This is a genomic window from Sphingobacterium sp. UBA7855, assembly GCA_002500745.1.
Classification (GTDB): Bacteria; Bacteroidota; Bacteroidia; order Sphingobacteriales; family Sphingobacteriaceae; genus Sphingobacterium.
Window position 1 is genome coordinate 1 of record DLST01000009.1, and the last position, 53231, is coordinate 53231.

46 protein-coding genes are annotated in these 53231 nt (G+C 39.7%); 23 read left to right on the forward strand and 23 right to left on the reverse strand.

Going from position 1 to position 53231, the window contains the following annotated elements; translation table 11 throughout:
- From B2107_RS06160 to B2107_RS06170, 3 genes are all read left to right on the forward strand, one after another.
- Nucleotides 1-312, forward strand: a 312-nt coding sequence (locus B2107_RS06160) for a hypothetical protein (protein WP_293954090.1), incomplete at its 5' end; no start/stop codon positions are given.
- Nucleotides 313-335: 23 nt separating this feature from the next.
- Complete coding sequence (locus B2107_RS06165; protein WP_293954092.1) at nt 336-1223, forward strand: DUF4886 domain-containing protein; 888 nt, start codon at nt 336-338, stop codon at nt 1221-1223.
- Between the two features lie 7 nt (nt 1224-1230).
- On the forward strand, nt 1231-1731 hold the full coding sequence (locus B2107_RS06170; protein ID WP_293954094.1) for a DinB family protein: 501 nt from the start codon (nt 1231-1233) through the stop codon (nt 1729-1731).
- Nucleotides 1732-1809: 78 nt separating this feature from the next.
- On the opposite strand, the gene sucD is transcribed toward B2107_RS06170, so the two are convergent.
- On the reverse strand, nt 1810-2682 hold the full coding sequence (sucD, locus tag B2107_RS06175; protein ID WP_293954096.1) for a succinate--CoA ligase subunit alpha: 873 nt from the start codon (nt 2680-2682) through the stop codon (nt 1810-1812).
- A 90-nt stretch (nt 2683-2772) separates the two neighbouring features.
- Complete coding sequence (locus tag B2107_RS06180) at nt 2773-3306, reverse strand: RNA methyltransferase (RefSeq protein ID WP_293954098.1); 534 nt, start codon at nt 3304-3306, stop codon at nt 2773-2775.
- 114 nt (nt 3307-3420) lie between these two features.
- Here B2107_RS06180 and rpsT point away from each other — a divergent pair, with 114 nt between their 5' ends.
- On the forward strand, nt 3421-3675 hold the full coding sequence (rpsT, locus tag B2107_RS06185; RefSeq protein ID WP_046671646.1) for a 30S ribosomal protein S20: 255 nt from the start codon (nt 3421-3423) through the stop codon (nt 3673-3675).
- A gap of 146 nt (nt 3676-3821) precedes the next feature.
- Here rpsT and B2107_RS06190 read toward each other — a convergent pair whose 3' ends face one another.
- Nucleotides 3822-4673: a 3-keto-disaccharide hydrolase gene (locus B2107_RS06190; RefSeq protein WP_293954100.1), complete on the reverse strand. Its 852-nt coding sequence runs from the start codon at nt 4671-4673 to the stop codon at nt 3822-3824.
- 39 nt (nt 4674-4712) lie between these two features.
- Nucleotides 4713-5546, reverse strand: a complete 834-nt coding sequence (locus tag B2107_RS06195; RefSeq protein WP_293954102.1) for a helix-turn-helix transcriptional regulator — start codon at nt 5544-5546, stop codon at nt 4713-4715.
- Nucleotides 5547-5956: 410 nt separating this feature from the next.
- Here B2107_RS06195 and B2107_RS06200 point away from each other — a divergent pair, with 410 nt between their 5' ends.
- Nucleotides 5957-7453 (forward strand): succinate CoA transferase, encoded by a 1497-nt coding sequence (locus B2107_RS06200; protein WP_293954104.1) that lies wholly within the window; start codon nt 5957-5959, stop codon nt 7451-7453.
- A gap of 202 nt (nt 7454-7655) precedes the next feature.
- Here B2107_RS06200 and B2107_RS06205 read toward each other — a convergent pair whose 3' ends face one another.
- Complete coding sequence (locus B2107_RS06205) at nt 7656-8948, reverse strand: hypothetical protein (RefSeq protein ID WP_293954106.1); 1293 nt, start codon at nt 8946-8948, stop codon at nt 7656-7658.
- A gap of 257 nt (nt 8949-9205) precedes the next feature.
- Between B2107_RS06205 and B2107_RS06210 the strand changes: the two genes are divergently transcribed.
- Complete coding sequence (locus B2107_RS06210; protein WP_293954107.1) at nt 9206-9415, forward strand: hypothetical protein; 210 nt, start codon at nt 9206-9208, stop codon at nt 9413-9415.
- Nucleotides 9416-9598: 183 nt separating this feature from the next.
- Nucleotides 9599-12118 (forward strand): cation-translocating P-type ATPase, encoded by a 2520-nt coding sequence (locus tag B2107_RS06215; protein ID WP_293954109.1) that lies wholly within the window; start codon nt 9599-9601, stop codon nt 12116-12118.
- A 51-nt stretch (nt 12119-12169) separates the two neighbouring features.
- On the opposite strand, the gene B2107_RS06220 is transcribed toward B2107_RS06215, so the two are convergent.
- Genes B2107_RS06220 through B2107_RS06235 form a run of 4 tightly spaced genes read right to left on the reverse strand, consistent with a single transcriptional unit; the run spans nt 12170 to nt 15367 of the window.
- Nucleotides 12170-13108, reverse strand: coding sequence for a glycerophosphodiester phosphodiesterase family protein (locus tag B2107_RS06220; RefSeq protein WP_293954111.1), 939 nt, complete (start codon nt 13106-13108; stop codon nt 12170-12172).
- 3 nt (nt 13109-13111) lie between these two features.
- Nucleotides 13112-13627: a shikimate kinase gene (locus B2107_RS06225; RefSeq protein ID WP_293954113.1), complete on the reverse strand. Its 516-nt coding sequence runs from the start codon at nt 13625-13627 to the stop codon at nt 13112-13114.
- 5 nt (nt 13628-13632) lie between these two features.
- On the reverse strand, nt 13633-14817 hold the full coding sequence (locus B2107_RS06230) for a BT_3928 family protein (protein WP_293954115.1): 1185 nt from the start codon (nt 14815-14817) through the stop codon (nt 13633-13635).
- Between the two features lie 7 nt (nt 14818-14824).
- Nucleotides 14825-15367, reverse strand: coding sequence for a DUF1599 domain-containing protein (locus B2107_RS06235; RefSeq protein ID WP_293954117.1), 543 nt, complete (start codon nt 15365-15367; stop codon nt 14825-14827).
- A 290-nt stretch (nt 15368-15657) separates the two neighbouring features.
- Between B2107_RS06235 and B2107_RS06240 the strand changes: the two genes are divergently transcribed.
- From B2107_RS06240 to cysM, 4 genes are all read left to right on the forward strand, one after another.
- The gene (locus B2107_RS06240; RefSeq protein WP_293954119.1) at nt 15658-16455 is read left to right on the forward strand and encodes a HipA family kinase; all 798 of its coding nucleotides are present in this window, start codon (nt 15658-15660) and stop codon (nt 16453-16455) included.
- A complete protein-coding gene (locus B2107_RS06245; protein WP_293954121.1) occupies nt 16433-16816 on the forward strand; it encodes a DUF3037 domain-containing protein in 384 nt (127 codons plus the stop codon). The genes B2107_RS06240 and B2107_RS06245 overlap by 23 nt, the downstream gene beginning before the upstream one ends.
- 122 nt (nt 16817-16938) lie before the next feature.
- Nucleotides 16939-17748, forward strand: coding sequence for a serine O-acetyltransferase (locus tag B2107_RS06250; protein ID WP_293954123.1), 810 nt, complete (start codon nt 16939-16941; stop codon nt 17746-17748).
- Nucleotides 17749-17753: 5 nt separating this feature from the next.
- The gene (gene cysM, locus B2107_RS06255; RefSeq protein WP_293954125.1) at nt 17754-18626 is read left to right on the forward strand and encodes a cysteine synthase CysM; all 873 of its coding nucleotides are present in this window, start codon (nt 17754-17756) and stop codon (nt 18624-18626) included.
- Between the two features lie 56 nt (nt 18627-18682).
- Here the strand turns inward: cysM and B2107_RS06260 are convergent, their stop codons facing one another.
- The 4 genes from B2107_RS06260 to B2107_RS06275 all read right to left on the reverse strand — a co-directional run bounded on the left by B2107_RS06260 (nt 18683) and on the right by B2107_RS06275 (nt 20651).
- A complete protein-coding gene (locus tag B2107_RS06260; protein ID WP_293954127.1) occupies nt 18683-19060 on the reverse strand; it encodes a bleomycin resistance protein in 378 nt (125 codons plus the stop codon).
- A gap of 60 nt (nt 19061-19120) precedes the next feature.
- Nucleotides 19121-19579, reverse strand: coding sequence for a GNAT family N-acetyltransferase (locus B2107_RS06265; RefSeq protein ID WP_293954129.1), 459 nt, complete (start codon nt 19577-19579; stop codon nt 19121-19123).
- A gap of 40 nt (nt 19580-19619) precedes the next feature.
- Complete coding sequence (locus B2107_RS06270; protein ID WP_293954131.1) at nt 19620-20078, reverse strand: MaoC family dehydratase; 459 nt, start codon at nt 20076-20078, stop codon at nt 19620-19622.
- A 141-nt stretch (nt 20079-20219) separates the two neighbouring features.
- Nucleotides 20220-20651 carry an SRPBCC domain-containing protein gene (locus B2107_RS06275; RefSeq protein ID WP_293954133.1) on the reverse strand — a complete coding sequence of 144 codons (432 nt, stop codon included), beginning with the start codon at nt 20649-20651 and terminating at the stop codon, nt 20220-20222.
- A 197-nt stretch (nt 20652-20848) separates the two neighbouring features.
- On the opposite strand from B2107_RS06275, the gene B2107_RS06280 reads away from it, so the two are divergent.
- The 4 genes from B2107_RS06280 (at nt 20849) to B2107_RS06295 (ending at nt 25641) form a co-directional block, all read left to right on the forward strand.
- The gene (locus B2107_RS06280) at nt 20849-21655 is read left to right on the forward strand and encodes an alpha/beta hydrolase (protein ID WP_293954135.1); all 807 of its coding nucleotides are present in this window, start codon (nt 20849-20851) and stop codon (nt 21653-21655) included.
- 147 nt (nt 21656-21802) lie between these two features.
- A complete protein-coding gene (locus B2107_RS06285; RefSeq protein ID WP_293954137.1) occupies nt 21803-22213 on the forward strand; it encodes a hypothetical protein in 411 nt (136 codons plus the stop codon).
- A 162-nt stretch (nt 22214-22375) separates the two neighbouring features.
- The gene (locus B2107_RS06290) at nt 22376-23272 is read left to right on the forward strand and encodes a DUF3347 domain-containing protein (RefSeq protein ID WP_293954139.1); all 897 of its coding nucleotides are present in this window, start codon (nt 22376-22378) and stop codon (nt 23270-23272) included.
- Between the two features lie 92 nt (nt 23273-23364).
- Nucleotides 23365-25641, forward strand: a complete 2277-nt coding sequence (locus tag B2107_RS06295) for a multicopper oxidase family protein (protein WP_293954141.1) — start codon at nt 23365-23367, stop codon at nt 25639-25641.
- 143 nt (nt 25642-25784) lie between these two features.
- Here the strand turns inward: B2107_RS06295 and B2107_RS06300 are convergent, their stop codons facing one another.
- A complete protein-coding gene (locus B2107_RS06300; protein ID WP_293954142.1) occupies nt 25785-26783 on the reverse strand; it encodes a beta-ketoacyl-ACP synthase III in 999 nt (332 codons plus the stop codon).
- 631 nt (nt 26784-27414) lie between these two features.
- Between B2107_RS06300 and B2107_RS06305 the strand changes: the two genes are divergently transcribed.
- Nucleotides 27415-28557: an aspartate aminotransferase family protein gene (locus B2107_RS06305; RefSeq protein ID WP_293954143.1), complete on the forward strand. Its 1143-nt coding sequence runs from the start codon at nt 27415-27417 to the stop codon at nt 28555-28557.
- Nucleotides 28558-28704: 147 nt separating this feature from the next.
- Complete coding sequence (locus B2107_RS06310; protein ID WP_293954144.1) at nt 28705-29118, forward strand: NUDIX hydrolase; 414 nt, start codon at nt 28705-28707, stop codon at nt 29116-29118.
- Nucleotides 29119-29131: 13 nt separating this feature from the next.
- Here the strand turns inward: B2107_RS06310 and B2107_RS06315 are convergent, their stop codons facing one another.
- Nucleotides 29132-29665: a hypothetical protein gene (locus B2107_RS06315; RefSeq protein WP_293954145.1), complete on the reverse strand. Its 534-nt coding sequence runs from the start codon at nt 29663-29665 to the stop codon at nt 29132-29134.
- 249 nt (nt 29666-29914) lie between these two features.
- On the opposite strand from B2107_RS06315, the gene B2107_RS06320 reads away from it, so the two are divergent.
- The 5 genes from B2107_RS06320 (at nt 29915) to B2107_RS06340 (ending at nt 39748) form a co-directional block, all read left to right on the forward strand.
- A complete protein-coding gene (locus tag B2107_RS06320) occupies nt 29915-31261 on the forward strand; it encodes a sensor histidine kinase (protein WP_293954147.1) in 1347 nt (448 codons plus the stop codon).
- 384 nt (nt 31262-31645) lie between these two features.
- Nucleotides 31646-34249, forward strand: a complete 2604-nt coding sequence (locus B2107_RS06325; protein ID WP_293954149.1) for a zinc-dependent metalloprotease — start codon at nt 31646-31648, stop codon at nt 34247-34249.
- A gap of 19 nt (nt 34250-34268) precedes the next feature.
- Nucleotides 34269-37607, forward strand: coding sequence for a SusC/RagA family TonB-linked outer membrane protein (locus B2107_RS06330; RefSeq protein WP_293954151.1), 3339 nt, complete (start codon nt 34269-34271; stop codon nt 37605-37607).
- A gap of 20 nt (nt 37608-37627) precedes the next feature.
- The gene (locus tag B2107_RS06335) at nt 37628-38947 is read left to right on the forward strand and encodes a RagB/SusD family nutrient uptake outer membrane protein (protein WP_293954153.1); all 1320 of its coding nucleotides are present in this window, start codon (nt 37628-37630) and stop codon (nt 38945-38947) included.
- A 75-nt stretch (nt 38948-39022) separates the two neighbouring features.
- Complete coding sequence (locus B2107_RS06340) at nt 39023-39748, forward strand: LytR/AlgR family response regulator transcription factor (protein ID WP_293954155.1); 726 nt, start codon at nt 39023-39025, stop codon at nt 39746-39748.
- Nucleotides 39749-39889: 141 nt separating this feature from the next.
- Here the strand turns inward: B2107_RS06340 and B2107_RS06345 are convergent, their stop codons facing one another.
- From B2107_RS06345 to B2107_RS06365, 5 genes are all read right to left on the reverse strand, one after another.
- Nucleotides 39890-41071, reverse strand: a complete 1182-nt coding sequence (locus tag B2107_RS06345) for a PepSY-associated TM helix domain-containing protein (protein WP_293954157.1) — start codon at nt 41069-41071, stop codon at nt 39890-39892.
- A 1-nt stretch (nt 41072) separates the two neighbouring features.
- A complete protein-coding gene (locus B2107_RS06350) occupies nt 41073-43403 on the reverse strand; it encodes a TonB-dependent receptor (RefSeq protein WP_293954159.1) in 2331 nt (776 codons plus the stop codon).
- Nucleotides 43404-43826: 423 nt separating this feature from the next.
- Nucleotides 43827-44252, reverse strand: a complete 426-nt coding sequence (locus tag B2107_RS06355; protein WP_293954161.1) for a hypothetical protein — start codon at nt 44250-44252, stop codon at nt 43827-43829.
- Between the two features lie 103 nt (nt 44253-44355).
- On the reverse strand, nt 44356-45795 hold the full coding sequence (locus B2107_RS06360; protein ID WP_293954163.1) for a SusD/RagB family nutrient-binding outer membrane lipoprotein: 1440 nt from the start codon (nt 45793-45795) through the stop codon (nt 44356-44358).
- Between the two features lie 78 nt (nt 45796-45873).
- The gene (locus B2107_RS06365) at nt 45874-48993 is read right to left on the reverse strand and encodes a SusC/RagA family TonB-linked outer membrane protein (protein ID WP_293954165.1); all 3120 of its coding nucleotides are present in this window, start codon (nt 48991-48993) and stop codon (nt 45874-45876) included.
- A 428-nt stretch (nt 48994-49421) separates the two neighbouring features.
- Here B2107_RS06365 and B2107_RS06370 point away from each other — a divergent pair, with 428 nt between their 5' ends.
- Nucleotides 49422-50033 carry a zinc-ribbon domain-containing protein gene (locus tag B2107_RS06370; RefSeq protein WP_293954167.1) on the forward strand — a complete coding sequence of 204 codons (612 nt, stop codon included), beginning with the start codon at nt 49422-49424 and terminating at the stop codon, nt 50031-50033.
- A gap of 759 nt (nt 50034-50792) precedes the next feature.
- Here the strand turns inward: B2107_RS06370 and B2107_RS06375 are convergent.
- From B2107_RS06375 to B2107_RS06385, 3 genes are read right to left on the reverse strand one after another with little or no spacing between them, the layout of a single operon-like run.
- Nucleotides 50793-52112, reverse strand: a complete 1320-nt coding sequence (locus B2107_RS06375) for a serine hydrolase domain-containing protein (protein ID WP_293954169.1) — start codon at nt 52110-52112, stop codon at nt 50793-50795.
- Nucleotides 52109-52666: a hypothetical protein gene (locus B2107_RS06380; protein ID WP_293954171.1), complete on the reverse strand. Its 558-nt coding sequence runs from the start codon at nt 52664-52666 to the stop codon at nt 52109-52111. The genes B2107_RS06375 and B2107_RS06380 overlap by 4 nt, the downstream gene beginning before the upstream one ends.
- A 49-nt stretch (nt 52667-52715) precedes the next feature.
- Nucleotides 52716-53084: a PadR family transcriptional regulator gene (locus B2107_RS06385; protein WP_293954173.1), complete on the reverse strand. Its 369-nt coding sequence runs from the start codon at nt 53082-53084 to the stop codon at nt 52716-52718.
- Between the last annotated feature and the right edge of the window lie 147 nt (nt 53085-53231).

A 53231-nucleotide genomic window follows, 5' to 3' on the forward strand; every position in this document is an offset into this window, starting at 1 on the left:
GTATTTCCATGTAGAGGCTATGGCCTATCCTTCGCCTATCGGTCATCGCAGCACAGGACCGTCGGAGAGCCCAGTCCATCGGTAGCTGCTCCGAAGCCGCCGCTATCCTGCAACATCATTATTGGACAATCGTTTGCATTCCATAATTGCTTTATTACTTCGATTTGTCTGCTGCCGCTAAAAGATGTTGAGGCTGGTCCAGCGGAGGCTATCCATCTGCCATGTACTTTTTCCCATCCTTACTCGCTGCGTGACCAATCCCTATCCTATTTCTATTTGCTATCATTCGTATTTGTGCCAGATATTAACTAATTTAGTGCTTATTGCATTTTATTATGATGAAAATAAAACAGATATCGATATTCATTTTTTTGATCTTGTTCTTTCTAAAGCATGATCGACTAATTGCGCAGAATAAATCTCTAGACGACGGCGTCTTACGCATTTTGGCCATTGGTAATAGCTTTTCCGAAGATGCTATTGAACAAAATTTATATGAATTAGCGAAAGCAGGAAAGAAAAAGATAGTGATCGGAAATCTCTATATTGGCGGAGCTCCTTTGAGTTTACATGTAAGGAATGCAAAAGATGATAAGCCTGCTTACCGCTATCGCAAAATCAATATTGATGGAAAAATGTCTGAGAAAGCAAATGAACGCTTATCTGAGGCGTTAATAGATGAAGCCTGGGATTATATCAGCTTTCAGCAAGCAAGTCCACTATCGGGTGATTATGATTCCTATGCGAAAGATCTTCCCCTTTTGTATGAGTACGTAACGAAGCATGTTGCATTTCCTGAGACAAGATATATATTGCATCAGACTTGGGCATATCAAAATGGGGCATCTCACGAAGGTTTTGTCCGTTATAACCGTAGTCAGGATATTATGTATAAGGCGATTGCCCGTACTTCTCGAGAGGTCTTTAACTGGGGGAATTTTGATCTATTAGTGCCGTGCGGCACAGCGATCCAAAATGCACGCTCAAGTTTTATCGGAGATCATTTTACACGCGATGGTTATCATCTAAATTTAGATTACGGACGTTTTACTGCGGCTTGTACCTGGTATGAATCTTTGTTCCATGAAAGTGTGTTGAGTAATACATTTTTACCCCTCAAAGTAACCTATGTGGAGGGAACTATTGCGCGGGCTGCTGCACATAAGGCAGTGGAAACTCCTTATGGAGTAACTGTATTAAAGGATTTTCAATTAGTCAATTAATATTTATATGAGTATTAAAAAGAGTTATTTGATCGAATTGGATCAAGAAACCAAAAACACAAGACGTATTTTAGATCGTATACCGGATGATAAATTGGATTGGCGTCCGCACGATAAATCAATGCGCTTGGGTGAGCTGGCTTCTCACGTGGTTGGACTACACAACTGGGTACACCAGGCAATACCAAAAGATGTATTCGATTTCAGAGTGGATTATCAACCTATTAAAGTGTCCTCTGTAGAAGAATTAAAAGAAATCTTAACAATGGGATTGGAAAATAATAAGGCCGCAATTGAAGGTATTCAAGAGGAAGACTGGTTTAAAGAGTGGGGGTTACAATCTGGAGATTATGTTATTGCACGTTTACCCCGAGCCGGAGCGATACGTTTTATTGTTAATAACCATATAATACATCATCGTGGTCAGTTAACGGTATATTTACGATTGTTGGATATTGCTGTACCTGGCTTATATGGACCATCGGCAGATGAAGCAATGCCGATATAGTGTGTATCGTCGCCAATTAAGAAAAAGAAAGGGAATCAAATTTTTGATTCCCTTTCTTTTATATGCTTTATCAGCTAGTTATTTAGCCAATTCTTCAGCGATTGCTTTTCCGATTTCAGCTGGAGACTCAACAACACGAATGCCACACTCACGCATAATTTTCATTTTTGCAGCTGCTGTGTCGTCTGCACCACCTACAATTGCACCAGCGTGTCCCATACGACGTCCTGGAGGCGCTGTTTGGCCTGCGATAAATCCAACAACAGGTTTAGTACCATGTTCTTTGATCCAATGAGCAGCTTCAGCTTCCATTCCACCACCGATTTCACCAATCATGATGATAGCTTCAGTTTCAGGATCATTCATCAATAATTCAACAGCTTCTTTTGTTGTTGTACCGATAATAGGGTCGCCACCAATTCCGATTGCAGTTGTAATTCCTAATCCCGCTTTTACCGTTTGATCTACAGCTTCGTAAGTCAAAGTTCCCGACTTAGAAACAACACCTACATTACCTTTTTTGAAGATAAATCCTGGCATGATACCGATTTTAGCTTCGTCTGCAGTGATAATACCTGGACAGTTAGGACCGATTAAACGAGAGTTTTTGTCGCTTAAATAAGATTTAACTTGGATCATATCCTTTGTCGGGATACCTTCTGTGATACAAACAATCACTTCAATACCTGCAGCGGCAGCTTCCATGATCGCATCCGCAGCAAATGCTGGAGGTACAAAGATAATAGAAACATTAGCTCCTGTAGCGTCTACTGCATCTTGAACAGTATTGAATACAGGACGGTCTAAGTGTTGTTGACCACCTTTACCAGGAGTAACACCACCAACTACATTTGTTCCGTACTCAATCATTTGAGTAGCATGGTAAGTACCTTCGTTTCCAGTGAAACCTTGAACGATTACTTTTGAATCTTTATTAACTAATACACTCATTTCTTCTTTAAATTTTGCACACAAATCTACTATTTTGCTTTCTAAAATGGAAGCAATGTGAATAGGAATGTGACCTTTATTGATAAATTTTTAAATGGAATTGCGTTTTTGGATAAAATCCCAAAGAATAATGCCAATTGCGACAGATACATTGAAGGAGTGTTTCGTTCCGTATTGCGGTATTTCGATACAGGTATCAATTTTTCTCATGACCTCTTCATCCACCCCATTGACTTCATTTCCAAAAATCAATGCATATTTTTGGTGATTTTCGGGTTTGAAATCATGTAGCATAACACTGTTATCTGCTTGCTCAATGGCAACAATGACATAGCCTTCTGACCGAAGCTGATCGACGACAGCTGCAGTATCCTGATGATATTCCCAAGCGACCGATTGGGTTGCTCCTAAGGCTGTCTTTTCGATTTCGCGATGGGGAGGCGTTCCGGTGATGCCACACAAGTATATTTTTTCAATAGCAAACCCATCTGCTGTACGAAAGGCCGAGCCTACATTATGCATGCTCCGTACATTGTCCATAATGATTGCGATTGGAGTTTTTTCTTGTTTTTTAAACGATTCAACATCTGTACGTTGAAGTTCATCCATCGATAATTTTTGCATGCTGCAAATATACTAAACCTAAAAAATAAAATAGATTTTGAATATTGAAAATAAGGTGTTATTTTTGCAGTCCGAATTACAAGAAAAAAATTGAATAAAAATTAGCTAAAAAAAATGGCAAATCATAAATCAGCGATCAAAAGAATTAGAGCAAACGCTACTAAACGTTTAAGAAACCGTTACCAAGCAAAAACTACACGTAACGCAATCAAAAAATTACGTCATACTACTTCTGCGGAAGAAGCAAAAACATTGTTACCACGCGTAATTTCTATGCTTGATCGTTTGGCAAAGAAAAATGTGATCCACAAGAAAAAAGCTTCAAACAACAAATCTAAGTTAACTAAATTTGTTAACGGTTTAGCGTAAGCTTTTTGTATAGATATTGAGGGGTACAGCTCGCTGTATCCCTTTTCTTTATGTTATATACTTTGGATTTCTCTTTCCAAGCGAATTGTAAATAAAAAAGCATCGATATTCGATGCTTTTTTACGTTTAATCCTTTCTTGCAAACCTTATTGGTGCAAATTGGGTAGCAATTCGGCAATAACCTTTTTCAATTTGTTTGGATCTTTCATATAAGGTTCTAAATCGTAAAGCTCTACCTTTTTGAAGTCAATCGGATGACTTTCACTTTGAAGTGAAATGGTACCTTTAGTCAATAGCTGACCATCTTTTTTTACGTTTGGGTCAAAATCGCTTACGTTTCCGCCACCAATTTGGGGCTTAGTATACTGTAAGACTACTTTATCTTCAAGAATATGCTGTACTAAAGAGTCGCCCAGCACTAGGAAATCCGCAGTTACCCATTGGTCCCCGGCATAAGTTTTGGATGTTGAGCTGATGCAATGTGGCGTGAATAATTTGTTGTTCATAACAACGTTGGTACCTGGGGTACACAAATTACTTGTGGTCCGTTCATCTTTGCCATTTCCGCCCAACAGCTGTCCTTCAATTGATATTGGAAAGTCCTGATCTACGCCCATGGTTTTTGGATCTTGTCCATGTAACATGGCTCCACTATTACGCCAGGCCCAGCCTTCACCACCATTCGCCTGTTCACCAACAAATCGGTAAGTGACACGTAATAGATAAGCAGAGAATTCTTTATTATAGAACAGGTGGCCATACTGAAAATTGAAATTATCATAGCCATCATATCTCACCTTAAGTAATCCGTCTTCTACGCGAAATGTATTTTTATAATTATCCCCAACTTTGTGATTTCTAATCTTAGGGGTCCAGTTCTTTAAGTCTTTCCCATTAAATAATTGAATGGGTTTGGGTTTCTTGTCTTGAGCGTTGGCAAATAGATTAGTGCTAAGCAATAGAATTCCAGCACTATAAATGATATGTTTGAATTTCATCCTGAATTAGGTTTATTGACCTAAATTAGGTAAACATTTTTATATAAGCAATTCTTTTTGTTTGACATATTCGCTGGGACGGATACCGACAACCTTATTGAATGTGTTACTAAATGTGGGTAAGCTATTATACCCCACTTTGAGTGCAACTTCATTTACACTCAATTTTTCGTCCAAAAGCAGCTTAAGTGCCGTCAGCATTCTGAGGATTGTGTAATACTGGATAAAAGACATATTTAATTCTTTTTGAAACAATCTGGCTAATGTGCGTTCGCTAATGTTAAATAATCCTGCAAGCTTTTTAAAGTTGACATTTTCCGTTATATTTTCTTCTAGGTAAGTGACTATATCCTTTAATTTTTGGTGACTGGGATAGGGCAGGGCTAATGGAAGTTCATGCAGGGATAACTCTGGAAGGATAAGTTTAAATGCAGTAGCAATGCTGTATTTAGGCTCTTCAACTGGAAATATATTGCCGTTCCAGCGGTTAGTGAACATGATAAGCTCTATCAAAAGATCATTTACAGGATAAATTCCCATCTTGCTGTAAAATGGAGCATCATTATTGGCTTTTGGAAAGTATAAATTACGCATAACGACCTCTGGTGTGCTCGGATGAATACTATGCTTTATACCGGCAGGAATCCATAAATAATGACGCGCTGGTAAGAAATATGACTTTTTCTCTGTTTTGATAAAAACCACACCGCCTTCGGTATATAGAAATTGATCCTTATCGTGGCGATGCTCGGAAATATATTGCTCTGCTATAATAGCGTGATGACAATAAATGCTATCTTCAAATGAGTCTACTTCCGTCATGTAATAACGGTTGACATATTTTGCATCTGTCGTAATATCTTGTGTATTCATTTTAAACTATCATCCTATTTGACAAAGGTAAGACTTTTTTACTAGACGGCACCTTTTACTTACTAAAGGTGAGTGTGCACTTACAGTAAAACGGTTTTTCTCTATCTTGAAAGTTAGTATTTACTTACTCTAATTTTTAGGTATTATGGGTAAGTTATTTATTTACAGTATGATATAAATTATAAATGTAGGTGATGTAAACTATTTTTTTGCTATGATTTGTTGTATATTTTTGATCTTTAGCTAATTGCGTATTCTTAGTCGCGTTTGAATAATTTTGTGTCACATGACAATAAATATAGCGCTGGAAAAAATGCTAAAATTGTTTGGTGTAAAGCTCTATGATATATATTAAATAGCTTTCAATTTCTTAAGTTTACAATAACTGAATAAAATAAAATTATAACACTATGGCTTACGAAAGAATAAAAGTTCAAAGCTTACATGATAAAGTAATTACAGGGGAGGAAGCCGCTCAATTATTTCAAAATGGAATGGTGGTTGGATCTAGTGGTTTTACGAAGGCTGGAGATAGCAAGGTTGTATTACCGGCATTAGCTGAACGAGCCAAGGTGGATCCATTGAAAATAACCTTGATCACAGGGGCTTCTTTAGGGCATGGAACTGACGGTAAATTGGCCGAGGCGGGAGCACTATCCAAGCGCATGCCTTTCCAGGTAGATCGTATTCTCCGTAATAAAATAAATACTGGAGATGTATTGTTTATTGATCAACATCTAAGCGAAACAGCAGAATTGCTGCACAATAAGAATTTACCTCAAGTAGACATTGCCGTTCTCGAAGTTGCAGCAATTGAATCTGACGGAAGTATTGTTCCAACGACTTCTGTGGGCAATTCAGCGACTTTTGCTGCTTTGGCTAAGCAGGTTATTTTGGAGATAAATACAGCGATCCCGATGAGCATCAAGGGGATACATGATATTTACCAGGCAGAGGATTATCCACGGCGTAATGTTATTCCAATCGTCGCTCCTGAAAATAAAATTGGGCGTAAAACTATTCCTTTGGACCCAAGCAAGGTGGTGGGGATTGTTTTTACGAATGAATTGGATAGCCCTGCTGATATTGCTGAACCCGATATCAAAACAACAGCCATAGCCAAGCATATTTTAAACTTTTTTGAAAATGAAGTGGAACTTGGCCATTTGTCAGAGAGTTTAATGCCGCTTCAAGCGGGTATTGGAAAAGTTGCCAATGCTGTTTTGACGGGATTTATACATAGTAAGTTTCGAAATTTAACCATGTTTTCTGAGGTCTTGCAAGATAGTACATTCGACCTTATCGATGCCGGAAAACTTGATTTTGCTTCGGCTTCTTCAATAACAGTCTCGGAAGAATGTTATTCAAGAGTGTTTGATCATTTGGATCGATACCGTGATAAAATTGTGTTACGCCCGCAAAATATCTCCAATACTCCTGGATTGATCAAACGTTTGGGGATTATAGCGATCAATACTGCCATTGAGTTTGATATTTATGGAAATGTAAATTCTACCCATACTTCGGGTACTAATATTATGAATGGTATTGGAGGATCGGGCGATTTTGCGCGAAATGCTTATTTGAGCATCTTTGTCACTCAGGCAGCCTCTAAGGGCGATGCAATATCTCATATTGTTCCAATGGTTTCCCATGTAGATCACACGGAGCATGATGTAGATATATTAGTGACAGATTTTGGTTTGGCCGATTTACGTGGTTTAGCGCCTCGCGAACGTGCAAAAGTTATTATTGACAATTGCGTACACCCCGATTATAAGGAGCAGCTTTTAGATTACTATAACCGAGCTTGTGAAAGGGGGGGGCATACTCCGCATTTATTAGAAGAAGCTTTTAGCTGGCATATTCATCTCCGTGAAAAAGGTACTATGAAAAAGCATAAGTAGCGCTCTTCCAATTGAAGTATCACGTATTTTACCACCGATTATAATCCGATTTTGATCACTTAATTGCAGCGATTAAAATCATTAGGTCGCAATGGTGGTAACGATATCGTTGAGAATTACATGAACGATGGATTGAACAGTTTGGAAAGCAGGAATAATAGGAAAATGCCGTTAAATTAGTTGTTTTAACGGCATTTTTACGTTACATTTCCTTTAAACTCACCTCTTTCTTTTCACCATCTTTTTCGATGGTAATACGTTTTTCGATATTAGCCTTATCGACATAGGATGATCTTGCCGTACCATAATTTGTGGTGGAACCTGTATAGCCCCAATAATTGTAATAATTAGTATAACCTGATACGTATGAATAGTTGTAAGAATTGGTGAAATCGAAGCTTGCCATGATCACGTAACTACCAGGCATCAGATCTGTAAATTCGAAATGTCCTTCATCGTCGTATACCTTTGCTTTTTTAACGGCATAACCGAAATCAGGATCTAATGGCACTTCCTGAACCTTCTTCTGTTTTCGTATCTTTTTATTGACTTCCAGCCATTCTTCGTAATAAGGAGAGTTGGCGAAGAGTGCGATTTCTGTACCTTTGGGAGCATACTGCTTTTTTGCGGTATTGACGAGACCACCAAGTTTTTTTCCAGAGCTAGACCTTGCGTAAGCCGTCCCGATGATAACACTATTCCCTTGGGCTATCTGCTGGGCAGCTTGTTCTTTGTTGAATCTATTTTTAATAGGTTGATAGTCCAGCTCTTCGTTTACTGTAATTTCCCATTTTCCGTTACCCATGGACATCTCACGTTGCCATAACCGTCGATCTTTCTTATCGACAACGTAATTGTAGATGGCACCGGTACTCTCTTCCAAAAGTGTAACTAGCCAACTGTCGTGCTTGCCCGTTTTGGGGGAACCATAACTGTAGCTTTTTACTTCCTTGATTGTGTAGTCTTCAACGAAAATGTCTGAATTACTATTGTAGTAGAATTGTGGGATGCGCGCTTTATAACCGAGATCTAAAGGGAGTGTTAAAATCAGGTGATCCATCCAATTAAAATCTACAAATGGCTGAGTCGGATTTAAGCTAATCTTTTTATCTTTTTTAGTTTTCTTCGAATAATAATTACCTGTAATTGTTTCGCCAAAGCTGAGGTTTAGTTTTGTTTCCTTTCCGTCGCTGGAATAGCTTATAGGTTTAAGCGTTTTTGCATCGGCAACAGTGGTTCGCATCGATGTCCATGCATTATCCTTTGGAATATAGGTATTGGTTAAAGTCAGCTGATTATTAGCGGCGATAATGTTGTAGGTCAATGACCCTTGTTTATCCCAGTTGTTATCTTTGACATAATAGACAGTGTACAGCGATTTTTCTGGTTTAATATAGTTGGTGTTGATATCTCGACTCCCCGGTGTGACGGTTTTCTGACAAACGCCAACAGCAGGAAGTAAACCTACACTTAAAACAAAGGCATATATTTTCATATCTGTGATCATATTGTTAATGAAAAGCAAGCTGTTTTCTTATTCGATTTATGTATCTAAGGTAATAAAAAACTTTTTGATTTTTTGTCACTGTCGATTCATTCAATGACTTACTTTTGCGCGGATTTTAGGGAATATAGTCATGCCAACGATTTATCGCTTAGTGTTGTTCTAATTTTAAAGGAATTGCTTTTTGTAAAATTGATATTCCGTTATTGGCGTATTTTTTATTGTTGCATAAGTGTAAGATATAGTATATGGAGAAACAACAAATCACGACGAAAAAAATAGAAGAATGGATTGCGGAGGGCTATGACATTCTTCAGGATGGAGAGTTAATTAAAGTTGAAGGTGATATACCCGAATTTTTGAAGCAAGTCTCGGAAGATACAGCGGATACAGCACCTAAAACTTATTTATTGAAAGAGCTACTAACTTGGCCGGAGGAAGAGCTCAAAAAAATATAAATAAGGTTAAACGGTGCGTTATTTTGAGTTTCTTGGTGTTTTGCGTTCCTTGAAAACCAATTGAATATGTGTTATATTGCTAAAAACCGTGAATTAGCGTGATAGAATACCTGACCAGTAGTAGATTTGACCGGTTTAAAATCGGAATTATTTATTATATTTAGGTAACCTAGTTAATTCGATATGTCATATCCTATTCCTGAAAATTTGAAAGGTCTTTCTGCAAGCGAGGTTGCGGCTGCTCGATATCAATATGGTTGGAATCAATTGAGCGAAAACCATAAAAGTACCTGGTTTGAACTACTTGTTGGCATTTTGAAGGAGCCGATGTTGATTCTTTTGATCGTTATCTCCATGATTTATATGCTTGTAGGGAATTATGGAGAGGCGGTATTTATGTTTGCTGCTATTGTTGCAGTCACAACAATTTCGTTTTATCAAGATAACCGAAGTAAGAGGGCTTTAGAGGAATTAGAAAAGCTAAATGAACCATTAAGTACTGTCATTCGTGATGGTAAGGTTATTGAAATCCCGACTCATGAGATTGTTGTAGGGGATCTTTGTATTACCGAAGAAGGACGTATTATAAACGCAGACGGCCATATTTTACATAGTAACGATTTTTCTGTTAATGAATCTTCTTTGACAGGAGAGAGCTTTTCCGTATTTAAGGATAATAAATCCGAAGATAACATGGTGTATGGCGGAACCGTTACAGTTTCTGGCCTTGCAGTATTTGAAGTTACAAAAATTGGCAAAGCGACGCGTGTTGGAAAGATAGGCGAGTCTATAAGCAGCATCAAAGAAGAGATTTCACCATTGCAGTTGCAAATTCAAAAGTTTGTAAAAGCAATGGCCGTTATTGGTATCGTAATTTTTTTGTTTGTATGTGTATATAGTTTTATTAAGAGTGGCAATTTTGTTGCAAGCTTACTAAATGGGCTTACTTTGGCTATGTCAGTACTACCTGAAGAGATTCCTGTTGCATTCACCACATTTATGGCACTGGGTGCTTGGAAACTTATGCGTCAAGGAATTATAATCAAAAGAAGCAGTATTGTTGAGACGTTGGGTAGCACCACAGTAATTTGTACGGATAAGACGGGAACCATTACCCAAAATTCAATGCAGTTAAAATACCTGTATAACTACGCTAGTGATTCCTCGTATAAACAAGAAGAGTTTGGCGATCCAGTGCTGAGTGAACTTATCGATTACACTATGTGGAGTAGTGAGCCTGTGCCCTTTGATCCGATGGAAATTACATTGCATAACATATACGAAAAAACGCAGCATCCGGACCTTAGAAATGGATTCAGGCTATTTCATGAATATCCCCTGGAAGGCAAGCCGCCGATGATGACCCATCTTTTCGAAAATGGCCATAGAGAAAGGATTATTGCGGCTAAGGGCGCTCCTGAAGCTATTCTAAGCGTTTCAAGGCTTCCCGAACATGAGAAGAATAAAATTAGAGGTATTGTTAAATCCTATGGAGAGCAGGGGTTTCGTCTATTGGGCGTGGGCAAGGCGAACTTCGAAGGCGATAATTTTCCTAAAAGGCAACAGGATTTTGCGTTTGAATTTTTAGGACTGACCGTGTTTTATGATCCACCTAAGAAAGATATTGATAAAGTCTTCGAGCATATCTATGCGGCGGGGATTAAAGTTAAAGTAATAACTGGTGATAATGCTGATACCACGAAGGCAATAGCGGCTCAGGCTGGAATTATTAGCTCAGCTCCGCCAGTCAATGGCAGCGAAATAGTGAGCCGGTCGGAAGATGAAATGATCGCATTAGCGGAGCAGACAACCTTATTTACGAGAATGTTCCCAGATGCTAAATTGGCCGTTGTAAATGTCCTGAAAAAGAAGGGTGAAGTCGTTGCTATGCTTGGCGATGGCGTCAATGACGGACCGGCGTTGAAAGCCGCTCATATCGGAGTGGCTATGGGGGATAAAGGTACTGAAATTGCAAAATCATCTGCAGCATTAATTATCACGAATGATGATTTAGAAAAGTTGACCATCGGTATAGCCGCCGGAAGAAGAATTTACGCAAACATCAAGAAGGCCGTTCAGTATATCATTTCTATTCATATCCCCATTATTTTAACCGTATCGCTCCCATTGTTTTTGGGTTGGGTATTTCCGCAGATTTTTAGCCCCGTTCATGTGATTTTTCTTGAGTTAGTGATGGGGCCTACTTGTTCGATTGTCTATGAAAACGAACCTATTGAAAAGGACACCATGAAACGCCCTCCCAGGGCGATGAGCGATACCTTTCTGAGTATCAAGGAGCTTGGTATAAGCATTGTTCAAGGGATTGTCATTACGATAGGCATTCTATTTATTTACCAACTTGCTGTTCAGCAGGGTAATACGGAAGAGAAAACCAGAGCAATGGTGTTTTCAACTTTAATATTTGCGAATATTTTTCTGAGTTATGCAAACAGATCTTTCCACTATAGTATCCTAGAAAGTTTTAAAAATCGAAATTTGTTGTTGTTGGGAATTTCGATCGCTGTGCTCTTATTTTTGGCTGCGATACTATATGTAGCACCCGTGGCCGACTTTTTTAACGTAACAGCGCTGAACGGATATGAATTAGGCATAACCTTCGCCGTTGCCGCTGTATCTGTACTATGGTTCGAGGTTTATAAAATGTTCAGAAGAATAGCCCATCAAAAAGTCGAGCGTAAATGAACGTAAATATAATTTTGGCATCGAAAAGAAGGCTTAATCAAATTGGGAATATTACTGAATAAATTTTGAAGTGATTCCTCTCTTTTTGACATAGAAATTCAGCGCTCGCCCTGCTTCAGTTGGGCGATCTGTACTCAATATATCGGCACCTCGGTCAATAAATCCTGCATAAACTTGAATACCTTTTTTGTCTGCTTGTTTGTCCAAATTACCAAGTGTGCCCAGTATACACATGATACCGTGATCGTGAAGTATCTTTGTCAACTGAGGCTCCGCTTCTCGCGTTCCTACAAAGGCTAATAGTCGATTGTCTGGAATATCTTTTTCATTAAGCCTGGCAAGATCGTTCAAGGTATTAATAGAAGCCGAAATCATTAAGTCGCCAGCGAGACTATGGACTTTGGCTGCTTGGTTAGCGCTGTAGGTAATGATGACCACACTAGATTCTGCGCGTTGCTTACGAATAGCATGAATAACAACTTCATAAGGAACATCATTTTTTATATCTAAGGTGAAAATTGCCTTATCTTTTCCCCAAGATAGCGCTTCTTCCAGCGTTGGGATCTGATATGGTGTTATTTTTTTATTATTATCCAATAGACGTAGCTGCTTGAGTTCCGACAAGGTGCTGGCGCTTACAGGTCCTCTGCCCGTCGTTGTACGGTTTAACGTATTGTCATGCATTAATACCAATGCTGAATCTTTGCTCATGCGTACGTCACACTCGATAATGACTGGCTGCAGGCTCGCATTATAAGAAAATGTTTCGATAGCATTCTCGGGGTATCCAGATGTCGGGCCGCCGCGATGCAAACTGACCAAAGGATAGCGATTATCGTCGTAGGTCAAAAACTGATACAGATCCTCCACATTTTGGAGCTGTATACGTTTGCCCACTGGCAAGCCATCCGTATTGGCTCCATGCTGAAAGCAACTGCTTAATACCAGACAGATCGATAAGAGGAAATAGTGGGCGATACGAGAATTCATTGTTTATTTATTGTGCTCAATAATCAGATCGGCCAGTTCTTCGACACTGGTATTTAATTGATCGATTGTTAAGTGGGCCTGTGTATAATGAGGCTCTCTTTCGATCAGTTTTTCTTCAATAAATATGCGGAGTTCTTCAGGTGATTTTCCGATCAGAATTGGTCTTTTGTGAAGTTTTGACTGCGAAAGCCTGTCAAATAGTGCTTTGGGAGACATTTGTAAATACACGGCATAACCATTTGCCTTAATCCAATCCATATTGTCGAAGAAACAAGGTGCACCGCCCCCTGTTGAGATTACAGCGGCTCTCTCCGCAAATTTACGCAATTGCTCGCGTTCCAACGCTCGAAATGCATCTTCGCCATATTGGGCGAAATATTCAGTAATACTCATACCGATTTGCTTGACGATCTCCTCATCTGTATCTATAAATGGCAGTGCTAATTTACTGGCAAGTTTTTTACCAAGTGTAGTTTTTCCACTTCCCATATAACCAATCAAAAATATAGGTTTAGGCATAGGTATTATTTGTCTTTACTTAGAAATTCATCTTCTATTGATTTGGCATCCGGGAAATTATTATAATGCCATTTTCCGATTACGTTTCCTCCTTTTAAGAGTAGTACGCCCGGATTTGCTCTGACCATACTTTTTAAAGGAACTAGATCGGCGTAGAATATCTCCGCGATTAATTGCATTTTATCACTCAGATATTGAGCATCTTTCGATGCTGACGCGGTTAATAAGACGACACGGAGTCCGTTATAATCTTTTGTTAATTGGATAGCTGCTTGATTGATCTTTTGAATGGCATCAATATTGGCCGTCGATAGATCTTTTGCAACGATAATAAGATTGTAGTAAGGATTAGCAATGATTTCTTGTGTGTGATCAGCTCCGTCTGCATCAGTGATTAAAAGATCTGGAATAGGAATATCATACCCCTTTTTGACTAATTTACTCTCAGGTTCACCTATAATTTCCCATGATTCATCTTCCCATAGTTTATCAGCCATATAAGTTTTGTCGTTGACCTTTTTAGTTTCGCCTGTCTTTCTATTTTTCATGGTATAGATTTGCTCAAACAGATCACCTTGTTTGCCTTCTGGCAATACCATTAACGAAGGTAAATTATTGCCAACCTTATAGGGTAAAAAATCAATAAATGGGAGATAGTTTACTGTATAAATGCCGATACCTAAGGAGATAACCGCTGTAATTAGTGTAGCAACAAACTGATTGCCTGATCCCTTGATAATAGATCGCAACTGTTTTCGGTTAAAAAATATTACTAGAATCAACGCTAGCAGCACGAGGTCTTTGGAAAATGATTGCCAAGGCGTGAGCGGGATTGCATCTCCAAAGCAGCCACAGGATGTCACAACCTCAAAAAAAGCCGAATAGAAGGTTAAAAAGGTGAAAAATAGGATCAGCAGGAGTAGCCCCCAAGCAACTGTATTGGCATACACCCCCAGTAACAATAGTGCTCCTAATAAAATTTCAAAACCACAGATCACGACAGCGATTGCGGTAGCATACTCATTAAAAGCTGTGAGATGAAACACCTCAAAGTATTCCTGGAGCTTATAGCCAAACCCTGTCGGGTCATTGGCTTTTATAAAACCTGAGAATATGAATAGAAGTCCGGTAAAAATTCGGCAAAACCCTAATAGGTAATTTGTTTTGTTGCGCTGCTGTGTCAATGTCATAATCCGGTTATTGTTGTGCTATCCCTAATTTAATCAATGCAAAAACTGCGTAATTGAGCATGTCCTGATAATTGGCATGTATACCTTCAGAAACAAGCGTTTGTCCATCATTATCTTCGATTTGTTTCACTCGGTGTATTTTCATTAAGATCAGATCAGTCATGGATGATACTCGCAAATCGCGCCAAGCCTCACCGTAGTCATGATTTTTAGCGAGCATAAGATCTCTCGTTTCAGTGACCTTTTCGGTATATTTTTGGTTTACAAAGGTAGGATCCAAATTTTCCTCGCCGTCTTCTCCCAAATCAATTTGAATCATGGCCATAACACAATAATTTATGATACCAATGTATTCGTCAGTAATTCCCTCGCCTACTTTGGAAACTTTTTTTATTTCTAGCGTACGTATACGCTGAGCTTTGATATAAATCTGATCTGTAATGGAAGATAGGCGCATAATTCGCCAAGCTGTTCCATAATCTTTTGTTTTTTTTATAAATAAATCCTGACAATGTTTGATCACATTGTTATATTCCTGAATGGTATCCATATCGTTGATTGAAGAAGACTTGATGAGACAAGTTGTGATTACACTACAAATATACTTAGAAAATAGTACTTCCGACGGTCAAATGAATGTACAATTTATGCTTTGTTGCTAAAATATAGATAATAATTTTGGATATTACCACAATATAAAGTTCGCAGGGTAAAGCACTGGGCAATGCTCAAATACATAGTGTAGATTTTTGTTTTCCATTTTTCTAAAATGTTTAATTGGGATAGGTTTTAATAGAGCGGATTAGTTTGCCAACTTTAGTTCATAAAAAATATAAATTCATGGATTTTCAACAACCTGTTATTAGGGAAGTAAAGATCATCCGATATGTACAGCCATTTCGGGAGGGGGGGTCTTTACCGGCACTGGTCGATGCCGATGATGGCTTCAGTTATGTCATAAAATTTAGGGGTGCGGGGCAAGGGCGGAAGGCCCTCATTGCCGAGTTAATTGGCGGAGAGCTGGCAAGACTGTTAAAATTGCGCGTCCCCGAAATTGTGTTTGCTGATTTGGACGAGTCTTTTGGTCGGACAGAGCCTGATGAAGAAATTCAGGATCTACTTAAATTCAGTGTGGGTAAAAACCTCGGTTTACATTTTCTGAGCGGAGCCATTACATTCGATGCAAATGTTGACGTTATTGCCGCGGAAGAAGCGTCTAAGATTGTTTGGTTAGATTCACTCTTAATGAATGTTGACCGAACTGTTCGGAACACAAATATGCTGATATGGCACAAAGAACTTTGGTTAATAGATCATGGTGCTGCTTTATATTTCCATCACAGCTGGGATAACTGGGAGGAACAGTCGTTAAAGCCATTTGTTCAGATCAAGGATCACGTACTGTTAAAAAATGCCAGTAGGGTGGGAGAGATCGATGTGGAATATCGTTCACTTTTTACGGAGACGGTATTTCGTGACATATTAGCCGTGGTACCGGATGAGTGGCTGGAAGATTCCGAACGTGAACTTTCGGCGGCGGATGCGCGAGAAGTATATGTTTCTTTCTTGAAACGCCGTGTAGCCAATTCATTCATTTTTGTAAAGCAAATTGAAGATGCCAGAAAAGACCTTATATGAGTACGCTGTGGTACGTTTGATACCACGGGTGGAGCGCGAGGAATTTATTAACGTCGGTATAGCTCTGTATTGTCGCAAGTACCGTTATGCGAAAATGATTTATTTTGTCAATGAACAGAAAGCGCGGTCTCTTTGTCCGGATATCGAATTGGAAATGATTGAAAATCATCTGTCTTCTTTCCAGCGAATCTGTCATGGGGAAAGAGGTGCCGGCAAACTTGCTGAGCTGGATATCACCGAACGTTTTCGTTGGTTGACAGCGAAGCGGAGTACCTTGATCCAATGTTCGGCTTCCCATCCTGGCTTGTGTGAAGATCCAGAAGTAACATTGAGAGCGTTGTTTGAGCGTTTGGTTCTTTAGGTCAAAGGATGTATTCCATTAGCGAGCGGATTTAAAGTGATGGTCAAAGCCGTTAAGTTTTTTAGTATAAGGCTTAATCTATAAATATTGTATAGTATATTTGTTTCAATAAATTAGTGAAGATGCATGATTTTTATCAACATATCTATGAGCAGCAATTGGCTGTTTTAGAGATGCCTTCTAATAAGAAGATCTGTGGATGGGCTATCCGAATCTTGGATGTGCTCTTTCCTGAACGAAATTCAGGCGATATGAAATCTGTCGATGACGTGAAGCTCGCTTTTGAGCAATTTGAATTGGAGCTCGAGCAGCTCTTGAGCAAATCCAAAGCTTGTCAAAGCTGCAATCATTCGGACGTAGCGCATAAATTTTTTGAACGGATTCCACAACTTTATGAATTGATGTGCTGGGATGCCGATGCGTTGATGGATGGGGATCCTGCAGCGCAGAACAAGAGAGAAGTCGTGCGTACTTATCCTGGTTTTTTTGCAATCTGTATTTTCCGGATCGCCAATGAACTGCATCGCTTGGGTGTTCCTTTGATACCACGTATATTGACGGAGCATGCTCATTCCAAAACTGGAATAGATATCCATCCCGGAGCAACGATAGGCCATCATTTGCATATTGATCACGGAACCGGACTGGTCGTTGGTGAGACTTGTACTATTGGTAATTATGTAAAGCTTTATCAGGGGGTAACCTTAGGCGCACTGAGTGTGGATAAGGTTTTTTCCAATGTAAAACGCCATCCGACTATAGGTGATCATGTGATTATCTATTCCGGTGCTACCATTCTTGGCGGCGAAACACAGATTGGACATCATTCGGTGATTGGCGGTAATGTGTGGCTCACAAGTTCTGTAGAGCCCTATACCACGGTATATCATCAAGCTACATCAAAGTTTATAGATTCAAAACCAATAAATTAAATACCATGGGAAATATCATAGATACGATTGGAAATACGCCATTAGTCGAGATTACGCAATTCCATACCAACCCGAAGGTGAAGATTTTCGCGAAAATGGAGGGTAACAATCCAGCTGGTTCAGTTAAAGATCGTGCGGCGCTCAATATGATCCGTTCAGCGATAGAACGTGGCGATATCACGCAGGATAGCAAATTAATTGAGGCAACAAGTGGCAACACAGGAATCGCACTGGCTATGATTGCAGGTATATATGGGTTGAGCCTAGAACTTGTCATGCCCGCTTCTTCTACCCGCGAGCGAACGCTTACGATGGAGGCTTATGGAGCGAAAGTTACCCTGTTGGAATCGATGGAAATATGCCGTGATTATGCGGAAGAAAAGGCGGAAAAAGAGGGCTATTTTATATTGAATCAATTTGCGAATCCAGATAATTACAAAGCACATATCAAGACCACAGGGCCTGAAATCTGGCGTGACACAGATGGTAAGATTACACATTTTGTAAGCGCCATGGGTACCACGGGGACAATTATGGGTAACTCCATCTACCTGAAAGAAAAAAATGCAGCCATTCAGATTGTAGGTTGCCAACCCACTCCTGAGTCGTCCATACCAGGTATACGGCGTTGGCCGGAGGCCTACTTACCGAAGATTTTTGATCCGGGCAGAGTAGATCGTGTTCTTGATATATCCCAACAGGAGGCAACTGAGCTTGCTCGGGAGCTTGTTAAGCGCGAAGGTGTTTTTGCAGGGATGAGTACGGGGGGAGCTTTAGCCGGAGCACTGAAAATTGCAAATGAAATTGAAGCGGGTGTCATTGTATTTATTGCCTGCGACCGCGGTGACCGTTATCTGAGCTCGGATCTTTTTGGTTAAAAATTACATGAAAAAATCACGGCCCACTAGGAAATTAGGGCAATTTTAACCCAATCTTAGTGGGCTTTTTGGAATTCAGCGTCATGCCCAAAGGTTATGAGGTTGCTGTCGGGGTCCAAAATTGAAAACTCACGCTGACCCCAAGGCTTGGTATCAAGTTTTCCATTGGGGTGTATAGCTACGTTGTTTGCCTGAAAAGATTGATACAAGCGGTCAATGTCGTCTGTACGGACGTACACCATACCATAGTTTTCTTCTGGTGAAAGTTCTTTAAATTCAAAAAAATGGATTTCAATATGGTCTTTTTTTAGCATGAGATAACCCTCGTAATCGACGTTCCCGATCAATGAAAAACCAAGTTTATGTACGTAAAAATCCTTTGTAATGGATTTATCGCGCATGGGTAGTTTGGGGTGAATGGCGGTCAGTTTCATCTGTATATATAAATAAAGTCTCGTTGATTAAATTCTGTTAGTTACTTCTTTCAAAGATAGTTATTTACCGTACCTCAACATAATCATATCTTTTAATAACTGGCCATTTTCATATATGGGCTGCTCATAATTTTTGATAAAAAAGTCTTTACGAATTCCGTATTTAACAAATCCATTTCGTTCATAGAACCGAATTTGTGCTAATCCGCAATCTGCGGTACCTACGATCAGGTTAGCATATTCTTGGTAATTGGCCTTAATAAAATCAAGCAATTGACTTCCGAGTCCCCTGCCTTGGAACGCTGGGGATACGGCGATGTTTTTAATTTCCAATGTTTCTGAATCGGCTGGATATAAACAGAAAACAGCGATAGGCGTTTTTCCATCATATACAACATGCACGAGGGAGTCATAAAGATATTTATCGATTGCATCTACCGTTTCGTCTGCTAAAAGCAACAAATCATAAGGGTATTCCTTATGATTTGTAATATGCTTTATTTGAAAGCCATTTTGCATTGATAGGGATTCGCTAATTTCTTTCGATTTATAGCAGGGACTAATTGAAATGATATAAAAAGATGACGTCACCTACGTAAGCGGGTTTTGCACTGTCTTTGATTTTCAATGTAGCTTCTATGGTTACTTTGATAACCCCTCTTAAATTGACGACAGACTTTACCAGTGTATGTAGCTGCACTGCATTGTCAACCAAAACGGGCTGTGCAAAACGTAGGTTTTCGATCCCATAATTGATTTCCATCTTGACATTTCTTACTTCAGCAATTTGTTTCCATAAATAGGGAATGAGAGACAATGTTAGATATCCATGAGCGATAGTTGATTTAAAAGGGCTATCAGTTTTTGCTTTTTCACTATCTAAATGAATCCATTGATGGTCGAGTGTTGCATCCGCAAATTGATTAATTTGTTTTTGATCAATAATATGCCATTGGGATTCGCCTAATGATTTTCCTTCAAAGGCTTTGTACTCTTCATAATTGTTAATTATTGTCATATGTAATCTTTTTATCGCGTTTTTGTTTTTTTGTTTTTGTCGGTCCCCACTATGTAAGGTGAAGGGAAGACGAATTTGTGGCTAAATATAACTATACTTTTAAGAATCCTAAAGCTATCCTTTATTTAAAAGGTGATGGAGTTATGCGTTTTGCGTATTTGCATACGTGTTTTCTACGTAAGATCTGAAATTTTCGAGTATGGCCTTCCATCCATTACGCTGCATATCAATCGAATTTTCAGATTCAGCATCGAAAATTATGGTGATTTCAGTTACAGATTTTTTAGCGTTGAAGTTGACTTCAACATGACGCCCATCAGGCATGACATAAGCTATTTTTTTAAAAGGCTCCAGTGCGGTATAGCTGCCTTCAAAATCAAACCCCATCGATCCATTTTTTGCTTCCATTCTATTTTTGAACTTTCCGCCAATGCGTAAGTCATTGATTGAACTTGTGCAGTGCCAATCATCTGAGGCATGGTTCCATTGCATGATATCTTCTGCCGAGTTATATGCATTCCAGACCGTTTCTACGGGCACGTTTATAGCGGTTTCAATTTTTATCCGTTCCATATAATGTGACTTTGTTTTCTATGTTAATACATGTTTTTTACGTTTATAACAGGTAAATTTGTGTTTGTTATACCTGTCTCCAGATAATTATTAAGATATAATAAAAAGTGCAAAATGGAAACTTATTTTAGCGCAATTAAATAGTTTCTCTTAAAGTTTGTTACCTTTAAGGGATATAAGACTTAAATACGATTTATATGTCCTTCAAATTCCTTATTATTTCTTTTTTCCTGTTATCGCCAAGTTTGATTTTTGCGCAGCACTATAAGACGACACCTGATGTTGCGTATTGCAAACCTAACGAGCCAGATTCTTATAAGAAAGAACGTTGTAAATTGGATATTTATATCCCGACAGATCGTAAAAATTTTGCTACCATTGTTTGGTTTCATGGGGGTGGACTAGAAGAGGGGAATAAATTTATTCCACTTGAACTTAAAGAGAAAGGTGTTGCGGTTATAGCGGTCAATTATCGATTGAGTCCTAAAGCAAAGGCCCCTGACTATATTGAAGATGCTGCAGAAGCTGTAGCATGGACATTTTCACATATTGCCAATTATGGTGGAGATCCCTCAAAAATTTATGTTTCGGGCCATTCGGCGGGTGGGTATTTGGCTCTAATGGTAGGCTTAGATAAGCAATATCTTGAAAAATTTGGTGTTGATGCAAATCGTATAAAAGGTCTGGCGCCGATTAGTGGACAGACCAATACACATTATACAATAAAAAAGGAACGTGGACAATCGATGGTGATCCCTCAGATTGATCAGTTCGCACCACTCTCATTTGTACGTAAAGATGCGCCGCCCATTCTCCTGATCACGGGCGATCAGCAATTGGAAATGGCTGCACGGTTTGAGGAAAATGCACATTTGGCAGCAATATTGAAGCAGGTTGGACATACAAAAACCTCACTCTATCAGCTGCAGGGCTTTGACCATGGCGGTGTATATGCACCTGCCTGTCTGCTGATGCTTAACTGGATTAGACGAATTGAGAGGTAGTTTTATGTATTTGAATAGCGTGTCAAAATACACCTTATTGAAATATCATAAACAAAAAATAAAATAGTACAATTGGTCATTCAAAAATTCTACCGACATTTACTTCCGAAATAACGTATATAGTTACTTCGCAAATTTCAACCCGTTATGTGGACAAATCGCGGTATCGTATTTATAATCTGTATTGTGGGGCTTTTTTTTGTTCCAAATAGGTTATTTGCCTGCCATGCGTCGTCCGAAAAAAACAGTCAGCAAGAGAAATCATGTTGCCTTGATGAAACGCAAAAGACAAGAGACACAGCAACCGTCGATTGTTGTAAAGATAATGGAGCCGAGTCGGCGGCTGCAGACGATCCGCTAGATGACTGCAGTAAGCACTGTGGAGAAAAGTCTTGCCGTGTCTCCTTTCCATATAGTTTTATTGTGTCATTAATCGAAGCTCCGCAGCTTTTACCGGTGTATGCCGATGCTTCAAGCTCCTATGCGCGCTATAAGCAACCTTTTTGTACAGATATATATTTTTCCATTTGGCAGCCCCCTCAGCTCGCTCAACAATAGATTGATAGCCCATGCTATGTCTTTTTGGATAGGTTTTCTGTCCAATCCCGATTTATTTAGCTTATGAAAATTCCTTTGGATCTATCGGATTCAATGCATACATGCATTAATTGCTATACGTGATTTTCATCAGCATTCATTTATATACAACACATCATAATCATGAGATTAATTTCATTACTTGGTTTGGTAATCTCGTTATTACTATCCACTCAATATACATATGGACAGATAAAAAATGCAAAGACAGCGGCAGTAAAGGTCCTTGGAAAAACTACCGCTGTTAAAAAGATGATTGAAAAAGTTGGCAGCGATGGACATACTGCGATCGTTGATTGGGATCCGACATCTAAATTAGCATTTATTACCTATGATCCTTCAAAAACAAGTGCTGACGAGGTTCTAAAGCGTATAGCATTGGCAGGCTTCGATAATGAAAGGTTCCTGGCTCCAGATGATGTCTATGCGCAATTGGCGAAAGCTGAGCAATATGAACGCGTGCTAAAACCAGTGTCAAAAAATCGATCTGAACAGCAGGTCGATCATAATAAGCATAATCAGGGTGTCCAAACAGCAGCTAATGCTTCCCATGTTCACCCTTCGAAGATAACGGAACCTGAAAAAGAGAATACAGCGTTTGGCCAGTTGACAAACCATTATTTGGGTCTAAAAGATGCTTTGGTGAAGACCGATGCACAGGCGGCTGCAGTCAAAGCCACCGCGTTGAAAGAAGCGATCAAAGCCGTCGATATGAATAAACTTACTCCTGCCCAACATACGGTTTGGATGAAAGTGATGAGTAGCTTAGCAGCTGATGCATCCAGCATCGCCCAAACTAAAGATGTGGCTAAGCAACGCATGACTTTTGCTTCTCTTTCAAACGCGTTGCATGAAATTCTGAAGGTGAGTAAATTGGATGGACCTATTTATTATCAGCATTGTCCCATGTATGATAATGGCAAGGGTGCGCAATGGCTCAGTAAGGAGAACGCGATAAAAAATCCTTTCTATGGGGCGCAAATGATCAGTTGTGGAAGTACTGTAGAAACATTAAACTAATCGCCCTCCTATGAATTATTTTTCGAGGTCGATCCACCGGTATAGGGTAGGACCTATGTCTAACGGAATACTAATTAAGTAAGTGAATTAAGATGAGTAAAAAGAGTAATATATTCACCGTTGTTCTACTATTGATGGCACAACTGACGGTGCTAGCCCAGAAAGTGGTTCGGCATGACCTTTATGTACGGGATACAATTGTCAATTATGCCGGCAAACCAAAACGGGCAATCGCTGTAAACGGACAGATTCCGATGCCTACCCTGACTTTTACAGAAGGAGATACAGCGGAGATTGTTGTTCACAATGAGTTAAAAGAGAGTACCTCGCTACACTGGCATGGTATATTTTTGCCGAACAAAGAAGACGGCGTACCGCATTTGACGCAGGAGCCGATAAAACCAAATTCAACTCACACCTATCGCTTTCCGATAATCCAGCACGGTACACATTGGTATCATTCGCATTCCGGCCTGCAGGAACAGATCGGTATGTATGGTAGTCTTATTCTCAACAAGCGTGAAGACGATAAGACTTTCCGGAAAGGAATTGATGATTTACCCACGATTCCCGTCATATTAAGTGAATGGACAAATTACAATCCAGACAATATTCAGCGGATGCTGCATACAGCAAACGATTGGGCCGCGATAAAAAAAGGTTCAACACAATCTTACGTTGAAGCTATTAAAGAAGGAAAGTTTAAGACGAAAGTCACGAATGAATGGAAACGTCAGCTTGCGATGGATGTCAGTGATGTTTATTATGATAAGGTCTTGATGAACGGAGTTCATTCCACAGATTTAAAGTCGGTGAATGGTAAAGGTTTAAAAGCAGGAGATAAAGTGCGTTTACGAATTTCCAATGGTGGTGCTTCGTCTTATTTTTGGCTGCGCTACGCAGGTGGTAAAATTACTGTTGTTGCCAATGATGGGAATGATGTGTTACCGGTGGAGGTTGATCGATTAATGATTGCCGTATCGGAGACTTATGATGTCATTGTAACAATCCCAAATGAAAGTACAGCTTATGAATTCATGGCAACAACAGAAGATCGAACACAATCTACAAGCTATTTTATCGGTAATGGCATCAAACAATTGATTTCTCCACTTCCCCGCCTTAAATATTTTGAAGGAATGAAGATGATGAACGACATGATGAAGATGAATGGCGATCTCAATGATATGGGCATGAAGATGAGTCTGAATCAAATGGATATGAATGTGGTGATGTATCCCGAAATTACAGGTGATGGAAGGAAAAACGAAGATCACAGCAAACATAGTGGTATGGATCATGGACAAATGAAGATGGAAGAAGATCCCAATCGTTATAATGCCAATTCATTGGGAAATATTGTTACGTTAAACTATGCGATGCTGGAGTCTCCTCAAGCGACCGAACTGCCTAAAGAAGCGACGATACGAGATCTTAAATTTACGCTTACGGGAAATATGAGTCGTTATGTATGGAGCATGGACAATAGAATTCTCTCTGAAACGGATAAGATACCTGTAAAAAAGGGCGAGGTATTGCGTATTACCATTTATAACAATTCGATGATGCGTCATCCCATACATCTACATGGCTTTGACTTTAGACTGTTGAATGGAAAAGGATCAAAAGCGCCATTGAAAAATGTGGTGGATATCATGCCAATGGAGACGGATACGATCGAATTCTTAGCAAATAAAGAAGGTGACTGGTTTTTTCATTGCCACATCCTGTATCACATGATGGCTGGGATGAATCGCGTGTTTGCTGTGGATGATTATAAAAACCCCAATCTTCCAGACAAAGCCAAAGCCTACAAGGAATTGCAAATGGAAAGTAATATGACCCATTTTATGGCGCAAAATGATTTTGCGTCCAATGGAAATGACGGTCAGGCCATGTTTCAGAATGCGCGTTGGCAGCTCGGTTCCGAATGGCGATTAGGGTACAACGATATGCATGGCTATGAGGTGGAAACCCACCTAGGAAGATACTTTGGGAAGATGCAATGGTTTATGCCATTTGTAGGTTTTGATTATCGTTATCGCCGTATGGGGGAGGATAAACATGAGAAAAATATCTTTGGACAGGTAAATAAAAAAGATAGTCGCAAAGCTTTGAGTCTAGGTTTTATGTATACTCTACCCATGTTGGTCAACTTTCAGGCGGAGGTGTATCACGATGGCATTGTCAGATTGCAGCTGATGCGAGAAGATATTCCGATCTCCAGAAGGATCCGTGGTGATTTTATGGTCAATTCAGATCGAGAATATATGATGGGATTAAACTATGTCATCACCAAAAATATGGCTTTTAGAACGCATTATGATAGTGACATGGGTTTTGGTGTGGGCTTGTCATTAAATTATTAAGGGGAGTAGATCAGCATAGGCGAAATCGCTAGTGTGTAAGTAGAACGGCTGATTTTTACTAAAAGATAAAAAAAATGCCAGAAATCATCAATTTCTGGCATTTAATCATAGTGTGAATTTTATGACGACAAAAGTTTTGATACTTAAATCATCCATTTGAATAGGCTGGCTCCCCAAGAGAAACCGGCGCCAAAGGCGGTTAACATGACTAAATCACCGGTATTTAATTTTTTAATGTTTTGCCAGATACATAATGGAATTGTGGCAGCAATGGTATTTCCTAGGTATTCGATATTACTTAGCGCCCTGTCTTCTGGTATATTAAGACTACGTCCAACGGCATCGATAATGCGCTGGTTAGCCTGATGCGGGATTAACCAATTGATATCTTCAATCTGGAGGTTGTTGCGTTGCAACACCGTAGTACACGCATCACTCATAGACTGTACGGCATGTCTGAATACCGTTTTACCGTCTTGCTTCAGAAATCTGTTGTCGTTTACAGGAAGATTGCTGTCGATTGGATACAAAGAACCGCCGGCTTCAATTTTTAAAAATTCTTTTCCCGCTCCATTGCTACATAGATAGGCATCCATAATTCCACCTTCTAAAGATGGTTCAAGCCATATCACGCCAGCACCATCCCCAAAAAGAATATTGGTTGAACGGTCTTTTAAATCTACATAGGTACTGATATTATCGGCGCCGACAACAAGTACGTTTTTGTAACGTCCTGTCTCAACCAAAGCAGCAGCCATATCTAAGGCATATAGAAATCCAGAGCAAGCTGCGTTGACATCAAATGCCCAGACATTAGTAAGCGCTAATTTTTCTAAAATGATATTTGCTGTTGCCGGCATAGGCATATCAGGTGTAGAAGTCGCTACAATGAGCGCATCTACATCTTTCAGGTTTTTATGATATTGCTCCGCCAAATCTTGTATCGCTTTTACAGCCATATCTGATGTGGCAAGATTCTCTTCTAAAATTCTTCGTTCCTTAATACCTGTACGTTTGATAATCCATTCATCGGATGTATCGCAAAACTGTTCTAAATCTGTATTTGATCTCTTATTCGGCGGAATATATCCGCCAATACCAGTTATTGCGGCATATGGCCTGCTGGGTATTCTCTCCGTCATAAATTAATGTACTCCATTCTCTCTTATTGTATCGCTATTCAATTGCAATAGCTTTGTGCTTTTTGAGCTGTAAAACTACGGTTAATTTATGCGATTGATAAGTGAAAAAAAAGATTTTTGACAAAATAATTACCTTTTACCAACACTTTTAACTGTTTTTTACGTATTACATATACTAATCTTCTAAATGGTTTTAATGAAGCGAAATTAAATGTTGAATATGTTTGTTTTTTCAGAATTTTAATCTAATGTCGTCCGTCCAAAATGGAAAATGGTCTAGTCGAACGACCCGGTGGAATTGTTTGAATTTAAGATTTGCCTATTCCAACAGTTCGGCAAGAATCGTGATTCCTTCTTTAATGAAAAAAGGCGATCTGTTAATATCCACCGTTAAATTCCAAGGTCTAAGCATGAGTCTATTGTATCGGGTAATTGCTCAAATATACAATTGTTCTGCTGGATTAAAGTACATTCGATAGATGGCGCATGATCGGTGCCGAGCTATTCTATTTAAGATGAATTGTTTCGTTTATTGTGTTTAACGGCTGGACTAGGAATAAATAACCATCTTGGACTAGGAATGAAAGGAGATTTAAGTTGATTTTTGAGTTTTACTAATTCTAAGTCATTCATGAAACCATTTCCCGTTTTTGAGAAAGTTGATATTGCGATCGAACGAGCCCTTGGCTCTTTTGTTTACGATAAACAGCAGCAGGCCTATTTAGATCTCTATGGCGGTCATGCCGTTATTTCTGTTGGGCATAGCCATCCGCATGTTGTTGAGCAAACTATACAACAGATGAAAAAGATCGGATTTTATTCAAATGCAGTTACAAACGATCTTCAGGATCGTCTGGCTGAACGTCTAGGTAGCGCCTGTGGTTATCCGACCTATGCTGTCTTTTTTAGTAATTCTGGTGCGGAGGCAAACGAAAATGCGCTTAAGTTGGCTTCATTTCATACGGGGAGGAGGAAAGTACTGGCGATGTCCAATGCATTTCATGGGAGAACTTCAGCTGCGGTTTCGGCAACGGATATCCCGTCAATTCGTGCACCATTCAATGAAAGTGAACAATTTGTCTTTACACCTTTCAACGAGATCTCCAGTTTGAAAAAACAATTGGAAACAGAAGAATACTGCGCTGTAATTATTGAACCTATTCAAGGCGTTGGGGGCATTCATGAGGCAAGTCCTGATTTCTTACAAGAAGTGAGATCAATTTGTACAGCAACGGGTACGTTGCTTATTTTGGATGAAATTCAATGTGGGTATGGACGTACAGGGCTTTTCTTTGCACATCAGCATGCCGGGATAGAAGCCGATCTGATTACTGTTGCCAAAGGAATTGCCAATGGACTTCCCATGGGAGCCACGATTATTTCTCCAAAGATAAAGCCTGTGATGGGACAATTAGGGACTACTTTTGGTGGCAGTCAGGTGGTGTGCGCGGCGGCTTTAGCAGTATTGGATGTTATCCAAAACGAACAATTGATCGGCAATGCGGCTGCTGTGGGTGAATTTTTGTTAACAGAGCTGAAGACAATAGCTGGCGTGAGTGAGGTGAGAGGCCGAGGCTTGATGATTGGCGTAGAATTTGAAAACGACATTAAACAACTGCGGGAAGAACTGCTGTTTTCTGAAAAGGTTTTTACGGGGTATGCCGGACAATATACGCTACGTTTGTTGCCCCCGTTGTGTTTTACCCGGAACGACGCAGATACTTTTTTGAAGAGTGTGCGGAAGCTTGTACACAAAGTTAAATCATCCTACTAACGATACATTGATTGATTGATTAATTGATTGATTTTTTAAAAATTTCAGAAGGGAATCCTTAAAATTACCTGTTGCCTTTTGATAAATGTCATAAAAGAATTAATTTCAATTCATCGTTTTGATCAATACTAGCTTATATTAAAATTCATGAAAACAATAAAAACTTTGCCAACAGCGGGTTTAGTAAGTATTAAAGAGGGCAAATTATTATTAGCGTATAGCAACAATAGAAAGGCATGGTATCTGCCAGGTGGGAAGATCGATGCGGGGGAGGAAGCGCTGCAGTCCCTTCGTCGCGAGATTTTGGAGGAGCTAAATATTAATCTGGACCCGGATAAAATTTCCTATTATTGCCATGTTACAGCCCCGGCATATGGGATTGTTCCGGAGGTGGTCATGGAACAGGAGTGTTTTCTGTATCCATTAACAGAGCAGATCGAACCCAGTAATGAGATTGGCGCGGTTCGTTATTTTTCACACCAAGAATACCTGGAAGAGCCTATCCAGGTCATTGGCGTTTTGCATGTGTTTGACAAGTTGAAGGCTGACGGATTGATTTAAAAACCTGTCGCTACTAGATGCCGTAGCCTTCATTGAGGCAGGTTACACCTTTTGTGTCTTTTAAAGGAATAATTTTCTGGCTTTTGGTATCCATACGCCATGCCTTGACGATTTTGTCGAAATATTCTTTGCTTTCATCGACTTGGCTAATGGCTATAATTTCACTGTTTGGCTTGTCACCTTGCTTGCAGTTGCATAGGCTGAGCTGCTCGTTGGACTTCAGTTTTTCGATATTGATGGTATCCAAAATCTTGTATTTGACTTTACCTTTACCTGCTTTTTCATCGGGTAACACTTCCTCTAGAATACAGATGCCATTTTTGGCATTTGTAAAATAGCCGGCAGCAAAACGATAGTCGCCCTGTGCACGGCTGTCGGTTTCAATAAGCGCGCCAGTTGTGTAGGTATAAGATTTTAATTCAGCAATTTCATTAATCTCCCTGAATACCTTACCATATAAAGGATTTCGTTGAACATTCGGACTGTTGAAACTGTACCAACAGCAGATTGATAGCAGTGCAAATGAAATAATTAGTGTATGTTTCATGGCGTAAAATCATTAATTACGGTATTAAGATAATAATTCTCTTTGTTATTTTAATGCATGTTTTAATTAAAACTCTATTTTGGTCGACTAAATTTTCTAAACGTAATTGGTGGTTCTTTCTATTCTCTGCGGCCTGTTTTTTAAAGAGCCGTTGGGATCGATCGGCATTAATTGATGCATGGTTTCGTTAAAGTCTATCTTGTGAGGTAGTTTGCATACGCTTTAAAATTTTTCACGTATTTTTGAGCCGTGAAATTTCGATTTAAAAATAGCGAGCAGAAAAATAGTATTATTCTGATTGTCTGTTTGTTGTTGCTGCTGCTGGTAGGGGGAGGACTGCTCGGTATTATCCATCATAAAGTTGATCGTCTTAAGAAAAGAATATTGATTGATTTTGCTGATGAGAATATGTTGCTTGTCAAGAAGCAGCTAGAATTGCTGCAACAAGATCTGTACCTTTCTGAGAAAAAGATATTGGAACAACCCGTTTTCGATCCAAAAGAAATTGGGGATTCCTTATTGGTCATTATCCCTGTGGGTCAGGTTGAAGATGTGGGCAACAGGATGCTAACCTTGTTACGCACCCGGACAATACATCATCGGCTGTATCATATTTACATGGATATCGAACGGCTGAATGCTTATTTTTCAAAACTCAACTTTGGAAGGCGCGCTTACTTTGAGATCTATGACGACCGCGGTATCTGTGTATATTCTCCAGATAATAGGAGGTGGGGACGAAGAAATACCGCAGCATTTTCAAAACAAAGTCAAATTGTCCAGTCTGATTTTCTTCAGCTTGACGTAATGGTCAATTCATATCCTTCTAACATTCTTTTTGTTGGTGGTGAAATTAAGGTGTATGTTCTGTTGTTGAGCATCGAAGAGGAAATCCAGGAATTGTTGACTTATAGTATCTTGCTCGGTGTGGGGCTGATGCTGGTGGCTATGGCATTAATCTACTTCAATGTTGTGGAGCGGCGTAAAATTCAACAATTGAAATTGCTGGCTTTGGAACAGGAAAATGAATATACACAGATGCGTCTTGTGCAATTGAGACAACAGATCAATCCACATTTTTTATTTAATACATTTGGTTCACTTCAGTACTTAATCGGAAAAGACGATGAACTGGCCAAGTCTTTTATTGGCAAGATGACTAAAGTCTATCGGAAGATGCTGCGTACCGACGAGGCGGAATGGTCTACGCTACGAGAGGAACTGGAATTGGGTAAAGCTTATTTCTTCTTGCAGCAGGTGCGTTTTGGGGCGGCATTAAATGATATGGATATTCAAATTTCAAACGAATTACTAGAAAAAAGGATTCCCCGTTTAGGTTTGCAAATGCTTATTGAGAATGCGATAAAGCATACTCGTATTTCTAAAGATAGTCCGCTTACTATCCGGTTGATCTACATTCCTGAAAGTAACTTACTGGAGATTAGCAACAACTGGCAGCCTCGGCAGGGGGCAGAGTCGGAAGGCGAGGGGTACGGGCTCAATTACTTATCATCGATCTATACTTATTATACAATGTCTAGTTTTCAGTTCGGAATAGAGGGGGGACAATTTATTGTACGATTACCACTCGCATAATACCTTATATGAGTAATGAAATTGGAGGTGTCTAACGTGTTCACGTTTTTATCGTGCGTGTTCATACCGCTAAACTACGTGTTCATCCCTTTATGTATTATTCTCTACAATATTTTTAACAAATTTGGCTCTTAATCCAGTGGTTTTAGTTTGTGATCAGCCTAATCTTATCCGACAAGATGTCAAGACCTTTATAGCATGCAATTTAGGATAGACTTCATGGAATAGATGCAATTACTTTCTGATACAACTTATCCTTAGCTAATACAAGCTTTGGTTAAACCATGAATATTCGATTGATATTACATCGATACCAGTGAAAAACAAATAGCGTGCCACGAGCTCATTTATGCCTTTGAAAGCGAGCTTAAAAATAATTATTTGATGAAAAACACTTATACAAAGCTAGCCATAGGTCTTCTATTTTCAGCGGGTCTAATGCAATCTTGTTCTATATTGCAAACAGTTGGTTTAAGAAAAAAAGAGACGGTTATTGCTGCCAAGGATTCGATAGGCAAGAAAGACTCTACAGCAGCGTACGACAAATTGTTGAAAGATGCACAGGTGGATAGTGGGATGTTTACGGTGATCCGTAAGGAAAATAACTACTACTTTGAGATTCCATTGAAAAAGATGGGGCAAGATATTCTGTTGATTCAGAAGTTATCTTCTGTTCCATTGGCGCTGAATGAGGCCGGCGTAAATAAAGGGATGAATTATGAGAATAAGGTCATTCGTTTTACCTATCGTAAGGAGAAAAAAGAAGTGTGGGTTTCGGAGATTAAACCGCAGGTCGAAGCGCCTAAGGGTGATGCGATTGCGGCTTCAGTTGATGATAACTACCGTCCTTCTTATATCGAATCTTTTAAAATCGAAAGCTATTCAAAGGATTCAAGTGCCGTGGTAATCAAAGTTAATAAAGTATTTGATGGTTCAGAAAAGAGCTTTACCGATGTGTTTACCGCTTTGGGCTTGGGTACTTCGCCTAAGACCAGCATTTCTACGATCGAAGATATCAAATCATATTCCAATAATATCGTTGTGAAATCGGTATTATCCACGAAGGTGACTGAAGGAAATGAATCGGTGCCAGTTTCTCTAGAGATAACGAGCAATCTGTATGAGCTGCCAGAAACACCTATGGTAGCGCGTTTTGCCGATCCAAGAATAGGATTCTTCACTTCACCACGTTGGTATTTTAACGATAAACAACAAGAACTGGATAAGAAAAATCTGGTCAATCGCTGGCGATTGGAACCGCGCGACGAAGATAAAGTGCGGTATCTGAAAGGGGAGTTGGTCGAACCAAAGAAACCGATTGTCTTTTATTTAGATCCGGCGACTCCAAAACAGTGGCGACAAGCCATCATCGATGGGGTTCATGATTGGCAGGTTGCCTTTGAAGCTGCTGGTTTCAAAAATGCAATTCTGGCCAAACAACAGCCCGACAGTGTCAAATTTGATCCGGATGATGCTAACGTTTCTTCTATCGTATATGCAGCATCTGCTCAGGCGAATGCCATGGGACCTTCTGTGGTCGATCCGCGCTCGGGGGAAATTCTCGAAGCCGATGTGATCTGGTGGCATAACGTTATGACTATTCTCAACAGCTGGATGCGTATACAGACAGGCATCGTCGATACATCAGTACGTGCTAATGTTTTTTCCGATGAGAAAATGGCACATGCCATTCGTTTTGTATCATCCCATGAAATTGGCCATACTTTGGGGCTTATGCATAATATGGGGGCATCCGCAAGTTTCCCCGTGGATTCATTACGGAGCAAAAGCTTTACCGCAAAAATGGGGGGGACAGCACCTTCTATCATGGATTATGCGCGTTTCAATTATGTAGCGCAACCTGAGGATGGTGTGGAACAGATTACTCCGGTGATTGGCGCATACGACAAGTATGCGATTGGCTGGGCCTACCGCTGGTACGGTAAAACACAGCCGTGGGATGAAATTCCTTTGTTGAGAAAGGAAATTGACAGCCATGTACACGATCCGATTTACCATTATGGTGAACAACAGGATTCCAAAAATATCGTTGATCCGCGGGCTCAATCGGAAGATCTGGGTGATGACGCCATGAAAGCCGGTGAATATGGCATGCTGAATCTGCGCCGTATGATGCCTAATATTATCAACTGGACCACTAAGGTAGGTGATGATTACTACCGTGCCGGAAAATTATATATGGGTGTCGTTGGACAATGGTACGCGTATGCGGACCATGTCTTAAATAACATCGGGGGTATCTATCTAGAAAATGCCGTTTTGGGCGATCAAAAAGATGCGTATAGTCCAGTGCCGAAAGAAAAACAGGTGCGTGCGCTGGAATACCTCAAGAAAAATGTCTTTTACATGCCCGAGTGGCTGTTCGTGCCTGCGCTGATGGCAAAAACTTTTCCGTTGAGAGATTCCCCGATAGGACCATTTGAGTACGCTCCTTATAACTTACAACGTGAATTTCAATACGCTATGTTGTATAAACTTGTGAATGATGAGCGACTACTGCGTATGGTTGAGATGGAAAATCTTTTTGGAAGTAAAAAAGCATGGAGTGCACCTGAGTTTCTGACTTCTGTACGTCAGACAGTTTTTGCCAAAACCATCAGTGGACAATCTTTGGATCTTAAAACACGGATGCTTCAACAAAACTATGTGGATGTGCTGATGGTCTCTACAAACAAATCCATGGAGAAGTTAAATGCGAAGAAACTGGCGGGCATTGAGCAACTGGTTGAAGCGACACGACCTGCTTTATGTTTGCATCCACAACATACATCCTCTTCGCAAGCCGGGCTTCGGAATGTCCATGTTACCGGTATGATTCGCACGTCCGATATGCTGACTTACAAACGCGCTGAATTATATGAGATTTACCAGTTGCTGAAACAAAAGAAACGGACTGGTGATGCCATTACAAAATCACATTACATGGATCTTTTACTACGTATTGCAAATACCTTAGAATTAAACTAATATATTAACATCTACCAAAATGAATAAGTTTTTAATACCGTTGACCTTCATGTGTGTGCATGTTGCGCATGCGCAGGAATCCAGGGAACTGAAAGGAAAGGTTTTGGATGCGGTCACGTTAAAACCGGTCGTTGGGGCGACGGTTGTCGTTGAAAGTTCGGCAGTAGCAGAAGATATCGGTGTACCCAATCAGGTGCAGCAGTCGGCATTGGGTTCATTGACCGATGCGGCTGGTGAATTTCGCTTAAAAGTGCCTAGTAATTTAAAATATGTAACGATTAGCTATGTCGGGTACCAGCGTATTCAGGTGCCGGTATTCCAGGATCATAAAACAATCTTGCTGCAGCCAAGTGGTGAATCCTTGGATGAGGTGATCGTAACAGGTTATACGGATATCAAAAAACGTAAGAATACGACGGCTTACAATAAAATCAATGTAGCGGACATCAAACAGACGGGGGTTGCATCGATCGATGAAATGCTTGCTGGTCAGGTAGCGGGTTTGCAGTTGAGCAATTTTAACGGTGGGCCAAATAGTGCACCACAGATCCGTATCCGTGGTACGGTATCACTCAATGGTACACAAGACCCATTATGGGTTATCGATGGTATGCCGATTGAAGGAGCTGAATTGCCTAAACGAATTGATAAAGATAATTTGAATAGTTTGAATAATCTTCCGATTGCAGGTATCAATCCTGATGATATCGCCGATATTACGGTATTAAAAGATGCAGCGGCAACTTCAATTTATGGCGCACGGGCTGCAAATGGGGTCATTGTGATTACCACAAAAAGAGGTAAATCTGGACCCGCAAAATTGCAAGTGTCGGCCAATACCTTTGTGACGCAACGTCCGGATTTTGGTAAGCTCAATCTGATGGATGCTAACGAGAAGGTAGATTTTGAGTTATTGATGGCCGACCGCACCGATTTAAATTATCGTACGGATAAGGGCGCTGTTATGCGGATACTAAACAAAGCAGATGCATTGGATGCTTATCGTTCGGGTGGTTTAGCGGCTTTGTCACCAGAAGTGCAGCAGTCGATTAATCAATTGCGTGCACAACAAACGGACTGGGGAAAAGAATTGTACCGTCAGGCGGTCAACCAGCAGTATTCAGCATCAATTTCAGGCGGTAATGACGGACATCGCTATTATTTGTCCAGTGGTTTTTATGATGAAAAAGGAGCTACAAAAGGAGCTGATCTTCGCCGTTATTCGCTTACCTTAAACAACGACTTTACAATCAACGATCGATTTAAGGCCGGTATTAATGTATTAGGATCGGTTTCAAATAGACAAAATCCAATTCAGGATCGAGATGCTTTTACGAACCCAAGTTATTATGTGCGTTCGGTCAACCCATACCTTACTGTTTATGATCAATTTGGAAAATTTAACTACGATCCGGATATTGAAGGTTATGAAAAAGATACCTATATTCCTTTCAATGCTATAGAAGAAAGGGAAAATACCAAATATACTTTAACGAATAAGGCACTGAAAGCGATTGGTTACTTGGAATATACGATTATTCCACAATTGTCATTACGCTCCGAATTTGGTTTACAGTTTGATGAAAATAGTACAGAGAAATTTGCCGATCAAGAAAGTTATAATACGCGCAAGTTACGTGCTGCTACACGGTATTACGATGCTGCTAGTAAAACTTATAAGTATTTCTTGCCTACAGGAAGTAAGATCGAAAATTCCAATAACAGTATTTTCCAATATAATTGGAAAACATACTTAAAGTATAACAAAACTTGGAATGACAGACATGAGTTGGAATTAATGGGGGGAACCGAGTTGCGTCGAAGCACAAATAAAGCTGTGTCAACCAAAGGATTTGGCTACAGTCCGGCGACTTTGACTACCCAGAGCATTGTTTTTCCAAATAGTAACTATCAAACAGATTCAAGATTTCTTCAGTACAAAAAGGGATTTATTGAGAACTCATATGCGTCATTTTATGGGAATGCAACTTATACCTTTGACCGCAAGTACAACGTCAATGGTAGCATTCGTTACGATGGTTCAAACATGTTTGGTGTGGATCCAAAATATCGTTTCTTACCAATTTGGTCGCTTTCGGGATCGTGGAATGTGCTAGAAGAAGAGTTTATTAAAGGAAAAACGGCCTTGTCCGATTTGCGGGTACGGGCTTCATATGGTATCCAGGGAAATGTAGACCGCAATACCTATCCTTTTATCGTCGGTAACTATGGTAATACCACGCTTCTTCCGGGTAACACCGAGGGAACTGTGGTTGTTGATATGCCTGCCAATGACAAACTTCGTTGGGAACGGACACAATCTTATAATGCCGGAATTGATTTGGGCTTATGGAAAAATCGATTAAACATTACTGTTGACTATTATAACAGAAAAAGTACTGACCTGATTGGTTTCAGCGCCTTACCTTTGGAAAATGGTTTTCAGAATGTTCAGGTTAACTGGGCGTCCGCACGAAATCAAGGTATTGAGTTGACGATTTCAAGCCGTCAGATTCAGACAGATAAGTTTTCTTGGTCAACGGATTTCAATATCGCACATAATGACAATAAATTATTAAAGGTCATGAATGATCCGAAAGCGTATGCGCCGGAGGCACAGGAGGGACGTCCCATAAATGGTTTATATGTATTGGAAACTGCAGGTTTGGATAAAGATGGCGTAATGCAATTTAGAAATCAGGATGGGTCCGTTTCAAGTTTTGAAGAGTTTTATGGTTTATACGATCCATGGGCAGAATTCTTACCGGGCTATACTTCGCAAACCGATATGACTGCTGCAGAATACCGTTCTAAATTTAAATACAAGGGTAGTAAAGATCCGAAGTTTATCGGTGGAATGACTAACCGTTTCCGTTATGGTAACTTTGACCTTGCGATTTCTGCAGTGCTTAATTTGGAGCGTTGGGTAAGCCGTACCCCGACTTATAATCCGGCTCTGGTAGACCGTGGGCAGAATTATACAACAGATCTTTTTAAGGCATTGCAAGAAGGTGGTAATATGCCCGCCTTGGGCAGTATAAGTTCCGAATTGAATGAGCGTTGGATGGCTTATGCTTGGATGGAAAGTAACGATCCGATTAATTCGTTTAAACAGTACGATATTTGGGCGAAAAAAATGAGCTATGTCCGCATCAATAGTATTCGATTAGGGTATACTTTACCGGCTGCGATAAGCAAAAAAATTGGCACAAGTAATCTAAGAGTAAATGTTGAAGGGCGCAATTTATTTGTTTTCGGAACAAATTACGATGGGTATTTTGATCCTGAAACTTACGGTGATTATTATGCGCAGCCAATCAGCAAATCTTTTGCCTTTGGTCTTTCTGCAAGTTTTTAATTCTTTTAATTGATTCATAAATGAAAAAGATAATTTATTTTGGAATGATCATGGCCGCTAGTGCATTGGCTTCCTGCAATAAATATTTAGATATACAACCGGTAGGGACCGTTATCCCCAGCTCGGAAAGTGATTTTAGAGGACTGATTACAAGCAGTTATCTAGGCTTTCCATCACATAAGTCCTATTTGTCTTTGCGTACAGATGAACTATTGTTGGATGAAAGTTCAACTGATGCTGCTAGAACCAAAGATATCTATCTTTGGAACGATCAAAATCCTGATCCAACAACAATCGCTTATCCCTATTTGGCATTTTACAACAGTATTTTTTATGCCAATCAGATCATCAGCACCATCGATGAAAAATTAGGAAGTAATGCCACGGTAGATCAGATTAAAGGTGAAGCTTACCTGATGCGTGCTTATGCTCATTTTGAGTTGTTAAATCTTTACAGTGAGGTCTATTCAGCGGGTAATACAGGGCTTCGGGGTGTTCCTTTATCGACAAAGATTGACCTGGAACAACGTTTTGTTCCCGCGACCATTGGTGAGTCTTATGCGCAGATCCTGACGGATATGGAAAAAGGAACAGCTTTATTGACTGTCGATGATCAGGCAAAAGGCGCTAATTATCGCTTTAGTAAACGCGCTGCGTATGCGATGGCCTCACGTGTTCATTTGTATCGTGGAGAGTGGCAGGAAGCGATTGATGCTGCTAAAAAAGCTTTGGCTATAAATGACAAACTGATTGATCTGAATGTTGCTGGAAGTCAACTTCCGAACGATTTTGAATCAGCAGAGATGATTATGGCTCTGGAAAAGGTGTCCGTTCCTGAAGTTCGCTCAAGCTCGTTTATCTCGCCTTCTTTGTTATCGGCATACTCAGATGGTGATTTGAGAAAAGGCCGTTATTTCCAAAAAAGTGGCAGTAATTATGTATCGCTCAAAGGCGGTGAAAATCGTTTCAATGTGAGTTTTAGAAATGCCGATCTTTATTTGACTATGGCCGAATGTTACGTTCGTCTGGGAAATACCGCAGAAGCATTGAAATATCTTTCGGCATTAAAGAAAAACAGATTCAGCGCAGTTGCATATACCACAGAATCTAAAGCTGACGCTAGTTTATCAAAGGAGCAATTGCTAGATGCGGTCATGTTGGAGCGCAAGCGCGAACTGGCACTTGAAGGATTACGTTGGTATGATCTAAAACGGACGACCAGACCGACGATCACCCATAGTAGCTTCGGCAGAACGGTAACCTTACAGCAGAATGATCCTCGTTATGTCATTCGTTATCCACAGGAAGCCATCAACAATAATCCCGATCTGTTGAAATAATTGATTTTTTTTAAATCCTATATATATTAATCCATTTTCTTTTTAAGGAAATGGATTTTTTATTACATTCAACCCATGGGATGGAAAATACTGATTGTCGAAGATGAAGACTGGGCTTTCGTTGGTTTAAAGGAAATGCTGAACTCGCTATACGGCGAAACTATATTTACCTTTTCCAATGCAAAAGAGATTCAGGAGGCGGTGACGACGATCAATAGACATCAATTCGACCTGATTTTTATGGATATTCACCTCATGGATGGGCTGAGCTTTGAGATTTTCAAGCAGGTGGCTGTTGATGTTCCTCTTATTTTTACGACCGCTTACGAACAATATGCCTTGGAGGCTTATCAAAATAAAGGTTATGCCTATTTGTTAAAACCTTTTGACGTTGATGAGCTGAAACAGGTAATGAATCGTATTGAGCCATTACTACCCAAAATCGAACCTCAACTCAAACAGCGGTTTCTAGTAAAGTACGGAAATTTTTTAAAGTCCTTGGCTATTGCTGATATTGCTTATTTTATGGCGGAGGACAAAGAGCTATATGCCGTGGAAAAGGGATCGGGAATCGCATATATTATTGAAGATACCATCACCCATTTGGTCACCCAGGTGGACCCAATGGTTTTTTTCCAGATCAATCGAAAATTTCTCGTTCGGATAGATGCGATTCAGTCCATGTTAAAAATTAGCAGGAATCGGATCAAATTAGAGCTAATGCCTTCAACCCCAGAAGGAATTGTCGTCATTGTTAGTGAGGAACGGTCCCCGAAGTTTCAAAAATGGCTTGATCAATAATGGTGATTTGGATCAATTTAGCTTACTACATGATATATTCATTCGAAACGAGCTGTTGATTCCGATAACTATGTTGGGTTAACTTTTCCACATAATGTTAATAACCTTGTTGAAAACCTGTTTATAAGAAAAATACATTTATTAACAGTACTTATTAACATTGTGTGGATAACCTTTCTTTTTCTTCTTTTTGCTTTTGTTGATCCAGATGATATATCCGGTAATGGGCAAGGACGCGCAGCAGAGACTAGCTAGGCATGCAATGATTTTTGTTGAGATGTTACCTATGCTACCTGTGTGGATATCATAATTAAGGGCGCCCAACTTATCACCGTAGTGTAGTTGTTCGCTAGACTTGATTTCGTATAGATTATTGCCTCTTCTGTCAAAATAGAGCCAATCAAACACCCCGCTTCGTTTTTCATCATGGCGTACCTGAATATCCATTCCTGTTTGCGTATCTTTTTTCAATCGTATAGACATCATTTCAGCGGTGGGATAATTTGTCAGTGCATACCGCAACGCATTGTCCTGAAACTGATTTTCTGCCGTAGGTAATGGCACAGGTGAAATGCGCCCAGAAGATGCAGTTGTCGACTGCAATACATTGAATGTTGCGATGTATGATTTTTTAAAGCCGGGGAAAGCAAAGGCAAGTCCAGTTATGGCAAAAATCAATCCTATGAATAGGCTATAAAAACCGATGACATTGTGCAGATCGTGGTTGAGTCGTTTCCATTTAACTTTGGTATCAATCCAAAAACTTCGCTTGAGATTCTTGCCTTTCCATTTTTTTGGCCACCAAAGAACGATGCCACTCAGTAGGATAATAATAAAGATGGCGGTTGACCAGGCGACGATAGGATGGCCAAATCGCTTGCCCAAAAGTAGGTTAAGGTGAAGCTGAAGTGTCAGCTGAAAGAATTCTGTTTTTGAATTTTCAACGTGTTGTACTTGCCCGCTGTATGGGTTGACGAATACGCGTTTATAGTATTTGTAATAATTCCAGTGACCAAATGCTTTTTCGTCAGTTTTTACAGCACGAAACACCCAAGTACGGTTCTTGGTTGGATAAAGGTCAACTCGCGTAATTTTCTCATCCGTTGGAAGGCTTTTCTGTGCATTGTGAAGAAGCGTGCTTAAAGGAAGTGGAATGGTTGGATGGCCGGTGGTGCCGGAGATAAAATATTTTTCAGGATAAGCCACTAGTTTGAGCTCATCCTGAAAGGTGTATATGCAGCCTGTCAGGCTTAGGATGGTGACGACAACACCGGTAATGATTCCGAGCCATTTATGCAACCAAAGGGTGACAGTTTTAAACATATCAAAATTTATAGTTGATGTTAAACGAAGCCAACATCCCTTGTCCTTTTACATACTCTTCATTTAGGGCACGGTATTGACTAACGACAGGATAATAATTTTTATTAAATAAGTTCTCTATTCCCATACCAATAGACCATTGTTTATTGATATAGTAGTTACTATTTAAATTAAATACATCAACAGGTTTGACCGGTCCCTCGCTGTTTTTGTATATTCCTTTTTCGTTGGGAAGGAATCTGTACCGTGACCCTGTATGTACCCAAAAAAGCTGAAAGGTAAGGGGTCGGATTGGCGTGTAGTAAATATATCCCGTTGCTTTTTTGGGAGAAATACGTGAGCCATTGAGGTAGGACTTTGTTCCGTCGTCCTTTTTGGATTTCCCTTCTACATAGGCATAAGTTCCGCCAATGGTCAATTGCTGTGAAATGTTAGCGCTTAATGCAACTTCATATCCATATACATCCTCTGGCAGACGTTGGGGCATCAGGTAACCACCGATATCAACGAGTTCGACTCCCATTTTAGATGTACTGTAGTAGTAGGCGGCGGATAGTTGGAAAATACTATAATTACTTGAAAATCCTATTTCATAATTGTTGGTAATGATCGGATCAGTTTTTAGGCTGTCTAGGTCATTATCTGTTGCTCTGCGTACGATACGACCCAGTTCATTAATCGCGAAACCCTGTGAGAAACTAATGAAAGGGTTAAAAATTGCATATTTGTTATAACGTAAGCCTGCATTGAAGGTTGCTCCTTTGTAAGGGATCTTTCCACCCTTTACAGCAATACTTCCCTCGTTATTGGGTCCTGTAGCAATGGTATTGAAGTCCTTGATTTTTACGGTTGCATTTTCATAGCGCACACCGCCTTTAAAGATTAAATTTTCTAGGAAATCAATCTTAACTTGGGCGTATGGAGCAATGTTTAACATATTCATATAGGGGATATAAACCCTTCCATCAGTCAGATTCTGATCTGTCACATCATTTAATAAGTCTATACCATAGGTAATGTCCGCATTGGATCCCAATAGCTGAAATGGCGTGTTGAGATTAACGCGTAATCCTTTTTTCTCCGAATTGATTTGTGTTTGTCCCGGACCATACCATGCAGAAGCTTTCTCGACATAACGATTCATTGAGCGAAACGTATTGTAGTACGCTGATGCCGTTAAAGATGTGGAGGCAAAGAGATTGTTTTTGTTATAGGTCAGCATGGCATTGTGGTTGTAGGGAGTTCCAGCAGGTTTACCTGGATCTTCGCCTTTTACTCCTATCGTAGGAGTCTGTCCATATATACCTGCCTGGCTGATGTACCTGTTGTGTTGATTGCTTCTGTAGAAGTTGTACACTGCCGTTATATTAGAACTACTATCGATGCGGTAACCAACCTTTAAGAATGCGTTGTATTGATAGGTGTTCGAAAGACCGTCAGTCTGACCAAGGGGGACACCGTCGCCGTCGCGTTGCAGTCCAACGTAATCGGCCGAACCGCTTACAGTATAATTCCATTTGTTTTTTTGACCATATAATGTTTGGCCTATGCGATATCCCATGGTACCCGCGCTGTTGACGGGATTAAATGTTGTTCGCAGACTAGTCATTCCCTGAATCGGTGCAGCATCTTTTGACGGGGTGCGCGTAATGTAATTGATAATGCCTCCTGCGGATCCATTTCCATAGATGGAAGTAGCACCTTTGATGACTTCAACTCGCTCAATGACGCTTGCGTCAATGGTGCGGAGATCACGTTGTCCATTCATCAAGGGGGTGGATTGTGGAATTCCATCAATCAAAACCAATACAGATCGTCCACGGAGGGTCTGGCCGGAGTTGGTTGCTTTGTTTGTCGCAGTTCCAAGTCCAGGAATGGTGTTACCCAAAATAGTGGAAAGATTAGTGGTGATTTGGCTTTGGGCTTCAATCTCCTTTGTCGTTAAGATAGAAACTGAAGAAGGTACAGTGGAGATGCTTTCCGCTTTACGTCCTACTGTTACAATGATCTCATCTAAAACTTGGGTAGAATTAAGCTGAATGATTAAGGGTTGTTGAACGGTATCTAAATTCACCATTTTTTCAACCGGAGAGAAGCCTGTATAGGATACCCGTAATTGAATAGTATTGCTTAAACTTTTTTTTGCAAAATTGAATTGCCCGAATTGATTGGAATATCCTACGCTCTTTCCATCAACTTTGATATTCGCTTGCCTTAATGGTTTATTTTCTCGGTCTTTTACAACAAGGGGTATTTCTTGTGCATTTAGCTTGGCACTTAAAAGCAAAAAGATTCCACAATTGAACATCATATAGCGTGTTCTATTCTTCATGGTAATTTATTTAGATCAAATATAAATTAATGTGCAAATATAGTTTATTTTATAATTGTGACAACATCAATGTGCTCTTTTTTTGATTTTTTTTAGTAGTTATTGTTGGATTTTAAGGCTGGTTTAGCAGTGAATGCACTGCTGTCTGCTATCAAATTAGATCATTATTTTTTGGAAAAATAATCTGTTCGCTAGATATTTACTTTGATCAGACGATGTGTGAGAATTTTACTTATTCTAAAGGCAACGAAATTGGCATCGGAGCCATTAAGCAGGACTTCTCGAGAACGAGATTATTAACGATAAAGTGAAACAAAGCAGAAAGGCCAAAAATACTAAGCTGTATTTGCTGTCGACGCCGCAGTTATGGCATCTGGTGTGCCGATGAAAGGTGAAGAAGCCATCGATTTAGATTGATAATTATCAATCTAAATCGATATTATTACTTAAAAATGTAAGGTACTTGGGGGATTCATCCTCGAAAATATCTTTTCCTTCCATCATATAAGCCCGGAGAAGATATTCCTGAGCCAGCTCACTATTATCGTCGTGTAGGTAGCATTGTCCTAACCGCAACATAATAAACGGATTTTCGTAAGCATTTTCGATGATATTTTGTTTTGCTTTTTCAAAATGGGAGAGCGCATTGGTAAAGTCGTCGAGTAAGAAAAAAGCATCTCCTATAGAGGCTTCGAGCCAGAGGCTTTCTGCGTGAACATTTTGCGGACTTGGGACCAAATCAAGTGCTTCGGTCCACAAGCGGATCGCTTCCTGATAGTTGCCTTCGTCACATTGAATGTTTCCTTCTTCGCTGAGTTGGTCTATTCTGTCTAATGTTTGATCATCCATGGCATTTAAATCGTTAAAGTCCTATACTAAGGTAAGAAATCTATTCAAAAAAAAAGCGGAAAAAATTTGTGCTTTCTCCGCTTTTAGTTCTGTTGATATCTATTTATTCTACATCAAACCACAGTTTAGTTAACAACGTATTGCTACCCTGGCGTGCTATGGCTTCTCGGTAATTAGCTCCATTGAGAGATTGTTCTGTTCCGGGATATAGAAAGCGCAAAGGGATTTTTCCGCCCAAAGCACCTTGTTTTGCAGGTGTTAACTTAGGATAATCCAATCTACGCCATTCGGCAAATGCTTCTAAACCTTGCCCATATAAAGCAATCCATTTTTGTTCGCCAATTGACTTTTTATAGTTATTGGGGTCGAAAATTACTGATGATTGACTAAGGTAGGCATCGATTAAATTATTACTGACTTTGTATTGTTCAAAAGATGCTCGAATGGCCTTTTGGTAGAGATCTGCTGCATCACCCGTAATAAATCCTCTGCTTACGGCCTCGGAAAGATCAAAAAGAACCTCCGAATAACTTAAGATCACTGCAGGAGCTTTTGGCTCACGGAAATATTTTCCTGGTCGGGATGTAAGATCAAAACCAATACTGCTAGCCTCACTTGAAGTGAGGCCATTTGGGAGACCAACATATTGCTCCTTAGTCGGTTTGTCTGTTGCATCCGCATAAATAGGTAAGCGTGGATCGTTTAACTCGACAAGCTTATCTACCATTGTTTTACTCACGCGATAATCCTCTCTTGCTTCAAAAGATGCACTGACGGGATTGCGATAAGGAGCATCGCGGTAGATCAGCTGAGCGATATCCTCATTGGAGCTAATGTAACCACTTCCTTCTGCTGCGATTTCCTGCAATGTAGTTTTGGCTAGATCCGGTAGGCGGTCAGCAATACGTAATGCAAAGCGCAATCTGAGTGAATTCGCAAAACGTTTCCATTTAACGATTTTATTCTCATAAATAATATCACCCTGGATAGCCTCACCATCAACTTTTAATAAACTTTGTGCGTTCTTGAGATCTTTCAATAGGCCTTTATAAACATTTTCCTGTGCGTCGTAACGAGGGGTCAAATAAGCATCAATGTCTCCTGTTTCAGTATAAGGAATATCTCCATAGGCATCTGTCAGTAATGAAAATACCCATGACTGCAAGATAAGTGCTACGCCCTTGTAGTTGTCATTGCCGCTATTTGCTGCTAATTTTTGCGTGATCTTTAATTGGCTGATGCTCTTTGAGTACCAGGTTGACCATCCTTCTGTGAAATCATTGTTTGTGAAAATATAGCGGTCGGGGTCCGTGTATTGGATTCTAGCCCAATGTTGTACAAACAACAGGCTAGAAGCAAGATTATTGCTTACGCCCCAGTAGCTGTCGGCTGTTGTTTTAATCGCGCTTGTGAGAAGGTAGCCAGGTTGAGGATTTTCTGCCTCATTCTGATTTTGATTGACTTTTGCTAATTCATCTTTGCAGGACGTGGTTAGGCCCAGTAAGAGAATAAGTCCTGTTATATATTTGCTGTTTATTTTCATGCTCAAAATAATTATTTGTTCTTCAATTGTTCGCTAGTAAGAAATCGAACTGCATTAGGCAGCGATGATTTCAGTTGCTTAAAACTTAAGATTTAAATTGAAGCCAAAGCTTCTTGTGGTCGGTAACTGTAAACTTTCCAAACCTTGTGCATTGCCTGTATTAAAGGCTGTTTCTGGATCAATATTAGGGGCATTCTTATGGATAATCCATAGGTTTCGAGCTACTAAAGAGAATGAGGCTCCCTGAAAGCCGATTTTGGAAATCCAATGATTTGGAAATTGGTAACCTAGTTTTACCTCGCGCAATTTAACATAAGAAGCATCGAATACATTTGCTTCATTGGTTCTATATAGCGTTTTATAATATTGTTGTGCCGATACAACTTTCGTATTTTCTGAACCGTCTGCATTTAGGCCATCTACGATAATACCATCATCATAGGTTGTCCCGTTAACTGTATAACTCAGTCCGCCATGTTCAGCATCTCTTCCAGGGAGAGTCGAGGCCAATACCCCAGTTCCTCTACCAGTCGCATTCGTACCTGAGTAGAGTTTGCCCCCATGCTTGATGTCTATCAAAAAGCTTAAATCAAAGTTTTTGTAACGGAATTGATTTGTAATACCGCCCAACCAATCTGGTGTAAATTTGCCAAAATAGTGATTCACTGGATCAGTGGCAGGTGTCCCGTCTGCGTTCACGATAAGGCGACCCGCTTCATTTCGTAAGAAGCCAGTTCCGTAAAGAGTCCCATAGGGTTTTCCGACTGCGGCCAAAACTTGCACGGTTCCTGATGATCCGATCGTATAACTTTGTAATAATCCGTCATTGTCTAATTCTACAACTTTACTTTTATTTGTTGCGAAGTTGACATTGATATCCCATTGGAATTCCTGTTTTTTCACCGGCGTAACACCTAATTGAACTTCAAGCCCCTTATTGTTGATCTTTCCGGCGTTCATGAGTTTCTTCTTATAACCTGTCGATGGACTCACATCAACGGCTAAAATCTGGTTGATACTATTGATGTCGTATAAACTTAAATCTAATCGCACTCTATTTTTTAGGAAAGCCAGTTCGGTACCTAGTTCAGTTGAGGTGGTTGTTTCGGGTTTTAGGTCTGGGTTTTTCTTAATGTCATTGACCGATAATTGTGGGTTGTTTCCGTATGGTGCACTAAATAGATAAGAATCAATTAAACTAAAAGGGTCTGTATCTTTACCTACTTTGGACCAGCCCCCCCGTAATTTCCAGAAAGACAATATATCGCTTTGAATAGCGAATGCATCTGTCAGGACTATGCTAGCGTTTGCAGACGGATAGAAATACGAAAGATTGTCAACTGGCAAAGTGGAAGACCAGTCGTTTCGAGCTGTTAGATTCAAAAATGCATAATTTTTGTACCCTAATTGCGCCGATGAAAAAATACTGTAGGCCTTCAATGGGCTATATTCACCTGTTGAAATCAAGGCATCTCTAGAGTTTGCTAGCGTATAGACATCAGGTACAGCTAAACGCGGGGCTTTTTGGTTATTGCGTTGCCGCGATTGGCTACGTATATTACCTCCAGCTAATATATCCAGCGTAAAGTCTGTTGAAAGCGGTCTATTGTAGTTTAAAGTAAACTCCGTATTATTTTCATTTACTGTATAAGCATCTTCTTCATAGGAGCCGTAGGGTGTACCATTGGTACCATAAGCAATCCGTATTTTTCTACGATCGGTATAATAATCGTTACCAGTACGGAAGTTGGCTGTCAAAAACTCGTTGATCTTGTAATTTAAACCAACATTTCCAAAAATTCGGTCGCGTTGTTGCTGTACAGTATTTTCCTCTGCGATGAAGTATGGATTGCTATAATAACTATTGTTCCAATTGACAAGGTTACCGTTTTCATCCCGATAATTTTTTAAACGGGAAACATCGACCTGTCTGCCAAACCAGGTAAATTGGAGCATATAGCCGTTCGAGCGAAAGCCCCCTACACCTGGTAAATTACCTGAGTTTGTACGTACATAATTTGCATTTGCTGTAAGTGTCAGATCTTCCGTGATTTTATAACGTGTGTTGATATTGAAGTTGTTTTTTTCAATCGAAGAATTTGGGATAATTCCTGTTTGATTACTATTGTTATACGAAAAACGATAATCAACTTTATCTGTGGCATCGGCAATAGATATTCCATTGTTTAATGTTCTTCCTGTTCCAAAAAAGCTGCGTACGTTATCTGGATGTGGCAAGAAAGGTACTGCTTCACCCTTTGAATAAAATTGCGGGATGAGTCTGCCATCCATTTTTGGCCCCCAGCTTTCATCAACACCATCATTGATACCGCCACCTTTACCATCGACATAGCTGAACTTTCCATTGGCACCTTGTCCAAATACATTTTGATAATCGGGTAGAACGGCAAGCCGTTCAATGGTATTATTTGAATTAATATTTATCCCCAATCCTTTGCGTTTTTTTCCAGTTTTTGTCGTAATCAAAATCACCCCAGCGGCGGCTCTTGAACCATACAACGCAGCCGCATTGGGCCCTTTTAGTACGCTTATGGATTCGATGTCTTCGCTGTTGATATCTGAAATTGCATTTGCATAGTCACGGTTACCACTCGTTCCCAGCTGGGAATTATCAACAGGTGTTCCATCAATCACAAATAAAGGTTGATTGTTTCCGGCTATGGAGGTCTCTCCTCGGATAATAATTCTCGAAGAACCCATATTGCCCTGACTATTTGTTACCTGAACCCCAGCAACTTTTCCAGCTAAGGAGTTTACGAGATTACTTTCTTTAGCTTCGGAAAGATCTTTTCCCTTTAGTTCCTGAATAGAATATCCTAACGTCTTTTTTTCCTTGGATATATTTAAAGCCGTTACGACCACTTCATCTAACAGGGCAGTTGAAGGCACAAGTTGAACTGTGGTAAAGCCTGTCGGATTAGTTTGAACCGTTTTACTTTCAAAGCCTATATATTGTATATTGATATTTAGCGATCTGCCAGAAGAAGGTAACTCAAATAGACCATTTGTATCTGTCTGTACTTGTTTTTTACTGGTCGTTTCGGTGACAGTAGCCCCTTGAATAGGATTGTTGTTATTGTCAACTACCTTTCCTTTTATAGTGTTTTGTGCGTATAGTGCGCCAGAACTTAGACAAAGCGCGGCCATTACGACAAAATTTATGTTGTTTTTTGTCATACTAATTATAATAGTGAGTGTATTGTTTCAGATGGGTTATCGGAGATATTTGAATTTACTTGTAAAACATCCCCTTAGGACATTCGTTTTTCAAGGGTATACTGTATATGCTGTTTCATGTGTTAAAAAATGTTAATGCAAATATATAAAATCTACCTGATAACTATACTTTGTTTTTAGCTTTTTTGTAATTTTTGAGTCAGAATGACGAAATTTAGATGAGCTGATGTAGTATGGATAAAAAACGGAAGCTGCTTTTTTGCGGAAAGCTTTCATCTGGACTTTGCAATATGGCGCCTATTAGGATATTGATGGGTAGGTGCGAATCGTAAACGCCGGATTGCGAATTGTAAATCCTTGTATATTCTGCTCGGAATTGGGTAGGATTTTTGTATTTCGATTATATAGAAATTAAAATGCATCATACTATGATTATTTTTGGCACACGAACCAAGGTATTAACTAACAAATCGCAATCGGCAGTAGGTGACTGTGATTATTGTGGCACGGCTCAGTCTCTCTTTGCCTATAGACAGATTAAGTATTTTCATATTTTTTGGATACCCATATTTCCCTATTCTGCGCAGATTATTATGATTTGCAATCATTGCAAAAAGTTGAGCTACCAATCTGAAATTAAGCCACAGACACTTCAATCCCTGTCTTCACGAACTATCCGTAAAACACCTATCGGTTATTTTACGGGTTTAATGCTGATTGGACTTTTAGTAGCTGCTATTGTTATAGCTGGGATTTCAGGTGCAAAAAAGAAAGAAAAATACCTGAAAGATCCAAAAGTAGGTGATGTGTATGAGGTTTCTTATCCGAAGGATGGTAAAACGATGCGTACACTCTATCGTATAGCCAATTTAACAGCAGATTCAGTGACTTTTGATGTTAACGATTATGAAGCGGATAGCCGAAAGGGTCTGCGCAAATTGAAAGAGCAGGATGCTGATAGTTATGCTGAACAGCGAAAATTGTCACGTTCTGAAGTTGAAGAAATGAAAAGAAGGATATCAAATATTGAAAGATTTTAACGATCATTTCTTGTTTCTTATTGCTACCTTCGCTGGTACTACTGGCGTATTGGTTTGCTATTTCTTTGCCTATCCTTTGCTGTTTTTCTGCCATTTCTTTGCCGTTTCTCTGCCTATCCTTTGCTGTTTCTCTGCTATTTCGTTGCTGTTTCTTTGCCTATCCTTTGCTGTTTCGTTACCTATTATTTGGTCTTATAGTAATCAGATAGCAACGAAATACCAAATAGATAGCAACGCTATAGCATAGCTGTTATCAAGGAAACCCAAAGGATATACAACAAGGTTTAAACCAGCGCTCAAATGACCTCTTTTGCAAAAGAGAAGGTATTGATTTAATCCCCAAGAATATGTCTTGTAGACACGGTTTGGATCTTAAATGAGCTACTTCTTTGTTTTTACAATATTAAATTTATGAATATAACCCATCATAAAGTATTGTTTCAGCGTAAGTGAATTTCCAAAATATGTTCTATTGCCTTGACTGCCCCAATAATTTTGCGTATTGTGATTTAAGATATCGAAACCGGTCAATTTGATTTGGGAATTGTTTTAAATATGCACTATAGTTATTTTGAATTCCCCCTGTAACAATAATGTCTGTTTAGACAAATCGTGAAATATGAAACTTAAAAAGCAAGATTTAAATAAAATCCTGCTTTTTAGATTGTACAATTTGATGAATAGGGAAGATATGGATAGCAAATGGGGTATATTCATTAATCAAGTTGTATAGCTACGCGCACTAGCAACAATGTCTCCTTATTTCTTCAAAACAAGTGTATGTCCATTTTGGTAGAGTGTCATTTTGTTTTCGTTGCGCTCGAAAACTATTTTTACACCAAATTGCGGTTGAATCAGCGTGTTTTTATCCTTTGCTTTCAGCTGAAACGACGGTTGACCAATAACCTGTCCGAACACTTTGTTTCCTTCTCGGGCAATATTTATCTGGATTGGAGGCTGTTCGCTTTTATATTCGCCAACAAGACTATTAATTTCTTCGTCTGTCAATTGTACTTCCGTAAGATCCGGTAGTGGCAAGGACTTTTTATAAAGTTCACCTAAACTGAACTTTAGGATTTCATTATTATTATAATTGTTGGCGTTACTAATGATAGCGACATTATAATTACCATCATCGAAATGCCCAGCTACAGAAGAATAGCCATCGATTCCGCCGGTATGTCCGAAACCCATATGCTCATAGAACGGCAACTGGAATAAGCCAAGTCCATAACCTTGATCTATTTTTTTCATGGCGTCGAGGCTCGCCGCATTGATTATTTTATGGCTGAATAAACCATTGAAAAATTTGTCTAGATCTGTTGGCGTTGACCAAACTGCCCCCGCACCGAGGGGAACAGAGTTGTGGGTGTGTGGTTCAAGGATCCATTCTTGCGTAAATCGATAGGATTCACTAACAGCACCGCTATTATTTTGTGGTCGCCCAAATGTGGTCTGTTCCAATTTCAATGGTCCACAGATATACGTTTTCAGGAGCGCAGCGTAATCTTTTTTCCATACTTTTTCTAGGATATATGTTAGTAAAATATAATTTGAATTACTGTATTCATGTTTGCTTCCAGGGGTAAATTCAGCACCACCTTTGATAATGCGTTCAACAAGTTCCTGTTCAGTTTGAGGTTGAGTGTTCCATGTTAGGTAATCTTTGTCGTTGGTGACGCTATGAACACCGCTACTATGATTTAACAATTGATGAATTGTGATCTTTTCTGCATTTGGAATGTCTTTAAAATAAGTCGATAATGTTTGGTTCAGTCCTAGCTTGCCAAGTTCCACTGTTTTTAGAACAAGGGTTGCTGTGAAAGTTTTTGAAATCGACCCTATACCATAGCGGGTATCTGGGCTCGCTTTCTTTTTCTGGGCGATGTCTGCATTTCCAATGGCCCTTTGGTAGAGCAATTCGTCTCCTTTACTTATCGCAATACTGCCCATCCAGACTTGGTTACTTTCTAATATTGACATCAGACTGTCCATCCGGATAGGACTAAATTGTTGGGCTTTTAAAATTGGGCTGGTTAGACTGCCTAATAGCAAGAGCAAAAGTGAGGTTCTTTTCATAATTTATGGTATATAGATTTTTTGATTTTTAGAATAAGCGTTGAAGAATAGTACAGCCCAGTGATGATAAATAGAAGAACTGGAATAAAATAATTGCCCAATTGTTCATACCGTATGGCCTCTTCGTGCTGTAGAATAAGTTTTCCGAATATGAAAAACTTATTGGGCGCATAGAAAAAGCCTACTCCCTGTGGATCAACAAACTTGGCCACTACTAAAAATATAGCAATAAGCATCAGGGTATAGGTGGTGTAATAAACCAAATTGACTATCGCTCGTGCAAGCATGATGGGCATCTTCAAGAGGGATGCCGGTTCAGTTGAAGGCGCTACTGCCTGACCTAAGGAGGCTGAGGAGATCATTTCTAAGATAAAGGTCGCAGGTAAACCTAGCTTTTCCAAAATATCTTCGAGCTGCATAGGCGTCGTATCCTGGATTAACTGTTGGGGAAATTGCTGTTGCAAAGCCTCAAATATGTGGCTATTAATTTCGCATAATATATCCTGACGTTGCTCCAATGCTAATCTTTTGACAAGAGCCGTTGCTGTTGACATGTAATTTTTATAAAGCTGAGCCGAGGATCTATTGGTAAAATGTATTTGGTTATAATGCATGAGTCAAGGTGGTTAAGTGTTGGTTTAAGCCTGCCCAGTAACTTCTCATTTCTAAGAAGGTACTTTGGCCTTCCTTTGTTATTTTGTAATATTTTCTTGGAATCCCAGTCTTCTGCGGAACCCAGTTCGATTCGACCAACCCTTCGTTTTTTAAACGAATTAATAAAGGGTATAATGTTCCTTCAGCAATATCAATGGTGGTTTTCTTCTTGACCTCTTGGATAAGATCGTAACCGTAGTATTCTTGCTCGTAAGCGAGGACACCGAGTATAACAAAAGAAAGGCTTCCTTTTTTTAGCTGTGAAATCCATTTGTCAATAAATTCTTTGTTCATGGAGGTAAATATAACAAAATACATAGTAATGCAATGTATTTATTTTAAAGTTTCATTACAGATCTCGATAAATGATTTGCCGTGCTATAAATAGAAGGTATGCTTAGCTTAGAAGTGTTATTAGAAAAGGAAGTGAAGTTGTACATAGAAGGGATCAAGCGGAATTCTTGG

Excerpts from the sequence above, each read along its gene's own strand:
- B2107_RS06165 (WP_293954092.1), top strand. The coding sequence starts at position 336 with ATGATGAAAATAAAACAGATATCGATATTCATTTTTTTGATCTTGTTC.
- B2107_RS06170 (WP_293954094.1), top strand. The coding sequence starts at position 1,231 with ATGAGTATTAAAAAGAGTTATTTGATCGAATTGGATCAAGAAACCAAA.
- sucD (WP_293954096.1), bottom strand. The coding sequence starts at position 2,682 with ATGAGTGTATTAGTTAATAAAGATTCAAAAGTAATCGTTCAAGGTTTC.
- B2107_RS06180 (WP_293954098.1), bottom strand. The coding sequence starts at position 3,306 with ATGCAAAAATTATCGATGGATGAACTTCAACGTACAGATGTTGAATCG.
- rpsT (WP_046671646.1), top strand. The coding sequence starts at position 3,421 with ATGGCAAATCATAAATCAGCGATCAAAAGAATTAGAGCAAACGCTACT.
- B2107_RS06190 (WP_293954100.1), bottom strand. The coding sequence starts at position 4,673 with ATGAAATTCAAACATATCATTTATAGTGCTGGAATTCTATTGCTTAGC.
- B2107_RS06195 (WP_293954102.1), bottom strand. The coding sequence starts at position 5,546 with ATGAATACACAAGATATTACGACAGATGCAAAATATGTCAACCGTTAT.
- B2107_RS06200 (WP_293954104.1), top strand. The coding sequence starts at position 5,957 with ATGGCTTACGAAAGAATAAAAGTTCAAAGCTTACATGATAAAGTAATT.
- B2107_RS06205 (WP_293954106.1), bottom strand. The coding sequence starts at position 8,948 with ATGAAAATATATGCCTTTGTTTTAAGTGTAGGTTTACTTCCTGCTGTT.
- B2107_RS06210 (WP_293954107.1), top strand. The coding sequence starts at position 9,206 with ATGGAGAAACAACAAATCACGACGAAAAAAATAGAAGAATGGATTGCG.
- B2107_RS06215 (WP_293954109.1), top strand. The coding sequence starts at position 9,599 with ATGTCATATCCTATTCCTGAAAATTTGAAAGGTCTTTCTGCAAGCGAG.
- B2107_RS06220 (WP_293954111.1), bottom strand. The coding sequence starts at position 13,108 with ATGAATTCTCGTATCGCCCACTATTTCCTCTTATCGATCTGTCTGGTA.
- B2107_RS06225 (WP_293954113.1), bottom strand. The coding sequence starts at position 13,627 with ATGCCTAAACCTATATTTTTGATTGGTTATATGGGAAGTGGAAAAACT.
- B2107_RS06230 (WP_293954115.1), bottom strand. The coding sequence starts at position 14,817 with ATGACATTGACACAGCAGCGCAACAAAACAAATTACCTATTAGGGTTT.
- B2107_RS06235 (WP_293954117.1), bottom strand. The coding sequence starts at position 15,367 with ATGGATACCATTCAGGAATATAACAATGTGATCAAACATTGTCAGGAT.
- B2107_RS06240 (WP_293954119.1), top strand. The coding sequence starts at position 15,658 with ATGGATTTTCAACAACCTGTTATTAGGGAAGTAAAGATCATCCGATAT.
- B2107_RS06245 (WP_293954121.1), top strand. The coding sequence starts at position 16,433 with ATGCCAGAAAAGACCTTATATGAGTACGCTGTGGTACGTTTGATACCA.
- B2107_RS06250 (WP_293954123.1), top strand. The coding sequence starts at position 16,939 with ATGCATGATTTTTATCAACATATCTATGAGCAGCAATTGGCTGTTTTA.
- cysM (WP_293954125.1), top strand. The coding sequence starts at position 17,754 with ATGGGAAATATCATAGATACGATTGGAAATACGCCATTAGTCGAGATT.
- B2107_RS06260 (WP_293954127.1), bottom strand. The coding sequence starts at position 19,060 with ATGAAACTGACCGCCATTCACCCCAAACTACCCATGCGCGATAAATCC.
- B2107_RS06265 (WP_293954129.1), bottom strand. The coding sequence starts at position 19,579 with ATGCAAAATGGCTTTCAAATAAAGCATATTACAAATCATAAGGAATAC.
- B2107_RS06270 (WP_293954131.1), bottom strand. The coding sequence starts at position 20,078 with ATGACAATAATTAACAATTATGAAGAGTACAAAGCCTTTGAAGGAAAA.
- B2107_RS06275 (WP_293954133.1), bottom strand. The coding sequence starts at position 20,651 with ATGGAACGGATAAAAATTGAAACCGCTATAAACGTGCCCGTAGAAACG.
- B2107_RS06280 (WP_293954135.1), top strand. The coding sequence starts at position 20,849 with ATGTCCTTCAAATTCCTTATTATTTCTTTTTTCCTGTTATCGCCAAGT.
- B2107_RS06285 (WP_293954137.1), top strand. The coding sequence starts at position 21,803 with ATGTGGACAAATCGCGGTATCGTATTTATAATCTGTATTGTGGGGCTT.
- B2107_RS06290 (WP_293954139.1), top strand. The coding sequence starts at position 22,376 with ATGAGATTAATTTCATTACTTGGTTTGGTAATCTCGTTATTACTATCC.
- B2107_RS06295 (WP_293954141.1), top strand. The coding sequence starts at position 23,365 with ATGAGTAAAAAGAGTAATATATTCACCGTTGTTCTACTATTGATGGCA.
- B2107_RS06300 (WP_293954142.1), bottom strand. The coding sequence starts at position 26,783 with ATGACGGAGAGAATACCCAGCAGGCCATATGCCGCAATAACTGGTATT.
- B2107_RS06305 (WP_293954143.1), top strand. The coding sequence starts at position 27,415 with ATGAAACCATTTCCCGTTTTTGAGAAAGTTGATATTGCGATCGAACGA.
- B2107_RS06310 (WP_293954144.1), top strand. The coding sequence starts at position 28,705 with ATGAAAACAATAAAAACTTTGCCAACAGCGGGTTTAGTAAGTATTAAA.
- B2107_RS06315 (WP_293954145.1), bottom strand. The coding sequence starts at position 29,665 with ATGAAACATACACTAATTATTTCATTTGCACTGCTATCAATCTGCTGT.
- B2107_RS06325 (WP_293954149.1), top strand. The coding sequence starts at position 31,646 with ATGAAAAACACTTATACAAAGCTAGCCATAGGTCTTCTATTTTCAGCG.
- B2107_RS06330 (WP_293954151.1), top strand. The coding sequence starts at position 34,269 with ATGAATAAGTTTTTAATACCGTTGACCTTCATGTGTGTGCATGTTGCG.
- B2107_RS06335 (WP_293954153.1), top strand. The coding sequence starts at position 37,628 with ATGAAAAAGATAATTTATTTTGGAATGATCATGGCCGCTAGTGCATTG.
- B2107_RS06340 (WP_293954155.1), top strand. The coding sequence starts at position 39,023 with ATGGGATGGAAAATACTGATTGTCGAAGATGAAGACTGGGCTTTCGTT.
- B2107_RS06345 (WP_293954157.1), bottom strand. The coding sequence starts at position 41,071 with ATGTTTAAAACTGTCACCCTTTGGTTGCATAAATGGCTCGGAATCATT.
- B2107_RS06350 (WP_293954159.1), bottom strand. The coding sequence starts at position 43,403 with ATGAAGAATAGAACACGCTATATGATGTTCAATTGTGGAATCTTTTTG.
- B2107_RS06355 (WP_293954161.1), bottom strand. The coding sequence starts at position 44,252 with ATGGATGATCAAACATTAGACAGAATAGACCAACTCAGCGAAGAAGGA.
- B2107_RS06360 (WP_293954163.1), bottom strand. The coding sequence starts at position 45,795 with ATGAAAATAAACAGCAAATATATAACAGGACTTATTCTCTTACTGGGC.
- B2107_RS06365 (WP_293954165.1), bottom strand. The coding sequence starts at position 48,993 with ATGACAAAAAACAACATAAATTTTGTCGTAATGGCCGCGCTTTGTCTA.
- B2107_RS06370 (WP_293954167.1), top strand. The coding sequence starts at position 49,422 with ATGATTATTTTTGGCACACGAACCAAGGTATTAACTAACAAATCGCAA.
- B2107_RS06375 (WP_293954169.1), bottom strand. The coding sequence starts at position 52,112 with ATGAAAAGAACCTCACTTTTGCTCTTGCTATTAGGCAGTCTAACCAGC.
- B2107_RS06380 (WP_293954171.1), bottom strand. The coding sequence starts at position 52,666 with ATGTCAACAGCAACGGCTCTTGTCAAAAGATTAGCATTGGAGCAACGT.
- B2107_RS06385 (WP_293954173.1), bottom strand. The coding sequence starts at position 53,084 with ATGTATTTTGTTATATTTACCTCCATGAACAAAGAATTTATTGACAAA.